The organism is Pandoraea pnomenusa, from assembly GCF_040391475.1.
Lineage (GTDB): Bacteria > Pseudomonadota > Gammaproteobacteria > Burkholderiales > Burkholderiaceae > Pandoraea > Pandoraea pnomenusa_C.
On record NZ_JBEBXS010000026.1, the window covers coordinates 1 to 57177 of the forward strand.

General features: G+C 64.2%; 54 protein-coding genes (1 of these 54 only partly in view). 20 read left to right on the forward strand and 34 right to left on the reverse strand.

The window, feature by feature from the left end:
- From pnp to ABWO90_RS21060, 3 genes are all read right to left on the reverse strand, one after another.
- The coding region (pnp, locus tag ABWO90_RS21050; protein ID WP_353193178.1) for a polyribonucleotide nucleotidyltransferase at positions 1-1581 on the reverse strand (1581 nt) is incomplete at its 3' end.
- Between the two features lie 302 nt (positions 1582-1883).
- Positions 1884-2153: a 30S ribosomal protein S15 gene (gene rpsO, locus ABWO90_RS21055; protein WP_039397648.1), complete on the reverse strand. Its 270-nt coding sequence runs from the start codon at positions 2151-2153 to the stop codon at positions 1884-1886.
- 311 nt (positions 2154-2464) lie between these two features.
- The gene (locus ABWO90_RS21060; RefSeq protein WP_502922671.1) at positions 2465-3739 is read right to left on the reverse strand and encodes a branched-chain amino acid ABC transporter substrate-binding protein; all 1275 of its coding nucleotides are present in this window, start codon (positions 3737-3739) and stop codon (positions 2465-2467) included.
- A 205-nt stretch (positions 3740-3944) separates the two neighbouring features.
- On the opposite strand from ABWO90_RS21060, the gene ABWO90_RS21065 reads away from it, so the two are divergent.
- Positions 3945-4535 carry a hypothetical protein gene (locus ABWO90_RS21065; protein ID WP_353193179.1) on the forward strand — a complete coding sequence of 197 codons (591 nt, stop codon included), beginning with the start codon at positions 3945-3947 and terminating at the stop codon, positions 4533-4535.
- Between the two features lie 107 nt (positions 4536-4642).
- Here the strand turns inward: ABWO90_RS21065 and ABWO90_RS21070 are convergent, their stop codons facing one another.
- The 7 genes from ABWO90_RS21070 to ABWO90_RS21100 form a co-directional block, all read right to left on the reverse strand.
- A complete protein-coding gene (locus tag ABWO90_RS21070) occupies positions 4643-6187 on the reverse strand; it encodes a 2-isopropylmalate synthase (protein ID WP_353193180.1) in 1545 nt (514 codons plus the stop codon).
- A 406-nt stretch (positions 6188-6593) separates the two neighbouring features.
- The gene (gene lysM / locus ABWO90_RS21075; protein WP_353193181.1) at positions 6594-7079 is read right to left on the reverse strand and encodes a peptidoglycan-binding protein LysM; all 486 of its coding nucleotides are present in this window, start codon (positions 7077-7079) and stop codon (positions 6594-6596) included.
- 223 nt (positions 7080-7302) lie between these two features.
- Positions 7303-8178 (reverse strand): CDP-alcohol phosphatidyltransferase family protein, encoded by an 876-nt coding sequence (locus tag ABWO90_RS21080; protein WP_353193182.1) that lies wholly within the window; start codon positions 8176-8178, stop codon positions 7303-7305.
- A gap of 19 nt (positions 8179-8197) precedes the next feature.
- On the reverse strand, positions 8198-8833 hold the full coding sequence (locus ABWO90_RS21085) for a phosphatidylserine decarboxylase (protein WP_353193183.1): 636 nt from the start codon (positions 8831-8833) through the stop codon (positions 8198-8200).
- Positions 8834-9040: 207 nt separating this feature from the next.
- Positions 9041-10057, reverse strand: a complete 1017-nt coding sequence (gene ilvC, locus ABWO90_RS21090; protein ID WP_023595472.1) for a ketol-acid reductoisomerase — start codon at positions 10055-10057, stop codon at positions 9041-9043.
- A gap of 81 nt (positions 10058-10138) precedes the next feature.
- Positions 10139-10630: an acetolactate synthase small subunit gene (ilvN, locus tag ABWO90_RS21095; RefSeq protein ID WP_023595471.1), complete on the reverse strand. Its 492-nt coding sequence runs from the start codon at positions 10628-10630 to the stop codon at positions 10139-10141.
- A 90-nt stretch (positions 10631-10720) separates the two neighbouring features.
- Positions 10721-12490, reverse strand: coding sequence for an acetolactate synthase 3 catalytic subunit (locus ABWO90_RS21100; RefSeq protein WP_353193184.1), 1770 nt, complete (start codon positions 12488-12490; stop codon positions 10721-10723).
- 460 nt (positions 12491-12950) lie between these two features.
- On the opposite strand from ABWO90_RS21100, the gene ABWO90_RS21105 reads away from it, so the two are divergent.
- From ABWO90_RS21105 to ABWO90_RS21155, 11 genes are all read left to right on the forward strand, one after another.
- On the forward strand, positions 12951-13523 hold the full coding sequence (locus ABWO90_RS21105; protein WP_353193185.1) for an RNA polymerase sigma factor: 573 nt from the start codon (positions 12951-12953) through the stop codon (positions 13521-13523).
- Positions 13520-13948: a DUF3619 family protein gene (locus ABWO90_RS21110; protein ID WP_353193186.1), complete on the forward strand. Its 429-nt coding sequence runs from the start codon at positions 13520-13522 to the stop codon at positions 13946-13948. The genes ABWO90_RS21105 and ABWO90_RS21110 overlap by 4 nt, the downstream gene beginning before the upstream one ends.
- A gap of 22 nt (positions 13949-13970) precedes the next feature.
- Positions 13971-14831 carry a DUF3106 domain-containing protein gene (locus tag ABWO90_RS21115; protein ID WP_353193187.1) on the forward strand — a complete coding sequence of 287 codons (861 nt, stop codon included), beginning with the start codon at positions 13971-13973 and terminating at the stop codon, positions 14829-14831.
- A 264-nt stretch (positions 14832-15095) separates the two neighbouring features.
- Entirely contained in the window at positions 15096-15674 is a 579-nt protein-coding gene (locus ABWO90_RS21120; RefSeq protein ID WP_353193188.1) for an RDD family protein, read from the forward strand.
- Positions 15671-16624 carry a lipase family alpha/beta hydrolase gene (locus tag ABWO90_RS21125; protein WP_353193189.1) on the forward strand — a complete coding sequence of 318 codons (954 nt, stop codon included), beginning with the start codon at positions 15671-15673 and terminating at the stop codon, positions 16622-16624. The genes ABWO90_RS21120 and ABWO90_RS21125 overlap by 4 nt, the downstream gene beginning before the upstream one ends.
- Positions 16625-16750: 126 nt before the next feature.
- Positions 16751-17707, forward strand: a complete 957-nt coding sequence (locus tag ABWO90_RS21130) for a UDP-2,3-diacylglucosamine diphosphatase (RefSeq protein ID WP_502922672.1) — start codon at positions 16751-16753, stop codon at positions 17705-17707.
- A gap of 111 nt (positions 17708-17818) precedes the next feature.
- Positions 17819-18853, forward strand: coding sequence for a glycosyltransferase family 4 protein (locus ABWO90_RS21135; protein WP_353193190.1), 1035 nt, complete (start codon positions 17819-17821; stop codon positions 18851-18853).
- Positions 18854-18891: 38 nt separating this feature from the next.
- Positions 18892-19326 (forward strand): diacylglycerol kinase, encoded by a 435-nt coding sequence (locus tag ABWO90_RS21140; RefSeq protein ID WP_353193191.1) that lies wholly within the window; start codon positions 18892-18894, stop codon positions 19324-19326.
- A gap of 142 nt (positions 19327-19468) precedes the next feature.
- Positions 19469-20137: a TetR/AcrR family transcriptional regulator gene (locus ABWO90_RS21145; RefSeq protein WP_353193192.1), complete on the forward strand. Its 669-nt coding sequence runs from the start codon at positions 19469-19471 to the stop codon at positions 20135-20137.
- A 3-nt stretch (positions 20138-20140) separates the two neighbouring features.
- Positions 20141-20737 (forward strand): LOG family protein, encoded by a 597-nt coding sequence (locus ABWO90_RS21150; protein ID WP_353193193.1) that lies wholly within the window; start codon positions 20141-20143, stop codon positions 20735-20737.
- Positions 20738-20963: 226 nt separating this feature from the next.
- On the forward strand, positions 20964-21521 hold the full coding sequence (locus ABWO90_RS21155) for a DUF2062 domain-containing protein (protein WP_353193194.1): 558 nt from the start codon (positions 20964-20966) through the stop codon (positions 21519-21521).
- Between the two features lie 28 nt (positions 21522-21549).
- Here the strand turns inward: ABWO90_RS21155 and ABWO90_RS21160 are convergent, their stop codons facing one another.
- Together ABWO90_RS21160 and ABWO90_RS21165 are read right to left on the reverse strand one after the other, a co-directional pair.
- Positions 21550-22161 (reverse strand): DUF924 family protein, encoded by a 612-nt coding sequence (locus tag ABWO90_RS21160; protein WP_502922674.1) that lies wholly within the window; start codon positions 22159-22161, stop codon positions 21550-21552.
- 46 nt (positions 22162-22207) lie between these two features.
- Complete coding sequence (locus ABWO90_RS21165) at positions 22208-22939, reverse strand: alanyl-tRNA editing protein (RefSeq protein WP_353193196.1); 732 nt, start codon at positions 22937-22939, stop codon at positions 22208-22210.
- 281 nt (positions 22940-23220) lie between these two features.
- On the opposite strand from ABWO90_RS21165, the gene ABWO90_RS21170 reads away from it, so the two are divergent.
- The 3 genes from ABWO90_RS21170 (at position 23221) to ABWO90_RS21180 (ending at position 26685) form a co-directional block, all read left to right on the forward strand.
- Positions 23221-23667, forward strand: a complete 447-nt coding sequence (locus ABWO90_RS21170; RefSeq protein ID WP_353193197.1) for a hypothetical protein — start codon at positions 23221-23223, stop codon at positions 23665-23667.
- 210 nt (positions 23668-23877) lie between these two features.
- Positions 23878-24627 (forward strand): hypothetical protein, encoded by a 750-nt coding sequence (locus ABWO90_RS21175; RefSeq protein WP_353193198.1) that lies wholly within the window; start codon positions 23878-23880, stop codon positions 24625-24627.
- 405 nt (positions 24628-25032) lie between these two features.
- Entirely contained in the window at positions 25033-26685 is a 1653-nt protein-coding gene (locus ABWO90_RS21180; protein ID WP_502922673.1) for a methyl-accepting chemotaxis protein, read from the forward strand.
- A 119-nt stretch (positions 26686-26804) separates the two neighbouring features.
- Here the strand turns inward: ABWO90_RS21180 and ABWO90_RS21185 are convergent, their stop codons facing one another.
- Complete coding sequence (locus ABWO90_RS21185; protein ID WP_353193200.1) at positions 26805-27143, reverse strand: zinc ribbon domain-containing protein YjdM; 339 nt, start codon at positions 27141-27143, stop codon at positions 26805-26807.
- A gap of 135 nt (positions 27144-27278) precedes the next feature.
- Between ABWO90_RS21185 and ABWO90_RS21190 the strand changes: the two genes are divergently transcribed.
- The gene (locus ABWO90_RS21190) at positions 27279-29021 is read left to right on the forward strand and encodes a SulP family inorganic anion transporter (RefSeq protein WP_353193201.1); all 1743 of its coding nucleotides are present in this window, start codon (positions 27279-27281) and stop codon (positions 29019-29021) included.
- Positions 29022-29124: 103 nt separating this feature from the next.
- Complete coding sequence (locus tag ABWO90_RS21195; protein ID WP_353193202.1) at positions 29125-29322, forward strand: ribbon-helix-helix protein; 198 nt, start codon at positions 29125-29127, stop codon at positions 29320-29322.
- Between the two features lie 11 nt (positions 29323-29333).
- On the opposite strand, the gene ABWO90_RS21200 is transcribed toward ABWO90_RS21195, so the two are convergent.
- The 4 genes from ABWO90_RS21200 to ABWO90_RS21215 all read right to left on the reverse strand — a co-directional run bounded on the left by ABWO90_RS21200 (position 29334) and on the right by ABWO90_RS21215 (position 34497).
- A complete protein-coding gene (locus ABWO90_RS21200) occupies positions 29334-30635 on the reverse strand; it encodes an MFS transporter (RefSeq protein WP_353193203.1) in 1302 nt (433 codons plus the stop codon).
- Positions 30636-30777: 142 nt separating this feature from the next.
- A complete protein-coding gene (locus tag ABWO90_RS21205) occupies positions 30778-31221 on the reverse strand; it encodes a group II truncated hemoglobin (protein WP_353193204.1) in 444 nt (147 codons plus the stop codon).
- A gap of 125 nt (positions 31222-31346) precedes the next feature.
- Entirely contained in the window at positions 31347-33914 is a 2568-nt protein-coding gene (locus ABWO90_RS21210; protein WP_353193205.1) for an ABC transporter permease, read from the reverse strand.
- Positions 33901-34497, reverse strand: a complete 597-nt coding sequence (locus ABWO90_RS21215) for a DUF4126 domain-containing protein (protein ID WP_353193206.1) — start codon at positions 34495-34497, stop codon at positions 33901-33903. Before ABWO90_RS21215 ends, ABWO90_RS21210 begins: the two co-directional genes overlap by 14 nt.
- Here ABWO90_RS21215 and ABWO90_RS21220 point away from each other — a divergent pair.
- Positions 34496-34708, forward strand: coding sequence for a hypothetical protein (locus ABWO90_RS21220; protein ID WP_353193207.1), 213 nt, complete (start codon positions 34496-34498; stop codon positions 34706-34708). The two genes, ABWO90_RS21215 and ABWO90_RS21220, sit on opposite strands and share 2 nt — an antisense overlap.
- A 24-nt stretch (positions 34709-34732) precedes the next feature.
- On the opposite strand, the gene sugE is transcribed toward ABWO90_RS21220, so the two are convergent.
- From sugE to trxA, 12 genes are all read right to left on the reverse strand, one after another.
- Positions 34733-35050, reverse strand: coding sequence for a quaternary ammonium compound efflux SMR transporter SugE (gene sugE, locus ABWO90_RS21225; RefSeq protein WP_353193208.1), 318 nt, complete (start codon positions 35048-35050; stop codon positions 34733-34735).
- A gap of 347 nt (positions 35051-35397) precedes the next feature.
- A complete protein-coding gene (kdpE, locus tag ABWO90_RS21230) occupies positions 35398-36108 on the reverse strand; it encodes a two-component system response regulator KdpE (RefSeq protein WP_353193209.1) in 711 nt (236 codons plus the stop codon).
- Positions 36101-38953, reverse strand: coding sequence for a DUF4118 domain-containing protein (locus ABWO90_RS21235; RefSeq protein WP_353193210.1), 2853 nt, complete (start codon positions 38951-38953; stop codon positions 36101-36103). Before ABWO90_RS21235 ends, kdpE begins: the two co-directional genes overlap by 8 nt.
- A 183-nt stretch (positions 38954-39136) precedes the next feature.
- A complete protein-coding gene (gene kdpC, locus ABWO90_RS21240; protein WP_353193211.1) occupies positions 39137-39724 on the reverse strand; it encodes a potassium-transporting ATPase subunit KdpC in 588 nt (195 codons plus the stop codon).
- A gap of 76 nt (positions 39725-39800) precedes the next feature.
- Positions 39801-41858 carry a potassium-transporting ATPase subunit KdpB gene (gene kdpB, locus ABWO90_RS21245; protein WP_353193229.1) on the reverse strand — a complete coding sequence of 686 codons (2058 nt, stop codon included), beginning with the start codon at positions 41856-41858 and terminating at the stop codon, positions 39801-39803.
- Between the two features lie 97 nt (positions 41859-41955).
- Positions 41956-43761, reverse strand: coding sequence for a potassium-transporting ATPase subunit KdpA (gene kdpA, locus ABWO90_RS21250; protein ID WP_353193212.1), 1806 nt, complete (start codon positions 43759-43761; stop codon positions 41956-41958).
- Complete coding sequence (gene kdpF, locus ABWO90_RS21255; RefSeq protein ID WP_063389843.1) at positions 43758-43850, reverse strand: K(+)-transporting ATPase subunit F; 93 nt, start codon at positions 43848-43850, stop codon at positions 43758-43760. The genes kdpA and kdpF overlap by 4 nt, the downstream gene beginning before the upstream one ends.
- A 364-nt stretch (positions 43851-44214) precedes the next feature.
- Complete coding sequence (locus ABWO90_RS21260; protein WP_353193213.1) at positions 44215-45207, reverse strand: amino acid ABC transporter substrate-binding protein; 993 nt, start codon at positions 45205-45207, stop codon at positions 44215-44217.
- Between the two features lie 136 nt (positions 45208-45343).
- Positions 45344-46354 carry an amino acid ABC transporter substrate-binding protein gene (locus tag ABWO90_RS21265; RefSeq protein WP_353193214.1) on the reverse strand — a complete coding sequence of 337 codons (1011 nt, stop codon included), beginning with the start codon at positions 46352-46354 and terminating at the stop codon, positions 45344-45346.
- 125 nt (positions 46355-46479) lie between these two features.
- Entirely contained in the window at positions 46480-47067 is a 588-nt protein-coding gene (locus ABWO90_RS21270; RefSeq protein WP_353193215.1) for a P-loop nucleotide/nucleoside kinase family protein, read from the reverse strand.
- Entirely contained in the window at positions 47064-47441 is a 378-nt protein-coding gene (locus tag ABWO90_RS21275; protein ID WP_353193216.1) for a cupin domain-containing protein, read from the reverse strand. The genes ABWO90_RS21270 and ABWO90_RS21275 overlap by 4 nt, the downstream gene beginning before the upstream one ends.
- A gap of 49 nt (positions 47442-47490) precedes the next feature.
- On the reverse strand, positions 47491-48342 hold the full coding sequence (gene trxA / locus ABWO90_RS21280) for a thioredoxin (RefSeq protein ID WP_353193230.1): 852 nt from the start codon (positions 48340-48342) through the stop codon (positions 47491-47493).
- A 206-nt stretch (positions 48343-48548) separates the two neighbouring features.
- Between trxA and ABWO90_RS21285 the strand changes: the two genes are divergently transcribed.
- Positions 48549-51143, forward strand: coding sequence for a cation:proton antiporter domain-containing protein (locus ABWO90_RS21285; RefSeq protein WP_353193217.1), 2595 nt, complete (start codon positions 48549-48551; stop codon positions 51141-51143).
- 93 nt (positions 51144-51236) lie between these two features.
- Here ABWO90_RS21285 and ABWO90_RS21290 read toward each other — a convergent pair whose 3' ends face one another.
- On the reverse strand, positions 51237-52145 hold the full coding sequence (locus ABWO90_RS21290) for a pirin family protein (protein WP_353193218.1): 909 nt from the start codon (positions 52143-52145) through the stop codon (positions 51237-51239).
- Positions 52146-52338: 193 nt separating this feature from the next.
- On the opposite strand from ABWO90_RS21290, the gene greB reads away from it, so the two are divergent.
- On the forward strand, positions 52339-52899 hold the full coding sequence (gene greB, locus ABWO90_RS21295; protein ID WP_353193219.1) for a transcription elongation factor GreB: 561 nt from the start codon (positions 52339-52341) through the stop codon (positions 52897-52899).
- Positions 52900-53000: 101 nt separating this feature from the next.
- Here greB and ABWO90_RS21300 read toward each other — a convergent pair whose 3' ends face one another.
- The 4 genes from ABWO90_RS21300 to ABWO90_RS21315 all read right to left on the reverse strand — a co-directional run.
- On the reverse strand, positions 53001-55424 hold the full coding sequence (locus tag ABWO90_RS21300; RefSeq protein ID WP_353193220.1) for a RelA/SpoT family protein: 2424 nt from the start codon (positions 55422-55424) through the stop codon (positions 53001-53003).
- 60 nt (positions 55425-55484) lie between these two features.
- A complete protein-coding gene (gene rpoZ / locus ABWO90_RS21305; protein ID WP_017233499.1) occupies positions 55485-55691 on the reverse strand; it encodes a DNA-directed RNA polymerase subunit omega in 207 nt (68 codons plus the stop codon).
- Positions 55692-55780: 89 nt separating this feature from the next.
- Complete coding sequence (gene gmk / locus ABWO90_RS21310; RefSeq protein ID WP_353193221.1) at positions 55781-56458, reverse strand: guanylate kinase; 678 nt, start codon at positions 56456-56458, stop codon at positions 55781-55783.
- A gap of 5 nt (positions 56459-56463) precedes the next feature.
- Positions 56464-57177, reverse strand: the 3' portion of a protein-coding gene (locus ABWO90_RS21315) for a YicC/YloC family endoribonuclease (protein ID WP_353193222.1). It continues 216 nt past the right edge of the window; the window shows 714 of its 930 coding nt (coding positions 217-930); its start codon lies off the right edge, out of view; the stop codon is at positions 56464-56466.

A 57177-nucleotide genomic window follows, 5' to 3' on the forward strand; every position in this document is an offset into this window, starting at 1 on the left:
CTGCATGATTTCCTTGGTGATGCCCTGGATCTTGATGTCCATCTGCAGTGCGGTCACGCCGTTCGACGTACCTGCCACCTTGAAGTCCATGTCGCCGAGGTGATCTTCGTCGCCGAGAATATCGGTCAGCACGGCAAACTTGTTGCCTTCGAGGATCAGGCCCATTGCGATACCGGCGACCGGCGAGGTCAGCGGCACACCGGCGTCCATCATGGCGAGGCTACCGCCGCACACCGATGCCATCGACGACGAACCGTTCGACTCGGTAATTTCCGACACCACACGCACGGTGTAGCCGAAATCGTCCGCGCCCGGCAGGCAAGCCACCAGTGCGCGCTTGGCCAGACGGCCGTGACCGATTTCGCGACGCTTGGGCGAACCCACGCGACCCGTTTCACCCGTCGAGAACGGCGGGAAGTTGTAGTGCAGCATGAAGCGGTCACGGTACTCGCCGTGCAGCGCGTCGATGATCTGCTCGTCGCTCTTGGTACCCAGCGTGGCCACCACGAGTGCCTGCGTTTCGCCGCGGGTGAACAGTGCCGAACCGTGGGCACGCGGCAGCACGCCGGTGCGGATCGTGATCGGACGCACCGTACGCGTGTCGCGGCCGTCGATACGCGGCTCGCCAGCCAGAATCTGGCTACGCACGATCTTCGATTCCAGATCGAACAGGATGTTGCCGACTTCGATGTCGTCCGGCGCCGACTCACCCTTGGCGGTCGCGGCGTCGCCCAGCTTGGCGAGGACGTCGCTGTTCACGGCACGCAGTTGTTGCGTACGAGCTTGCTTTTCACGCGTCTGATAGGCGGCGCGCAGCGGGCCTTCGGCCAACTCGCCGACTTGAGCGATCAGGGCGTCGTTCTTGGCAGCCGGGGCCCATTCCCACTCGGCCTTGCCACCTTCGCGCACGAGGTCGTGGATCGCGTTGATCGCGGTCTGCATTTGCTCGTGACCGAACACCACGGCGCCCAGCATCACGTCTTCCGGCAGTTCCTGCGCTTCCGATTCCACCATCAGCACGGCTTGTTCCGTACCGGCCACGACCAGGTCGAGCTTCGACTGGGCGATCTGCTCACGCGACGGGTTGAGCACGTACTGGCTGTCGACGTAGGCAACGCGTGCGGCGCCGACCGGGCCGTTGAACGGCAGACCCGAGATGGCCAGCGCGGCCGAAGCACCGATCAGGGCCGGGATGTCGGCCGGCACTTCCGGGTTGAGCGAGACGACCTGCACCACGACCTGGACTTCGTTGTAGAAGCCTTCCGGGAAGAGCGGGCGAATCGGACGGTCGATCAGGCGCGACGTCAGCGTTTCGTTCTCCGACGGACGGCCTTCACGCTTGAAGAAGCCACCCGGGATCTTGCCGGCGGCGTAAGTCTTTTCCAGATAATCGACGGTCAGCGGGAAGAAGTCCTGACCCGGCTTGGCCTTCTTGGCGCCGACGACCGTGGCGAGCACGACCGTATCGTCCATGTCGACGAGCACGGCACCGGATGCCTGGCGAGCAATCTCACCGGTCTCCATGCGAACCGTGTTTTGTCCCCATTGGAAAGACTTGACGACTTTATTGAACATTTGCACTCCTATATCGAATCGCGCGAATGCAGCAGCGGCGCGATATCGCTGCCGGGGTGATCCCGACGCCTTGCAGGGGGGAGTGTTATGCCATTCCAGCGTTGCTCGGCCGACTGCCGTGCGCTCTGATGCGACCCTGGAATGACACAAGCCCTGCTTGCCGACGAGGCCCCGTAAATCGGGAACCCGGCACAACGGCCAGGTTGCTTGCCCGAAAGACGCGCAAATGGCATCCAACGGGCGGCGCCCAAAAACAAAATGCCTGCATCAGCACGCTGATACAGGCATCTCGTCGTAATCGTAATCGCTTACTTACGCAGGCCCAGCTTCTCGATCAGGGCGCGGTAGCGATCTGCATCCTTGCCCTTGAGGTAATCGAGCAGCTTGCGGCGACGGCTCACCATGCGCAGCAGACCGCGGCGGCTGTGGTGATCCTTCATGTGGGCCTTGAAGTGCGGGGTCAGTTCGTTGATGCGCGTGGTCAGCAGCGCAACTTGCACTTCGGGGGAGCCGGTGTCGTTGGCGGCGCGGGCGAATTGCGCCACGACGTCCGACTTCTTGATATCTGCGTTCGACATTGTCTTTTCCTTTAATCACACGCGGTCACGGAAGAATGGCCGTGCCGTGAACTTACAAAAACATGTGCAACGAGGCTGCACATAAACAAAAACTGCAAGTGCGCGATTATACGGGAAATAGCGTCACGACGCCATAATTTTCCGCGCTTTGCCCCAACGGGCGGGGCCGGACGGCCGATTCCCCCGTCGCGAGCCGCGATATTCCCGGAACAATTCCGAAAAATTCAGCAAATTATCGCCAAAATCCGCAATAAATCCGGTGTCGGACGATCCGGGCACCTGGCACGCCCGGATGACCGCCCCAGGCGCTCTCAGCGCTGTCGCGCCATCCGGCAGGTGCTCGGCAGTGCCACCTTGCTCGCCGGCAGCTCCATGACCGTCTTGAAGCCGTAGCCAGAGCCTTCGTTATCGAACTTCACGCCCGGCTCACCGGCACGGCGCATGACGGACACGTAGAGCGGCTCGAGCATCTGATGATCGTTCGCCCGCATCCAGGCATCGGCGGGCGCTTCGCGAATCCGACGATTCTCGAGCGCGCGCGCCACGGTCGTCACATCGGTCGTTCCCGCCTGCTCCAGCGCCGCCGCGATCATGTCGATCATCACGCTCATGCGCAGCAGCGGGTAGTCGTCGCGCGCCTCCGGATAACGGGCGCGAAACGCCTTGTAGAACGCATCCGAGGCTTCGCCGCCCACGTTCGGGTGCCACTCTGCCACCGCATACACACGACCGACCCCGGCATCGCCCAACGCGGCCGGGGCGCCCAGCGCATTGCCGTAGAACGTGTAGAACTTGAGCTCCATGCCCTGCTCGCGCGCCGCCTTGACGAGCAAGGTGAGATCGTTGCCCCAACTGCCCGTGACGACGGTGTCGGCGCCTGCCGCACGAATGCGCGCCAGATACGGCGTGAAGTCCTTCACGCGGCCCACCGGACTGAACTGCTCGCCCACGATCTGCACGTCCGGGCGCTTCGCGCCGATCATCTGACGCGCCAGCCCGGCGACCTGACGCCCGAAGCTGTAGTCCTGATTGAGCAGATAGACCTTCTGGATGCTGCCGTCTTCCTTGATGGCTTCGGTCAGCGCCTGCATGCGCATGGCGGCATTGGCGTCGAACGCGAAATGCCAGAAGCTGCATTGCTCGTTGGTGAGCGCCGTGTCGACGGCCGAATAGTTGAAGAACAACATGCGCTGGCCCGGCTCGCGGGCATTGCGCTTGTTGATCGCGTCGATCAACGCGGATGCCACCGCCGAGCTGTTGCCCTGCAAGACGAACGGAATACCGAGATCTCCCGCGGCCTTGAGCTGGACGAGGCTGTCCTCGACTGCGCCCTTGCTGTCGAACACCGTCAGTTCCAGCGGATGGGCCCCATCGCGCAACTTCACGCCACCGCGGGCATTCACCCGATCGATGGCGAAGCGCAGGTTACGCTCGACCATCGCGCCCGCGTTGCCGAACGGCCCACTCATGCCCTCGATGAGCGCGAGGCGGATTGGCGGCGCGGCTTGCGCGAGACCGGCAACCGCCAGCAGGCCGACGGCGCACAACATCGCGCACGAGCGCGCCAGCAAGACTTGAACTTTCATCGAGACCCCAGTAACTCTCTCGGCGCGCATCATAACGTCCCGCTCTTCACGCGGCAAGCCGAGTTGCCCCACGATGGGGCACTCGGCGGTATGCTATCGACAAGCGCGTCACATCGCCCGTTTCCCGATTTCCCCCGACTTCCCCCGATTTCGCCAAATCTTTCCAAAACTTTCCCGGACTTGTCACCCTGATGCGAGGCCATCCATGACGCATTCGCCCCAAGCACGTGAGGGCATCGTAGCCGCGAAGACCACAAATTCCATCGCGCGACGCCGTGGCGTCACGCGCGCCGCCAATGCCTTGCGCTGGATTGCCGCCGGCGCGCTCGCCCTGTCGCTGACCGCCTGCTATACGGCGCCGTGGCAACAGCTACCGCCGAACGCGTCGCAGGCCGACGTTCAGGCACAACTCGGCAAACCGAGGGAAGTCTACCCGCTGGCGCCGGGCGTGACGCGCTGGCTGTACCCCACCAAACCGTTCGGCGAAGAGACGATCGCCGCCGACTTCGACGCCCAGGGCCGCCTGCTCGCGACCACGCAGGTACTCTCCACGCAGGAGTTCAACAAGGCCGAGATCGACAAGTGGACGAAGACCGACGTGCTGCATCACTTCGGCGAGCCGGTCGAGACGTCGGCCTTCCCGCGCATGCAGCGCGAAGTCTGGACCTACCGGTTCAAACAGGACGACGTGTGGTTCTCGATGATGAACTTCTACTTCGATCCGGATGGCGTGCTGAAAACCACGCAGATCAGCCCCGATCCGCTGCACGAGAAGCGCGACAACAACCTGTTCTGACCGGCCCCCGGTCGTCAGGGGTCGACCAAACAAAACGCCCGCATGCCGGACTTCCGGGATACGGGCGTTTTGCGTGACGCCGCGAAGACGGCGGACGTCCGACCAGCTTACGGCGTGAGCTGGGGATTGAGTTTCTCGGCCTTCGAATAGAGCTTGTTGAGCGCCGACAGATAAGCCTTCGCGGACGCCGCAACGATATCCGGATCGGTGCCCACGCCGTTCACGATGCGGCCCGCCTTCGACAGACGCACCGTCACCTCGCCCTGCGACTGGGTGCCCGTCGTGATGGCGTTCACCGAGTACAGCAACTGTTCGGCACCGCTCTTGACCTGCGACTCGATGGCGTTGAGCACGGCGTCGACAGGCCCGTTGCCTTCCGCTTCACCCACGAGTTCCTTGCCTTGCGCCGTGAACACGACACGCGCGCTCGGACGCTCGCCCGTCTCCGAATGCTGCGCCATCGAGACGAGATAGAAATGCTCGTTGCCTTCGGCCTGCGCTTCGTTCGAGACGATCGCCAGAATGTCTTCGTCGAAGATCTCCGACTTCTGGTCGGCGAGTTCCTTGAAGCGGGCGAACGCCGCATTCACATCCTGCTCCGACTCCATTTCGATGCCGAGTTCCTGCAGGCGCTGCTTGAACGCGTTGCGGCCCGAGAGCTTGCCCAGCACGATCTTGTTCGCGGTCCAGCCCACATCTTCCGCGCGCATGATTTCGTAGGTGTCGCGCGCCTTGAGCACGCCGTCCTGGTGAATGCCCGACGCGTGCGCAAACGCGTTGGCGCCCACCACAGCTTTGTTCGGCTGCACGTTGAAGCCGGTGATCTGCGAGACGAGCTTCGACGCCGGCACGATCTGCGTCGTATCGATGCCGAGTTCGAGGCCGAAGTAATCCTTGCGGGTCTTGAGCGCCATCACGACTTCCTCGAGCGACGTGTTGCCAGCGCGCTCGCCCAGCCCGTTGATCGTGCACTCGATCTGACGCGCACCGCCCAGTTGCACACCCGCGAGCGAGTTCGCCACGGCCATGCCCAGGTCGTTGTGGCAGTGCACCGACCAGACCGCCTTGTCCGAATTCGGCACGCGCTCGCGCAGCGTGCGCACGAGCTGGCCATACAACTCCGGCACGCCGTAGCCGACGGTGTCGGCCACATTGATGGTCGTTGCGCCCTCGGCGATCACGGCCTCGAGCACGCGGCACAGGAAGTCCAGATCCGAGCGGCTGCCGTCTTCCGGCGAGAATTCGATGTTGTCGGTGAACTGACGCGCATAGCGCACGGCGAGCTTCGCCTGCTCGAACACCTGGTCCGGGCTCATGCGCAGCTTCTTCTCCATGTGCAGCGGCGACGTGGCGATGAAGGTGTGAATGCGCGCCGAATTCGCGCCCTTGAGGGCCTCGGCAGCTCGGGCGATATCGCGATCGTTGGCGCGCGCGAGCGAGCACACGGTGCTGTCCTTCACAATGCCCGCGATGGCCTGAATGGCCTCGAAGTCACCGTTCGAGCTGGCGGCGAAGCCGGCTTCGATGACGTCCACGCGCAGGCGCTCCAGTTGGCGCGCGATGCGGATTTTCTCGTCGCGCGTCATCGACGCGCCCGGCGACTGTTCACCGTCGCGCAAGGTCGTATCGAAAATGATCAGCTTATCGGCCATGACTCTCTCCTGTGGGGATCTCGTAGGGTTCGGTTTGTTCTTGATGATGTCGGGGGCGCTGCGCATCCATGGGCCGACGTTTCGCCCTGCCCTCGACGGCACCGGTAGTGCGATCGTCGTACGGGCAGGCAACTACCGGGAGGGAATCAGCGCGCGACGCGCGCAGGCATGACCGGCCCGAAGGCGGATAAACGGCATGGCATTGGCGGTGCGAGAGGAAGGCCCGAAGCCGGGATGGCGCCTCAAATCATGAGCGCCAATATAGTCCCAATCGGGTGTTTTCGCAACGCGAGCAACGGCCGAAAGCCCTTTATCGGCGGGCGCGTGGCCCGGCAAACGCCTGCCGTGCACCCAAACGAAACAGCCCGGCGCGAGGCCGGGCTGGAGGTCATCCCTTAGCGCGCAATCAGAGCGGCGGAATGCGCAGCTTCTGTCCCGGATAGATCTTGTCCGGGCTGGTCAGCATCGGCTTGTTGGCTTCGAAGATGGTGTTGTACTTGTTGGCGTCGCCATACACCGACTTGGAGATGGCCGACAGCGTGTCGCCGGAGACCACCGTGTAATAGGTCGATTCCGGCTCGGCGGTCGACACGGACATCTGATCGTCGACATTGGCCACGCCCTTCACATTGCCTGCGCAGAGCAGCGCCTTTTCCTTCGTCGCCTGATCTGCCGCCACACCGAATACGGCGACCGTGCGGGTCGCGCCATCGAACGTCACGGTCAGGCCGGTGATGTTCAGATTCTGCGTGTTGATGTAGTTCTGAATGGCGTCGGCGGCTTTCCGATTGGCGTCGTCTGCATCGGGGCCGGGTGCCGGCGGTTCGGCGGCTTCCGCCTTGCTGCCCAGAAGTGCCTGACCTGCCTCTTTCACGAAGTCCAGAATGCCCATGATTGCTCCTTCCTCACGTCGAACTACGAAACGGCGCCGGATCCGGCCAGCGTTGCCACGGCAAGCCCGGGCCACGGGGGGTACTTCCGCTACTTCTGCGTTTACCGGGGTCAAGACTACAACATCCCTGTGCCGAAAAACGTAACAAGTGTTACAGCCGGATGTGACAAGGGGCGTACACAGACGCCCCTTGATCTCGATGCCTTTCCCGCCGGCGTGTCGCTTACTCGTCGACTTCGCCGAAGATCCGCTGTCGGCGGCCCTTCAGGAAGCGGAATGCCCAGAGGACATAACCGGAGATGCTGTACAGGCAGAACATGCCGAAGAGCACCAGCGGCGGATCGGACGACACCAGAATGAAGCCGACCATGAAAAGCAGCACCACGCCGAACGACACACGTTGACGCACGTCGAGCGCCTTGCCGCTATAGAACGGCGCGTTCGACACCATCGACATACCCGCGTAGATCGTCAGTCCGAACGCCACCCACGGCATCCAGAAAACGTTCACGGGCAGCTTGTTGTCGATCGTGATCCAGACGAACCCGGCGATCAGCGCCGCTGCCGCCGGACTGGCCAGCCCCTGGAAAAAGCGCTTGTCGACCACGCCGATGTTCGTATTGAAACGCGCCAGACGCAGCGCCGCCCCGGCGACGTACACGAACGCCGCGAGCCAGCCCCATTTGCCGATTTCATGCAGGATCCACTCGTACATCACGAGCGCAGGCGCCACGCCGAACGACGTCATGTCCGAGAGCGAATCGTACTGCTCGCCGAATGCGCTCTGCGTGTTGGTCATGCGGGCAACGCGCCCGTCCATGCCGTCGAGCACCATCGCGAAGAAAATCGCAATAGCGGCCTGCTCGAAACGGTCGTTCATGGCCTGCACGATCGCGAAAAAGCCGCAGAACAGCGCGGCCGTCGTAAAGGCGTTCGGCAGCAGATAGATACCGCGATTGCGCGGACGCACCGGCAGATCGTCCTCCCCATGCGGGTCGTGGTCTTCGTTCATCAATGGCTCTGAGGAATCCTTGTTACGGCCGAAGGGCGAAAGATGCCTGACGTTATTGCGCAAGCGGCCGCGATGATTTTCCGGCATCCGTACCTCCGTGACTGACTTACAGCTCGGCGAGGATCGTCGAGGTGGCCGACACCTTGTCGCCAATGGCCACACGCGGGCGCGAGCCCAGCGGCAGGTAGACGTCGACGCGCGAACCGAAGCGGATGAAACCGTAGCGCTGGCCGCGCGAGAGCGTGTCGCCGACCTTCACGTAGCAGAGAATGCGGCGAGCGATCAGCCCGGCCACCTGCACGCTCGTGACAATCTGGCCGCCCACGTCGATCACCAGGGCGTTGCGCTCGTTTTCGAGCGAAGCCTTGTCGAGATCGGCATTCAGGAAACGCCCCGGGAAATATTCCACCTTGGTAATCGTGCCGTCAACCGGGGCACGATTCGAGTGAACGTTGAAAACGTTCATGAACACGCTGATCTTCAGCGCTTCACGGCCGGCATACGGATCTTGCGTAGTTTCGATGGCGACGATGCGGCCGTCGGCCGGCGAGAGCACCGCACCGGCCTGCTGCGGAATCTGGCGCGGCGGGTCGCGGAAGAATTGCAGTACGAACAGGGCAATCACCCAGAACGGCGCGGCCCAAAGCACGCCGGCCATGAAGTGCACGACGAGCGCGACGGCGACGGCGATACCCAGGAAGGGCCAGCCCTCGCGGGCAATGATCGGGTGAGGATAATTCATGCGATTGAACTCGCGTCCTTGGTAAAACGGTTGAGTGAGCGGATCGGCCTGCGTTGGGTCGAACCGTGGCGTGGCGGCATTGTAGCAATGCGCGCGTCGCGGTGACACTTTTTCCCCAATCGACACGCGGATGACATAAAAAAACCGCCCGTCTTGCCGCAGCGACAGCTACGGCAAGACGGGCGGCCAGATGCGTCAGTTCAGAACTTAGTTCTTCGACTGGTCGACGAGCTTGTTCTTGGCGATCCACGGCATCATTGCGCGCAGCTTGCCGCCGACTTGCTCGATCTGGTGCTCGGCCGTGATACGACGGCGCGAGATCAGGGTCGGGGCACCGGCCTTGTTTTCCAGGATGAACGACTTGGCGTATTCGCCGGTCTGGATGTCGGTCAGGCACTGCTTCATGGCCTTCTTCGTCTCTTCGGTCACGACGCGCGGGCCGGTGACGTACTCGCCGTACTCGGCGTTGTTCGAGATCGAGTAGTTCATGTTGGCGATGCCGCCTTCATAGATCAGGTCGACGATCAGCTTCAGTTCGTGCAGGCACTCGAAGTAGGCCATTTCCGGCGCATAACCGGCTTCGACCAGCGTCTCGAAACCGGCCTTGATCAGCTCGACGGTACCGCCGCACAGCACGGCTTGCTCGCCGAACAGGTCGGTTTCCGTTTCTTCACGGAAGTTCGTTTCGATGATGCCGGCACGGCCGCCGCCGTTGGCTGCTGCGTACGACAGGGCGATGTCGCGAGCGGCGCCCGACTTGTCCTGTGCCACGGCGATCAGGTGGGGCACGCCGCCGCCTTGCGAGTACGTCGAGCGCACCGTGTGGCCCGGGGCCTTCGGGGCGATCATGATGACGTCGAGGTCGGCGCGCGGGATCACGCAGCCGTAGTGCACGTTGAAGCCGTGCGCGAAGGCCAGGGCAGCGCCTTCCTTGATGTTGGCGTGCACTTCGTTCTTGTACACGTCGGCGATCTGCTCGTCCGGCAGCAGCATCATGACGATGTCAGCCGACTTCACGGCTTCTGCCACTTCCTTGGTGTTCAGGCCGGCGTTGACCGCCTTGTTCCACGAAGCGCCGTTCTTGCGCAGACCGACCGTCACGTTCACGCCGCTGTCCTTCAGGTTCTGGGCGTGGGCGTGGCCTTGCGAGCCATAACCGATGATGGTGACTTGCTTGCCCTTGATGAGGGAGAGGTCGGCGTCTTTGTCGTAGAAAACTTTCATTTGGAATTGTCCCGTAATGCCAAAAAAATAACTGAAATCAGAATATGGATCGAAATCCGCTTACCGCGTTGTCGCTGCCGGTCAGACCTTCAGGATGCGCTCGCCGCGCCCGATGCCCGAGCCGCCGGTACGAACCGTCTCGAGAATCGCCGTACGATCCAGCCCTTCGATGAAGGCGTCGAGTTTCGACGAATTCCCCGTGAGTTCGATCGTGTAGGTCTTTTCCGTAACGTCAATGATGCGGCCGCGGAAAATATCCGACATCCGCTTCATCTCTTCCCGCTCCTTGCCCACGGCGCGAACCTTGATGAGCATCAGCTCACGCTCGATATGCGCACCTTCGGTCAGATCCACCACCTTCACCACCTCGATCAGGCGGTTCAGGTGCTTGGTGATCTGTTCGATGACGTCGTCGGAGCCCGTCGTGACCACCGTCATGCGCGAAAGTGACCGGTCCTCGGTCGGCGCGACGGTAAGGGTCTCGATATTGTAGCCACGTGCCGAGAAAAGGCCGACCACACGCGACAGCGCGCCCGGCTCGTTCTCGAGCAAAACAGAAATAATGTGCCTCATGGTGTATCCCGGATTGTCCTGGTTTGGGACGTCGCGCCCGTGCACCGGCCAAGCCGGCAGCCACTGGCGGCGCACACGCGCCTCGTCGTTTTACAGATCTTCCGAACCGAGCAGCATCTCGCTGATGCCCTTGCCCGCCTGGACCATCGGCCAGACGTTTTCGGTGGGATCCGTTTGGAAATCCATGAATACCGTACGATCCTTGAGCGCCAGCGCCTCGCGCAGTGCCGGCTCGACGTCCGACGACTTCTCGATGCGCATGCCCACATGACCGTACGCCTCGGCGAGCTTCACGAAGTCGGGCAATGCGTCCATGTACGAACTGGAGTAGCGCTTGCTGTATTCGATCTGCTGCCACTGGCGAACCATGCCCAGGTAGCGGTTGTTGAGCGACAGGATCTTGATCGGCGTGCGGTATTGCAGGCACGTCGAAAGCTCCTGGATGCACATCTGGATCGAGCCTTCGCCGGTGATACAGGCGACTTCGGCATCCGGATGCGCCATCTTCACGCCCATCGCGGCCGGCAGGCCGAAGCCCATCGTGCCCAGCCCACCCGAGTTGATCCAGCGGCGCGGCTTGTTGAAGCGATAGTATTGCGCAGCCCACATCTGGTGCTGGCCCACGTCCGAGCACACGAAGGCTTCGCCATCGGTGAGCTTCCAGTAGGTCTCGACCACATGCTGCGGCTTGATGATCTCGCTCTTGCGATCGAAGGCGAGGCAGTCGCGCGAGCGCCATTCCTCGATCTGCTTCCACCAGCCGGCCAGTGCCTCGGTGTCCGGGCCGTGTTCGGCCGTCTGCAGATTCTCGATCATTTCGCGCAGCACTTCCTTCACGTCGCCGACGATCGGAATGTCGACCTTCACACGCTTGGAAATCGACGACGGGTCGATATCCACGTGGATGATCTTGCGGGCGGTGGAGGAGAAGTGTTCCGGGTTGCCGATCACACGGTCGTCGAAGCGCGCGCCGATGGCGATGAGCACGTCGCAGTGCTGCATGGCCATGTTGGCTTCGTACGTGCCGTGCATGCCCAGCATGCCGAGGAACTTGGGATCGCTCGCGCGATACCCGCCCAGGCCCATGAGCGTGTTGGTCACCGGATAGCCGAGCAGATCGCAGAACTGGTTCAGTTCCTTCGATGCATCGGCCAGGATGATGCCGCCGCCGGTATAGATATAGGGACGCTTGGCCGAGAGCAGCAGGCTCATGGCCTTGCGAATCTGGCCCGAATGCCCCTTCGTCACCGGGTTGTACGAACGCAGCGACACCGTCTTCGGATACTCGAAGCGGCAGCGTGCCTTCGACACGTCCTTCGGAATATCGACCAGCACCGGACCCGGACGGCCCGTCTTGGCGATATAGAAGGCTTTCTTGATGGTGGCGGCGAGATCGCGCACATCCTTTACGAGGAAGTTGTGCTTCACGCACGGACGGGTGATACCGACCGTGTCGCACTCCTGGAAGGCGTCCTGACCGATGGCGGCCGTAGGCACCTGCCCGGTGATGATCACGAGCGGGATCGAATCCATGTACGCCGTGGCGATACCGGTGACCGCATTGGTCACACCGGGGCCCGACGTCACGAGGCACACACCGACCTTGTCGGTGGAACGCGAATAAGCGTCGGCCGCATGCACGGCTGCCTGCTCATGGCGCACCAGAATGTGCTGGATCTTGTCCTGCTTGTAGAGTTCGTCGTAGATGTAGAGAACCGAACCGCCGGGATAACCCCACAGATGTTCGACCCCCTCTTCCTGAAGCGAGCGCACGAGAATTTCGGCGCCGATCATGTCTTCGGAAGTATTTTGGTGGCGTGTAGCTTCCGCCTCGGAGAATTCCGCGCTTGGCATGTTCATTGTCGACCTTTCAAAGTTTCGGCAAAAATTTTGATTGGGTGCTCTCCCCGCGAACTTGTGGTCCGGGCTCAAGCTGCGCGTCTGAATGATGGACCCACCTGATGGGCGTGCCGATATTGAGACAATCACAGATATTGCGAACTGGCAACGTTACCGGTTTGCAGCAAAATGGTCAAGCGAGATTATGCATTCGCAGCATGATCGCGAAGTCGCCCTCGTGGAATTCCCGTACCGTGCGCCACGGCGCCCCACGCTGGTGCACAATCTTCACACGATAGGAACCCGACGCACGCGACGCCGTCGTAATGTGACGCAAACGGTGATGCGAAGGCATGCAAAAGCGGTTACAGGCGAGCGCGTTTTTGGTAGCATCCGCTCCGACTACGCGATCTTTACGTAATCTTTACGCTTACACGGCATTTCAAAGGCGCAGCGACCGACGCTGCGTGCACCCCACCGGATGGCATCTGACAAGGAACTGGCGGATTTTCTCGCGGGCATCGAACGGCGCGCCTTCAAGCAGGCCGTCTATGCCGTACGCGACGACGAGGCCGCCCTCGATATCGTTCAGGATGCGATGATCCGCCTGGCCGAGAAGTACGGCGACAAGCCGCCGGCCGACCTGCCGCTGCTCTTCACGCGCATCCTCCAGAACACCATTCACGATTATTTCCGCCGACAGAAGGTGCGAAATACCTGGGTTACGCTATTTTCAAATCTGGCGGGCCCGGGCGACGACGAACGCGACGATTTCGACCCGCTGGAAACCTTGCTGGGCGAGGACGGGTCTGTTCAGACCGAGAGCAGTGAAGATTCGGTTTCGCGTGCCGAAATCCTCTCCGTCATCGAGGCGGAAATACAGAAACTACCGACACGTCAACGGGAAGCCTTCCTCATGCGTTACTGGGAAGACATGGACGTTGCCGAGACCGCCGCCACGATGGGGTGCTCGGAGGGCAGCGTCAAGACGCACTGCTCGCGTGCCACCCACGCGTTGGCACTGGCGTTGAAGGCAAAAGGGATCAGGTTATGAGTCACGATCTGGAAACGAGGGAAATCCGCTTCGCACATCGCGTGCGACTGGCATTGGACGAAGCGTCCGACGCCCCGTCGCCGAATATTGCGGCCCGGCTGGCCGCCGCTCGCCAGGAGGCGCTCGCCCGCAAAAAGCCCGAACCGGTCGCAATCGTGCAACCGGCGCTGGTGCTCGCGGGCGTGGGCGCCATGCAATCGCCGGACATCGGCGGGCCGCGACGCGCGTTCGACAAACTGGGGCGCCTGGGCCTGCTCTGGCCGCTCGCCGCCCTGGTGATCGGTCTGGCGGGCATCGCGTATTGGGAACATCAGCAGCACATTCAGGATCTGGCGGACATCGATGCCGCCGTATTGAGCGACGAACTGCCGTTGTCGGCCTATGCCGATCACGGTTTCAACGCCTATGTGAAGCGTGCCCAGTAGTTCTCCGACCCAAGACCGCCCAGTGACGCGACGCAACGCACTTTTCCTGGTCGCCGCGCTAATCGTGGCCGCGCTTGCCGGCACGGCCGCGCTGCGCCGCTCGCAATCCCCCGAACCGGTGTCAGACCTGCCGCCGACGATCTCCGGCGCGTCCGCGCCCGGCGTCGCCGGTCCGGCCAGCGCGCCGGTCGGCAGTCTCTCGGCCAGTGCCGCCGCCCCCGGCAGCGCCCCTGGCGCCGCCGTCGCACCGAATCCGGGCGGGTACTGGGCCAAACTCACCCCGGCACAGCAAGAAGCCCTCGCCCCCCTCGCGCAGGACTGGAATCGCATGAGCGAACGCCAGCGCGAGAAGTGGATCGAGATCGCCAAGCGTTATCACGGGCTCTCGCCCGAAGGCCGCAAGCGCTTGCATGACCGGATGGCCGACTGGGTTCGCCTGACGCCCGAGCAGCGCCAGCTCGCACGCGAGAGCTATCAGAACGCCAAGGCCCTGCCGCCGGAGCGCAAGGCGCAGGTCTGGCAGCAGTATCAGGAACTGACGGAAGAACAGAAAAAGCGCCTGGCCGACGTCGACAAGAAGCAGTCGAACCGTCCCAACGTGGTCAGCGCACCACCGACCGGCCGACCGGGCGTGAAGAATCCCTACGCCGCCGTGCACCGCAAGGACACGGCTGCTGCGGGCAAGAACGGCACCCTGCCGGCACCCGCGCCCTCGACGGCCTCGGCACCGGCAGCGGCACCCGCAGCGTCGGCTTCCGCGGCCGCGTCGATGCCTGTCCCGGCACCCGCCAGCGCCGGCAACGGTGCGGCCCCGGCGGGCAGCGCCAACGGCGACAAGAACGGCGACGCGGTTTTCAATTCCGACCTTTACCATCACAACTGACGCACGGCGTCAGCCCGCACGGATCGCAACGGCCGCCCCTGAGGCGGCCGTTTGCATTTCCGGCCTCCCTGCGCCCACGAGGCACCGATGCCCGGTCGCGCCACGCAAGCTCACGGCTACCGCGCCTGCCTGACTGGCCCCCCGGCGCATTCTTCCGCATAATGAGCAGCACATAGTCCGACGTGCCCGGCACCGGGGCGCGATGCGCGTCACCTGCGCCCCGCACAGGGCATTCGACAAAAAGATATCCCAGACCACGCCGCGATGACCGACTCCGCTACCCAGTCCGCCACTCAGTCCGCCTCCCCGTCTGCGCCTCAGTCCGCCAGGCAGTCTGCGTCGCCCGGCACCGGCCCCGCCACTTACGCCGTGCCGACACTGCGCCGCCGCGTACTCTCGATGGTCTACGAATCGCTGCTGCTCTTCGGCGTGTTGTTCCTCGCGGGCTATCTGTTCAGCGCCCTCACGCAGCAACGCAGCGGCCTGATGTACCGCCACGCCATGCAGGCGTGGCTCTTCCTCGTGCTCGGCGCGTACTTCGTGTGGTTCTGGACCCACGGCGGCCAGACGCTTGCAATGAAGACGTGGAAGATCCGTCTCGTCGACGCTCAGGGGCAGGCCGTCGGCGTTGCACGCGCCATTGCCCGTTACGTGCTCGCCTGGTTGTGGATCCTTCCGGCCATGGCGATCGACTGGATGTTCGGCCTTACGGGATGGAACAGCGTCGCACTGCTGGCCGGATGGATGGTGCTCTGGGCGCTCGCCATGCGCGTGATGCCGGACCACCAGTTCATCCACGACCGGCTCGCCGGTACGCGGCTGGTCAGCGTGCTGGGCAAATGACGACGCCCCCGCCGGCACCGACCGTGCCGCGCGTCTCGCGCGGACACATGATCTACGGCGGCGTCGAAGTCGGCCTCTCGCTGGTCGTCGCGATCGTCACGTGGGCCACATGGCACAGCCTCTGGGCAACCTTCCTTTGGACCGTCCTATGGCTACCCGTCTCGCATGCGGCCGGGCTTGCTGCGGGCTTCGTCATGGCCGCGAACCACGACCCCACGCCCGAGCGTCGCACTTCCGCCGGCACGAACATCGCGGTCTGGGCTTACGAATGCGCCGCATCGATCCTGCTGCTCGACATCTACCAGCCGTGGTTCAGCGGCATGCCGCTGCCGACACCGACAGGCCCGGCGCGGCCCGTAGCCGTGCTGCTGCTGCATGGCTACGGCTGCAACCGGGCGTTCTGGCTGCGCTTTTCGCGACATCTGGCCGACGCGGGATACATCAGCGAGGCCATCAATCTCGGGCCGATGTTCGGTGACATCGACGGCTACGCCGGCAACGTTGCCGGCGCCGCACAGGGCCTGGCCGAGCGCACCCGGCTGCCCGTCGTGATCGTGGGGCACAGCATGGGCGGCCTGGCGGCACGCGCGGCCCTGCGGCGTTATCCGACGTTGCCGGTGATCCACACGATCACGCTCGGCTCCCCACATTTCGGCACCCTGCATACGCGCAACGGCGTGGGCACGAACGTGCGCCAGATGAGCGTCGGCAGCGAGTGGCTCGTGGCGCTCGCCAACAGCGAGACCGATGCCGCACGCGCGCGCGTCACGTCCATCTACTCGTATCACGACAACGTCGTATATCCGGTGCGCACGTCGGTGTTGCCCGGCGCGCACAATCTCGCACTCGACCGGCTCGGACACGTGTCGCTCGCCACGCATCCGCGCTCGCGGGCGCTGGTGATGGAAACGCTCGAGCGAGTCGCGCAAGGATTACGTCACAGCGACTGACCGCACTCGCGCTGTCGCTTTGCCGCCACGTGCGAAGACACTTTCGCGACACACGCATGACTGTCATCGTGCCTTCACGAAGCCGTGGCGCAATGCTCGCATGTTCAACGCGACGTGCGAGCCGCTATGACGACGACACCCACCTTTGAGCTGCCGATCCCAACGCCTGCCGCTCGCGCCGGTCACTTCGCAGACACCCCACCGGGCCGCCCGACTGCCCCGCCCGCCAGCCCTCCCGCCGCACCGCCCTCCACCATCGATCTCCCGCCGGACACGCCCGATCCGCTCGACCCGCCACCCGAAGGCATCACCCGCTACCGCACGATCTGGCTCTCCGACATCCACCTCGGCACCCAAGGCTGCCAGGCGGAATACCTGCTCGACTTCCTCCGTCACCACGACTCGGACTATCTGTATCTCGTGGGCGACATCATCGACGGCTGGCACCTGCGCAAGGGCTGGCACTGGCCGCAAGCGCACAACGACGTCGTGCAGAAGATGCTGCGTCGTGCGCGCAAGGGCACGCAGGTCGTGTACGTGCCGGGCAATCACGACGAGGCGGCACGGCAGTTCTGCGGACTGGCGTTCGGCGACATCGCCGTGCGAGACGAGGCGTTTCACACCACGCTCTCCGGCAAGCGCCTGTGGATCACCCACGGCGACCTGTTCGATGGTGTGATCCAGCACGCCAAGTGGCTCGCCTACCTCGGCGACTCGCTCTACACGCTCACGCTGCTGCTCAATCGCTGGTTCAATCGCGTGCGCACGCGCTTCGGCTTTCCGTACTGGTCGCTGTCGCAATACCTGAAGCATCAGGTCAAGAACGCCGTGAACTTCATCTCGGCGTTCGAGAACGTCATGGCCGACGAGGCGCGCCGTCGCGGTTGCGACGGTGTCGTGTGCGGGCACATCCACAAGCCCGAGATTCGCGAGATCGACGGCCTGCTCTACTGCAACGACGGCGACTGGGTGGAGAGCCTCTCCGCACTGGTCGAGACCACCGAAGGCGAGCTTCGCATCATCTACTGGACGCAAAAGCGCAAGACGAGCGCCAAGGTGAAGGCCACACCGGTCAGCGCCTGAGCGTCGAATCCACCCGCACACGGAAGGCCGGGCATTGCCGGACGTGTGCACCCCTCACGCGCAGCCATGCGCGTATCACCGATGCGCGCCATGTGCGCGAAGGAGCGCCCGATGAAAATCATGATCATCACCGACGCCTGGGATCCGCAAATCAACGGCGTGGTCCGTACGCTGAAGAACACGCGCGCTCAGTTGGAAGCCGCCGGCCATCGTGTCGAGCTGCTCACGCCGCAGGAATTTCGCACCATTCCGTGTCCGACCTACCCGGAGATCCGCCTCGCCTTCTTCGCCAGCGGACGCGTGCAACGTCGCATCGAAGATTTCGGCCCCGACGCCCTGCATATCGCCACCGAAGGGCCGCTCGGCATGGCGGCGCGCAAATGGGCGATTCGCCATGACTTCCCGTTTACCACGGCCTATCACACGCGCTTCCCCGAGTACGTGCAGGCACGCTTCGGCTTCCCGCTCGCCACCACTTACCGCTTCTTGCGGTGGTTCCACAAACCGTCGCGCGCCGTGATGGCGCCCACCCCCGTGGTCAAGCGCGACCTCGAAGCGAACGGTTTCGACAATGTGGTGCTGTGGACACGAGGGGTCGATCTGGACATCTTCCGTATGCAGGACGCACATGTGCTAAATTCGGCACATCCGATTTTCCTCTACGTAGGGCGAGTTGCCGTGGAGAAAAATATCGAAGCCTTCCTGAAGCTCGACCTGCCGGGCTCGAAATGGGTCGCGGGCGAAGGGCCGCAACTGGCCGAACTCCGTTCGCGCTATCCCGACGTGAATTACCTCGGCATGCTCTCGCAACCCGAGCTGGCGAAGGTGTACGCGTCGGCCGACGTGTTCGTCTTCCCGAGCCGCACCGACACCTTTGGCCTGGTACTGCTCGAAGCCATGGCCTGCGGCCTGCCCGTGGCAGCCTACCCGGTGACCGGCCCGATCGACGTGCTCGACGGCTGCCCGGAGGGTGAAGCCGGCGCGCTGCGCGAAGACTTGCGCGAAGCCTGTCTCGATGCGCTCAAGGTCTCGCGCGAGAGCGCACGTGCCTGGGCCGAGCGCTTCTCATGGCAGGCCGCCTCCGAGGAATTCGCGGCGCACCTGCATCCGCGCAAGCCCGAGCCGTCGCTCGCGCCTGCGGTCTGATCCACCTACAAAGCCCGTTGCGGCGAGGAACCTGACGCTTGTTCATCGATCACCCGCCGCCACGCGACAAACAACCGAATCCGTACAAGGGCAACCGGGGCGTGATGCGCGCCTGGCGTGCCCTGAAATACTCGCTGTCCGGGTTCAAGTTTGCCGTGTTCGAGGAGAGCGCCTTCCGGCAGGAACTGGCGCTCGCCGCCATCCTGCTGCCGGCGGCCATCTTCCTTCCGGTGACGGCCGTCGAGCGCGTGCTGCTCATCGGCTCGATCCTGCTCGTGCTCATCATCGAGCTCATCAATTCGAGCATCGAAGCGGCCATCGACCGCATCTCGCTCGAACGTCACGAACTATCCAAACGGGCCAAGGACTTCGGCAGCGCCGCCGTCCTGGTTGCCCTCGGCCTTTGTCTGCTCACCTGGGTTTCGTTGGCCGGACCCGTCATTGTGGATCTCGTGCGTACTGCCTTTTTCTGATATCGCGCGCCGCCCCGCTTCCCCTGCTTGGCAGGGTGCGGCTGCCGGGTATAATCGGTCGCCGTATACCTGATACTCCTCAACATAAAGGCAAGCGGAGAAATTCCTTCGCCGAGCTTGCCGCTCACCGGGGCCGACAGTCATGGAAGCAAAGCCGCCACGCCGAACCCGCGAACGAATTCTTGAGGTGTCGCTTCGACTCTTCAACGAAATCGGCGAACCCAACGTCACGACCACCACGATTGCCGAGGAGATGAAAATCAGCCCGGGCAATCTGTATTACCACTTCCGCAATAAAGACGACATCATCAACAGCATCTTTGCGCAGTTCGAGCAGGAAATCGAACGGCGACTGCGGCTGCCTGACGATCACAAGCCCACGCTCGACGAAGTCTGGACCTACCTGCAATACATGTCCGAATTCCTGTGGCGCTTCCGTTTTCTTTATCGCGATCTCAACGATCTGCTCGCACGCAATCGCACGCTGGAGACGCATTTCAAGCAGATCGTCGGACACAAGAAACGCTTCGCACGCGAAATGTGCGACCTGCTCGTGGCCGACGGCGAGATGGAGATCACGCCCGAGCAGATCGACGTGGTCACCACCAACATGGTGGTGCTTTCCACGTATTGGTTGTCCTATCAGTTTGTGATGAATCCGCGCAAGTACAACGATCCCGAGGAGATAGGCGCCGGGTTGCATCAGTCGAGTTATCACATCCTCTCGCAGATGGCCCCGTATCTAAAGGGTCACTCGCGTGACCTATACGAAAAGATGGCGCGGGAGTCATCGTCCAAGGGAGCACAGTAAGGCATGTCGTCGGAAGTCAAATCCATCTGTATTTATTGCGGCGCGGCCACGGGCGTGCGCCCGGCCTACGCCGAGGCCGCTCGTGAGCTGGGGCGCCGCATGGCCGAAGCAAGCATTCGTCTCGTGTATGGCGGCGGCAAGGTCGGCCTAATGGGCATCATCGCCGACGCCGTGCTCGCACATGGCGGGCAGGCCATCGGCATCATCCCGAAGGCGCTGATGGAGAAGGAAGTCGGACACACGGGGCTCACCGAGCTGCACGTTGTCGAGAACATGCACCAGCGCAAGCAGATGATGGCCGACCTGTCGGACGCCTTCATCGCCATGCCGGGTGGCATCGGAACCTGCGAAGAGCTGTTCGAAGTCTTCACGTGGTTGCAGATCGGCTATCACGCCAAACCGATCGGCCTGCTCAATGTCGAGCAGTATTACGATCCGTTGATGGTGTTCCTCAAGTCGATGGTCACGGAGCAATTCCTCAAGGGACCGCAACTCGACCAACTGCAGATTGCCACGTCGCCCGAAGCGCTGCTCGACACGATGCGCCACTTCAAACCGTCGCAAATCGACCGCTGGGCCCACCAGCGCACGCAGATCTGAGCGTCTTCGGGCGCCGTTCAGCGCCCGAAGGACTTCCCGCGTTCTGCGCCCCGCTGTGCGGCTGATCTGTCGCACAGCGTTCGTTTCCGTACCGCCCTGCCCCTTCCGCTGCGTTGAACTCTTGACGCATCACGGACTCAGACTTCCGTTGCCAACGTAGTTCTTTCGGCACGTCCGCCCCGATGCCCGCCTGGGTCAACATTCTCCGACGAGCAACCTGCCTATCATGTTAAAGATGCTTCGCCCCATGCGGCTGCTGCGCTCACGCTGGCTGCGCCCGCACGCCGATCGGCTGCTGCGCCGCAGCCTGTGGCAAGCCACGCCGCGCGGCGTCGCCATCGGCCTCGCGTGCGGCGTCTTTTTCGGCATTCTGATTCCGTTCGGGCAGATGCTCGTGGCGATTCTCGCGGCGGCCCTGCTGCGGGGAAATCTGTTTCTCGCGGCCATCGGCACGCTCGTGACCAATCCGCTGACGGTGCCGTTCGTCTATCTGGGTGCTCACCGTCTGGGACGCTGGATGCTGACATGGTCACCGCAAGCCGAGCTTGATGCCACAGTCGCGGCCGCCACACGGGCGAGCGAGAGTCTCTGGAGCCAACTGACGCACTTCGAGTTCGGCACCGCGACGCTGCATCTCGCCACCGGACTCTCGGCCTGCGCCATCGTCGGCGGGGTGCTGGCCTACGTGATCGGCTACTTCGCGATCCATTGGCGCGAGCGTCGCCGTAGTGTGACGACGATGCCGGCAACGCCGGCGACCGCAGCGTCGCGCCGCCGCGCCTGACGGCCGGCACTCCCGCCCTTGCCGCTCGTCAGAACGACGAACCCGGCTGCTTCAGGAACGCCACTTCCTCCGGCGTCGACATCCGGCCCAGCGCCGCGTTACGGTGCGGATAACGTCCGAAACGTTCGATGATGACGGCGTGCTTGCGCGCGTAGTCGAGGTTATCGACCAACCCTGACGCCTTGGCCAACTGCTCATACAACGCCAGCGAGGCGTGCTGACTCTCCAGCGATTCGTCGTGCTCGAACGGCAGATAGACGAAGACACGATGCTGTGGCGTCGGCAGACGCTGATCGTCGCCCGCCTCGACCAGACGCCGCGCCACCGACAGTGCCCGCGCGTCGCCCGCGAAGGCCTTCGCCAGCCCGCGATAGAGGTTGCGCGAGAACTGATCGAGGACGACGATCAAGGCGCAGGCACCGAGCGGCGTCTGCGTCCAGTCGTCAAGCGCACCCGCCAGCGCCTGCTCGTGCAAGGCGCCAAAGCGGTGGCGAATCTCCTCGTCGAACGCGTCCGACTTGCGAAACCACTCGGCGCGCGCCATGCCGTACTCCGGCGAATCGGGCAGGCCGAACCAGAAGTCGAGCACAGCCTGCCAGGGTTGAACTTGCGGGGAAATCTCGGTTGCCGGCGTCGCCATCGATAGCCCTGTTACGTTGGGGGAGATGGCAAGCATGATGCCAGACTCAGGCGAAAGCCAACACCACCCGGCGCGTACGCGACGTCTTCTTCTCGATCTTGGCCACGCGCAGCGCACCGATTTCCGAAGTGTTGGCAACGTGCGTGCCGCCACACGGCTGCAAATCGATACCCTCGATGCGCACCAGACGCACGCGTCCCAGCCCCACCGGCGGCTTCACGCTCATCGTGCGCACCAGCTCCGGACGCGCTGCCATTTCCTCGTCACTGATGCTGTCGATCGCCACCGAACGTGCCGCCGCCACCAGCGCCGCCAACCCCGCTTCGACCGTCTCGCGTTCGATGGGCTCATTGGTCACGAAGTCCAGACGCGCGTACTCCGTGGTTATGCTGCATCCGTCGACCGGATGCGGCAGCACCGCGCACATCAGGTGCGACGCCGTGTGAAAGCGCATGTGGCGAAAGCGCCGCTCCCAGTCGATTTCGGCACGAACCGTGTCCCCGATCGCCAGCCCGGCGAGCACGTCACCCTGCCCCTCGGCGGGCACATGGACAGCGTCGTCGGGCGTAGCGCCTTCCTGCTTCGACTTGCGTGTGTCGGCAATCGTGAGACGCGTGCCGTCGGCGAGTACCAGGGCGCCTGCGTCGCCGGCCTGTCCGCCGCCGAGCGGGTAGAAGACCGTGCGGTCGAGCATGATGCCGGTCTCGTCGATATGGGTGATACGCGCCTCGCATTGGCGCAGATAAGCGTCTTGTCGGAACAGCGCTTCGGTCGTCATGGGGCCTCCTGTGGGAACGGGACATGTTCGCGCGACTCCCGTGGCCATGACAAGTGACAATCGCGCACGGTTGCACCAGTACGGTCCTGCCATCACGCCTTCCGAGTTCCCGCCATTTCTTGCAGGAGCGAGCATTTGGGCCGCCACCAGCGCGCTGCGCCCGCCAACGTCCCAATGTCACCGCAACTGGCGGCGCGCTCCGAAAGCTTTGACGCAGCCCCGAAGTCGCGGGCAAAACAAAAACCTACAGTGCGTGAACACCCTCCCGACAAAGGACTCTCGTGAGCGCCTCGACGCCCGCCCCCCGCCTCCCGAATGCCGCAGACTACGCCTCCGCAAACGTCTCCCCCGATGACTACGGCGCAACCTTCTCACATGCGTGCGCACTGCGGGACGCGAACGACCTGGTGACGGCCGCCGACCGCTTCGGCCAGCTCTGCGTGTGCTATCCGGAACGTCTCGAAGCCTTCAAGGCGCTGGGCTACGTGCTGTATCAACTCGGCTCGTACGACCAAGCTCGCGCGACGCTGCTTTTCGCCAGCGTGCAAGACCCCACCGACCCCGTGCCATTGTTCATCGCCGCAGCGAGCCTGCATCGCGCCGGTGGCGATGTGGCGTCCGCACGGGAAATCGCTGCCGACGCCCTCGACGTCGCACGTGGTTCCCATCGACACGCGCGCTTGCAAGCGTCGGCCCAACATCTTATCGATGCCACCGAATCCCGCTGATCTCCCTCCGGCGAAAGGAATGTTTCCGAAATGAAACCAGACATGTCCATGCACCCCCTCGGCGTCCACTCTCTCGGTTCCGAGGCCCCCCCCACCCACCAGGTCGACGGTCACATTGCCCACATGGCGATACTTGACGACGCACTCGGTGACCTTGCCGTGTCCTCCCGTACGACCACACCGCCAACGCCGTCTCACAGTAGTTTCAAGATGACGACGGCCGACACCCAGCTACCGATCCTGACTCACGCACGGTTATCCGCGCTGATCCAGCATTTCATAAGTGCAGCCGCGTACACCACGGTTTTCGGACTCGCACGCGCGAACCAGGCATTGGACGATGCCGCAGATCACCACACGCTCACGTTGGAGCATCGCCTGGCGAGCCTCGGCACCGGCGTACTGGGCGCTTCTGCGGCTTTGGACTTCGTCGCAGCTGCCGCGCTCTTCCTCGACCGTAGCAAGTCGGCCAAACAAATCAAGGAAACCCAATGGATGCCATCGCTTGCCAATCTCTCGAACCGGCTTAAGCCATTCGTCGATCACATCAGGACGATTCAGAATGGCATCTCCAACGTCGCACTGTTCGGTGCGATCAGTTCGGCGGGCGCCCTTTGGGCCACTCGCGAGAGTCTTCGCCAGGCCGCCTCCCCGGCCTCGCAGTGTGACGACACACTGCCAACGGCGCCGCCCGCTCCCGAAGCGCCATCCACCGGCACTCACCTGCAGTACGCTCAGTTGGCCACCACAGTGGCTAGCTATGCCGTACGCGCCATCGTGCCACCCGTCGTGTCGACCTGTGTGAATCTGGACGAAGCCAAACAGCGTCGCCACCGTTACGACGTGACAGAAGCGCTCGGAACGACGACCGATAACGCGCCGGTCGAGCTCATGCAGATTCGCGCACTGCCGGAGTCTTCGCCAACGCCATCGGTGCCGCGGCTTCAAACATTCGCTTAAACCTGTTTGCCGAGTCATGCCGATGCGACCCGGGATGTCCCCCTCCGCGCCGCCCGGCATGGCACGACGGCGAATCATGTCTTGCAAGCACATTTCGGCACTAGGGTGACTACCAATAGAAGACATACTGTATGTCTCTACGATCACCACCAAACGCATATTAGATGTTAATAATATGCACACCAATTGAGCAGATTGCCTGCGGCCCGAAGACCCGCACAGGGACGATCTGTGACGCCTTACGGTGAGCTTTGGTCGCGCAGACACCTTCCCCCCGAGGGTGAGGCGCAATGCATCGAAGTCCACTTGAAAGCATGCAGTACGACGTAGCACACGGGTCGGGGCATACGACCCGCAATTCATGAAGTCAAGACAGGACCAGCCAGGCAACCATCCGGGGGAATAATGAGAAATAACGGTGCCGTTTCGGGTAGAGAGTACGACTACGATGAGCACGACATGCTGGTCTCCGCGACCGATCTGTCGAGCCTCATCCAGTACTGCAATCCCGCATTTATCGAAGTTTCGGGGTTCGAGAAGGAAGATCTGATCGGACAGCCGCACAACGTCATCCGGCATCCCGACATGCCGCCTGAAGCGTTTGCGGACATGTGGAAAACCATCCGCGCCGGCCATTCATGGAGCGCGCTCGTGAAGAACCGGCGGCGTGACGGCGATCACTATTGGGTGCGCGCCAACGTCACCCCCATCGTGGAGAACGGCACACCGGTCGGCTATCTGAGCGTGCGTACAAAGCCCAGACGCGACGAGATCGCGGCCGCCGAATCGCTCTACGCCGACATGCGTGCCAATCGGTGCCGCTACCGGCTGTCGTCCGGACAACTCGTGAGAAAGGGCCTGCCCGGACTGCTCGGGAGATGCCAGCGCAGCCTGATCAGTCACCGCGCAACCCTTGCCACACTGGCCGGTCCGGTGGTCATTGCCGCCGGCTGGTCGCTGGCGCAGCGACTGCCGTCCGGGTGGACACTGCCGCTGGTGCTCGGCATCAGCCTCGCACTCGTTTCGATTCCCGTGTACCTGCTGGAGCGCGGTCGCCGTGGACAGCTCGCCGCCGTGGGCAACCTTGCCGGTCGTCTGGCGGCCGGTGACCTTACCGTGAATACGGACAAGGCGTCGCATCAGGAGCTGGCTAGCCTGGTCCGGAACCTGACGCAATTGAAAGTGAGCCTGATCGCGATCGTGTCCGATGTCCGGCGCCAGATCGAAGGGGTCAAGCTGGCGACGACCGAGATCGCCGGCGGCAATACCGATCTGTCGGCACGCACGGAAGATCAGGCGGCATCGCTGGAGCAGACGGCGGCGTCGCTCGAACAACTGACGGCGACCGTCACCAACAATGCGCAGTCGGCGGCACGGGCGACCGAATTGTTGAGCGAAGCACGGCACGCGACGTCGAGCGGCGTCGATGCGGTCAAGAGCACCGAGCAAACGATGAAGGAGATCGCACAGGCTTCGGCACAGATCACGTCGATTGTCGGCGCCATCGACGGCATTGCCTTTCAGACGAACGTGCTGGCGCTCAATGCGGCGGTAGAAGCGGCGCGCGCCGGCGAGGCCGGCAAGGGATTCGCCGTGGTCGCGGGTGAAGTGCGTAGCCTGGCGCAACGCTGTGCGGCATCTGCCAAGGAGATCAAGCGCATCGTCTCCGAGACGGTGACGACATCGGAGCGTGGCGGCGAGATGGTCGCGAACATGGCAACGCAGATCTCGAAGATCGAGTCCGCGATGGGCCGCGTGTCCGTCGTCATGGACGAGGTGGCCACCGCGAGCAGCGAACAAGCCAAGGGGCTCGCCGGCATCAACGGCGCGGTGGTGCAGCTCGACGGCTCGACCCAGCAGAATGCCGCACTGGTGCAGCAAAGCGCGACCACCGCCGAGCAACTGTCCGGGCAGGCCGACGTGCTCGACGAGGCCGTGCGATTGTTCTCATTGCCGGGACGCACAACGCGGACAACTGTCCCGATGGCGCCGATGGCCCCAAGAGCCCCGGCGGTCGCGATCACGTCGGGGGCGCCGGCCCTCAGGCGTGTTCGGTAACCGTCGGTGTCGTCACCTCCTGCAGCCATACTGCAGCAATAACGCCCCCACCTTTCCCATCGGATCAAGACAGGCCGTCCTCCCTGAGGCGGCCTGTCGGTGGTCTGATGCTCTGGCCGTCAGACCTTGCGCAGGAAGCAGGCCTTCAGCATGAAGTTGCCCGCGTCCATCTTGCAGTCGACTTCATGGTCGCCGCCCACGAGGCGAATGCTCTTCACCTTCGTTCCGACCTTCAGCGTGATCGACGAGCCCTTGACCTTCAGATCCTTGATGAGCACCACGGCGTCGCCGTTGGCCAGCACGTTGCCGTTCGCATCTTTCACGACGGCATCGGCCGGCTCTTCGTCCGCTGCGGCCGCCATCGGCCACTCGTAACCGCAATCGGCGCAGACGTAGTTCTCGCCATCGGGATACGTATTTTCAAGGGAGCACTGGGGACAAGCGGGCACGTTCGACATGGGGGTCCTTCCGGAATTCAGGGATATACGGCGTCAACAGTGCGCGCATCACCGGCTGGCTCGGCCCGGCACAATTAGGCACACTGCATGTGCGCGACATTATAATGCAACGCATATACCCGAAAGAGAAAGTCCATGATCGCCCTTCGTGAAGCGTACCGCGCAGGCTTGTTGCGACGTCAGGATTGGCTGCCCAACATCGTGGCCGGGGTAGTGGTCGGGGTGGTGGCGTTGCCGCTCGCGATGGCCTTTGCGATCGCGTCGGGTGCGAAACCCGAGCAAGGCTTGTACACGGCGATCGTCGCAGGCTTTGTCGTCTCGGCAACCGGTGGCAGCCGCGTGCAGATCGCCGGGCCTACCGGTGCGTTCATCGTCATCCTCTCGGGCATCACGGCGAAATACGGTATCGATGGCCTGCAGCTCGCCACGCTCATGGCGGGTGCGATGCTCTGGGCCATGGGCCGCGCGCGGCTCGGCGCCGTCATCAAATTCATTCCGACGCCCGTCATCGTGGGGTTCACCACCGGCATCGGCGTCATCATCTGGATCGGTCAGTGGCCAGACTTCTTCGGCTTGCCGAAGATCGCCGGCGCGCACTTTCACGAGAAGTTCTGGCATACCTTGCAAGCGTTACCGGGTCTGCACGTGGCAACGACGACGATTGCCCTGCTGAGCCTCGTTGCCGTCGTCGTCACGCCCCGCATTCCCTATCTGCGACGCGTTCCCGGCCCGCTCGTCGGCCTGGCGCTCGCCACATCGCTCCAGGCCTTGCGCCCATTCGACGGCGTCGCCACGATCGGCAGCACTTTCGGCGGCATCGCTCAAGGCCTGCCGTCGTTCGCCCTGCCGCAGGTTACGCTCTCGCGCGTGGTCGAACTCATCGGGCCGGCGTTCACGATTGCCATGCTCGGCGCCATCGAGTCGCTGCTCTCGGCGGTGGTCGCCGACGGCATGACCGGCAATCGGCATGACGCGAATCATGAATTGCAGGGACAGGGACTCGCCAACATCCTGTCCCCGTTGTTCGGCGGCTTCGCGGCCACCGGCGCCATCGCCCGCACGGCAACGAACATTCGTAACGGCGGCACGAGTCCGCTCGCGGGCATCGTCCATGCGCTCACGCTCGTCATGATCGTGGTATTCCTCGCGCCATTGGCCACGCGCATACCGCTGGCGTCGCTCGCCGCGATTCTGTTCGTCGTGGCCTACAACATGAGTGAGTGGCGACATTTCGCGCGAATGATCCGGCGCGCGCCCAGGGCCGACGTGGCGATTCTGCTCGTCACCTTCTCGCTGACGGTCTTCGCGGATCTCGTCGTCGCCGTCAATATCGGCGTCATTCTGGCTACGCTACAATTCCTGCGACGCATGTCGAGTTCGGTCGAGGTTACGCAGCAGTCCGAAGCGCAACTTGCCGCAGAACTGGGTGACGTGGCGCGGCTGCATCTGCCGTCGAGCGTGCTGGTGTTCGCCATCGACGGGCCGTTCTTCTTTGGCGCCGTGGAGAATTTCGAGCGGGTGCTGGTGCAGACACACGCCGATCCCCGCGTGCTGCTCATCCGGCTGCGCCGTGTGCCGTTCATCGACATGACGGGACTGGAAACGCTCGACGAAGTCATCGGCAAGCTGCAAAAGCGCGGCATCGCCGTAGTGTTCAGCGAAGCCAACGCACGGGTGCGGGGAAAGCTGGACAAAGCCGGCATTCTGACGACTATCGGTGAAGGCAACTACGCCGACACCTTTGCCGACGCCATTGCCCGGTGCGACGCCCTTGTCGGCGCCAGCGAAGCAACGTCACGCGCGCATCAGGCCACGCTTTCGACGCACGCTCGGGCGGTGCTCGACACCAGCAGCGCAGCGTGGCTGCGCGACGAATGAGGCAATGCCTCACGGCAGGCAGACAGCGCAGTCAGCGCCCCCGCTGGCCTTGGACGATCCATCATGTATTATAATTTGATTAACATAATGGACCTCATCCAAGATGGAAACGAAAAGCGCCCGACTCACCGTTCTGATTGACCCGGTCAAGAAAGACGCCTTCGAAAAGCTCTGCGCGGCCCAGGACCTCACGCCATCGCAGGTGGTTCGCCAACTGATCCGCGAATATCTCGAGCATCACGGCGTCACCTACAAGACGAAAAGCGTGATCGGCAGCCGCACGCGAACCAGGTCCGAGTAAGCTGCCGTCGTTCAGGCGCCCGCGCGCGATGTCGTCAGCGCGCGCATGCCCCGGCGCGCCCGCACGAGCAATGTGACGACGATCGTCATGTTCAGCAAGTTCCAGCCGATGCCGTTGAGGAACGCGGCGTGGTAGCTGCCCGTAAGGTCGAACACCTTGCCCGACATCCATCCCCCGAGCGCCATGCCCAGCAGCGTGGCCATCAGCACTGTCCCGACGCGTGAACCGGCCTCCGAGGCCGGGAAGTATTCACGCACCACAATCGCGTAGGCGGGCACGATACCGCCCTGGAACAGGCCGAACAGGGCGGAAATCACGTACAGCGACGCCAGTCCGTCGAACGGCAGGAAGAGCAACAGCGCGACACACTGAAGCACCGAGCCGAGCAACAGCGTCTGCAACCCGCCGATCCGGTCGCAGATCACGCCCGACACGAGTCGGCTGACGATGCCGAAACCGAGCATCAGCGAGAGCATCTTCGCGCCGCTGGCTACGCCGTATCCCAGATCGCCGCAGTAGGCGACGATATGCACTTGCGGCATGGCCATCGCCACGCAGCACGCGATACCTGCCACGCACAGCAGTCCCTGCGCCGTGCCGGTGCTCAACCCGAACGGCCGCGCCGACGCCAGATGCGAGGCGTGCGACACCTTCGGCACCGGCGCTGCGGATCGGGGGGCATTCTCGTTCGCCTGCGTCGGTGCCACGGGCGGGATGGCCAGCGCCGGGGGCCGGGCGCGCATGCAGAGCGCCAGCGCGAACATCGTCAGCCCGCAGAAGATGCCCAGTTCGAAATACGTCTGGCGCCATCCGTGGTGCTCGACCAGCGTCTGGACAATAGGCGGCCAGATCGCGCCGGACAGATAGTTGCCGCTCGCGCAGACGGCGACCGCAATACCGCGACGCCGCACGAACCACATGGTGGTGTCGGCGATCAGCGGGCCGAGCGTGGTCGCGCTGCCCATTGCGCCAACGAGCAGCGCCTGCACCACCGTGAAGCTGACGATCCCGGTAGCGAGGCCGCTGGCCGCGAAACCGATGCCGAGCGACACCGCGCCCACGAGCAGCGGTCGCATCACGCCGAAGCGGTCCGCCATGCGGCCCATGGCGATGCCGCCCAGTCCGAAGCCGAGCATCAGGAACGTATAGGGAAGCGACGCCTGCGCGCGCGGTACGCCGAACTCCGCCTGGACGGCGGGCAGCACCACGGAAACGATGTACATACTGCTGCTCCCCACCGTCATGATGAGGAGTGCGATCACCAGCCGGAATACGGCATAGCGTGAATCGGGCTGATGCAAGGGGGGCGACATGCCGTCTCCTGAACGCCCGATCGTGTCGGACGCATTATTATCGAGTCGCTATTTTGCGCTCGTCGGTGTGTTGTTGCCGGGCACGTGAGTGAGCCTTGTCAGGCAAGCGGCTTGCGCGCTTTTCTGCCGACTCGGCCTCCGATCAACCGTTGCGGTTGCGCATCCAGTCAGCCGTGCCATAGAACGCCTGCATCAAACGCTCCTGCAGCGAGGCCTCCACGCCGATGTCCTGCATCGCCCACGCCATGCATCGCAACCATTGGTCGCGCTCGCTCGAGGCAATCGGGAACGGCAGGTGGCGGGCCCGCAGCATCGGGTGGCCGAAGCGGTCGATGTAGTGATTCGGACCGCCCAGCCAGCCGCACAGAAACCAGAACAGCTTGTCGCGCGAGCCGCCGAGCGACTCCGGATGCATGCTGCGAATGCCCGCGAACTCGGACTCCAGATCCATCAGATCGTAGAAACGGTCGACAAGCTCGCGCACGCGGTCCTCGCCGCCGAGCAGGGAGAAGGCGGTCGGCTGCGCAGGCGTATCCTGCGCGTCGTCGTCCGCCGGGGTGTTTTGGGAGGTGTTTTCGGTCGTCATGGGCAATATTGTGCCCGATGGCCGCCCGGTGTGCCATGCGCCGGGGCGCGGCAGGTTGCCACGCCCGGATCGGTGCAATGCACCGCCAGACACCGCCAGACGGCGTCAGGCCGCGACGGATCGCGTCAGACTTCGCGCAGCGTTCGAAGCGCCGACTGGCGCAGCACGGCCCGCAGCCCGCTCCATCCACCGATCAGGGCACAAAGCACCCCGGCACCGATGCCCAGCACCGGCAGCCACGGATTGAAGCGCAAGGCGAACTCGAAGACGTAGCGCGCCAACGCCCAGCCGAGCACGCCCGCCCCCACCGCCGCCAACAGACCGGCGAGCGCGCCGACCGTCACGAGTTCCGCGAGATGCACGTCACGCAGCTGCCGCGACGACGCGCCCAACGCCCGCAAGATGCCGCTCTCGCGCATGCGTTCGTCCCGTGTGCCCGCAAGCGCCGCATATAGCACCAGCACGCCGGCGGCCAGTGTGAAGAAGAACAGTGCCTGCACCGCGTCGATCACCTGCGACAGGATCTGCTGGATCTGCGCGAGCAACGCGCCCGTGTCGATCACCGTCACATTGGGGAACTGACGCACCAGCGCGTCCACGACGCCCTGTTGCTGCGGCTCGAGATGGAACGATGTAATCCACGTCGTCGGAAAGTCGTGCAGCGCGGCAGGCGGCATCACCACGAAGAAGTTCACCCGCATCGAGCCCCAGTCGAGCTTGCGAAGGCTGGTGATCGGCGCGTCGATCGTCTGCCCGGCGACCTCGAAGCGCAGCGTGTCGCCGAGCTGGAGACCCAACGTCCTGGCGATGCCTTCTTCCATCGAGATCTGCGGGGTCGTCGCATCGCCGTACCACTGGCCGGACGTGATCCGGTTGCCATCGGGCAACGCCGCCGTGTAGGACAGGTTGAATTCCCGCTCCGCGAGCCGACGCGCGCGCTCCTCGGTATAGGAATCGCCCGTGACCGGTTTGCCGTTGATCGCGGTAAGCCGCGCACGGATCATTGGCGAGAGCTGCACGTCGGGCAATCCGCCTGCACGCAGTTGCGACAGCACCGGGGCGTCCTGCCCCGGCTGAATATCGATGACGAAGCGATTCGGCGCGTCGGGCGGACTCGATTGCCGCCAGCCCGCGACCAGATCGTTACGGGTAACGGCCAGCAACAACAGTGCCATCAACCCCAATCCCAGCGCCACGACCTGCAACGCACTCCCGAGGCCACGGCGGCGCAGCCCTGCCAGCGCGTAACGCCAACCGATCCCGCCCATCGCGCCACCCGCGGCGCCATGACGTCGCGCCCAGGCGGCGAGTCCCCGAATGGCCAGCCACGCCAGCACGCCGAACACGACCGCCCCGACGACGAACCCGCCTGCCACCATCGCGCCCAGACGCAAATCGCGCGCGGCAAACAGCAGGAGTGCACCGAAGGCCAGTGCGCTCGCGCCGTAGGCCAGCCAGCCCTGGCGGCGCGCTCCGCCCACCACATCCCGGCGCAGCACATGCAGCGGCGCAACTTCCGACAGCGGCAGCAACGGCGGCAATGCGAAGCCCAGCAGCATCACCAGCGCACTCGCCAGACCGAAAGCCGCCGGACGCCACGTCGGCGTCGGCAGCCCCGCCGGAATCACGTTGCCCAACTGCGCCAGCAGCACCCAATGCGCGAGGTAACCGAGTGCCACACCCAGCACGCCACCGACGACGCCGAGTCCGACAAATTCCAGCGTCACCATGCCGCGCAATGCGCGGCGCGGCAGGCCCAGGCACCGCATGACCGCGCACGCGTCGAGATGCCGCTCGCTATACCGGCGCGAGGCGATGCCCACCGCGACGGCCGCCAGCACGGCGGCAAGCAACGCCACGAGCGAGAGGAAGCGTTCCGCGCGATCCAGTGTCTGACGCACCTGCGGCTGACCGTCTTCCAGCGACTCGATGTGAACGCCACGCGCTTGTTCGGCCGCCGGGCGCGCCCATGCCGCGAATCTGGCGACCTGCGCGTCGGCGCCCGCGACCAGCAGGCGGTAGGTGATCCGGCTGCCGAACTGCACAAGTCCGGTCGAGGGCAACTCGTCGAAGCGCATCATGACGCGCGGCGCGAGCGATCCGAAACCGTATCCACGGTCCATTTCACGCGTAATGACCGCCGCAATGCGCAGCGTGCTGTTGCCCACGCGAATCGCATCGCCCGGCTTCACATGCAATGCGTCGAGCAACGCGGCATCGACCCAGACCGTGCCGGGCTCGGGGATACCGGCCGCCGGCGCGTCGGGCGTGTTGGGTCCCGCGTCCGGGGCGGTACGCACGCGCCCGCGCAGCGGATAACCGTCGCTGACGGCTTTCAGCGACGACAGACGGCTCGCAGTGACCTGTCCGTTCCCGCCGTTCCCCGCATTGCCGGCCATCGCGCTGGCCATGCTGGGAAAGTTCGCAACAACGGCCGTCGCCAGTCCGTCGGCGTGGGCCTGACGTTCGAACTCGGGAGATAAGGGTGCGTCGCTGCGCACGACGAGATCGGCGGCGAGCATCTGTCGCGCATCGCGCTCCAGCCCGCCCTGCATCCGATCCGAGAGAAAACCGACGCTCGAGAGTGCCCCGACAGCCAGCAACAATGCGACGAGCAGCAGATGCAACTCACCTGCGCGCCAATCGCGCAGGAACATCCGCCATGCCTGGCGGGCAACCTCAGTGAACCCCATCGTTCCTCAATCCTTTGACTCGCGCCAGCAACGAGCGCCACCCGCGCCAGACGCGGGGCAACCACCACCACGCCAGCACCACGAAGACCAGTAACATCACGAGAAATACGGCGGGAAGGAAGAAGGCCAGCGCCAATCCGCCCACCGTGGAGACATCTTCGCCGGCTGAGGCCGCAACGTTCGAGAATGGTTCCGGCGAGGTATTGATCAGCGCCCGGCTGCCCGCCTTGGCCAGATGCGCAGTCCCTGCCAACGCACCACCGGCCAGACCGGCCAGCACCGTGACCGTCGGATCCATCTGCCCGAGTGCGGCGGCGCCCAGCACGATCCCCGCCGGAATGCGGATGAAGGTGTGGATCGCGTCCCAGGCACTGTCGACGAAGGGGATTTTGTCGGCAAAGAACTCGATGGCCGCCAGCAGACCGGCTGTGGCGATCACCCACGTCGACGCCAGCACTGCCAGCGTCGGCGGCAGGTGCAGCCATCCGAGTCGCGCTGCCATCCCCGCGCAGAACACCGTCAGGTACAACCGCAGTCCGCTGCCCCAAGACAGCCCTGCGCCCAGTGCAATCGATTCAAGCATGGCGACCTCGCTGCCGCCGGCATGGCGGCGTCGCACGATCACGCGCCACTCACTGCCGACGCGGCAACGATCGGACAGCCATGCCGAAAGCGGCAATGCCGACCGTTACCGCGTCATTATGCCGCGCGTTGCGGTGTTTGTGGCGTTACGTGCTTCATTGCCCCGGCAGGTCGTCTGGTACGTGCGCGGCCCATGCCTGGCCCATGCTTGACCCGTGCGTGCCCCGTGCTTGCCATCAGGGCGCCGTGAGCTTCAGGCCGACCAGACCGGCCAGAATCAGCGTCACGCTGGCGATGCGTGCGGCAGATGCCGACTCGCCGAAGAGCACGATGCCCAGCACGAATGCACCGACCGCACCGATCCCGGTCCAGATCGCGTATGCCGTGCCCAGCGGCAGCGAGCGCACGGCCAGCGCGAGCAGCCAGACGCTGCCGACCATCGAGGCAATCGTAAAAACCGAGGGAATGACGCGCGAGAAGCCCTGTGTGTACTTGAGGCCCACGGCCCAGGCCACTTCGAGCAAACCGGCGATCACGAGAATAATCCAGGCCATGACTGACTCCGATGCAACGCTCGGGGTCGTCCCCGGAAAAGGTGAGCCGCTCGCCGGGTCGTCCCGGCAAGGGGTTCCATCGGACATCGAATGAATTGCACGCACGCGCAGGACAGGCGTGGTGACTTTCCGCCGTGCGACCGCTTGTCGCGAAGCACTTGCGAATCACGTCGAATGGAACGGCGCGATTTTAGCAAAGGCAACACGCCCCTGGGATACGCCCTGATGACGGCATGGGCATTCCCCGTCTGGGGCTTTGGCGCGATCCCCAGGACTTCGCGGCGTCCCTTACCGATCGCTGACGTAAGGCGACGGCGAACGCGAGATAACGCCCGAAGACCGGCGAATCACGGCGTCGCATCGACCTCCAGACGATAGCCAACGCCCGTCTCGGTGAGGATGTGTAGCGGCTGCGCGGGGTCGGCCTCCAGCTTCTGCCGCAAGTGGCCCATGTAGATACGCAAGTAATGATTGCTCTCGACGTGCGACGGCCCCCACACTTCCTTGAGCAATTGCCGGTGCGTGAGCACGCGGCCGGCGTGCCGCACGAGCGTGACCAGCAGCCGGTACTCGATCGGCGTGAGATGCACCACCTCGTCTGCTCGCGTGACCTTGCGGCGCGCCAGATCGATACTGATCTCGCCGAACGAGAAGGCTTCGTCCAGCGTTTCCGAATTGCCGCCGCGATGGTGACGGCGCAATTGCGCCCGAATGCGCGCCAGCAGTTCCGACACCCCGAACGGTTTCGTCAGGTAGTCGTCCGCGCCGACATCGAGCGCCACGACCTTCTCGGCTTCCTCATTGCGAGCGGACAGCACGATGATCGGCATGTCGGTCCAGCTTCGCACTTCGCGAATGACCTCCACGCCGTCGATATCCGGCAATCCCAGATCGACGATCAGCAGATCGGGCTTGCGCGTGGCCGCCTCGACCATGCCCTGCCGTCCGGTTTCCGCCTCGTGCACGATCATGCCTTCGGCTTCCAGCGAAGTCCGCAGAAACCGTCGGATCTGCCGTTCGTCTTCAATCACCACGATGGTGACAGTCGGTTCACTCATGTTGTTGTGTCGCGTTGTTTCCCGGTGCGCTGGTGCTCTGCGCGTCTTCGTCCGCCACGTGCGTGACCTCGCGCACACTCGTGGCGCCGGAGGGTCCCTCGCCCGCTTCAAGCGCGTCCGGCGCATCGGGCGGCGTCTCGACCGGCAGGGTGAAGGTGAAGCGTGCGCCATGCCCTTCCGGCACATTGGTGGCGTGGATTTTACCGCCGTGCGCCTCGACGATGGCGCGGCAGATCGCCAACCCGAGCCCGATGCCGGGTTTGGCGGACTCCTTCTCGCCTCGCATGAACTTCTCGAAGATGCGGCCCTCCATCCCGGCGGGCAGGCCCGGGCCGTCGTCACTGACACTGACCTCGACCTCGTCGCCCTTCACGCGCGCAGCAATCTCGATGTGCGACCCCGACGGCGAGTACTTCGCTGCGTTCTCCAGCAGGTTGCTGAACAGCCGCTCCAGCAGCACGGCGTCGAAGCGCAGCAACGGCAGATCGGCGGGCAGCCGTGTCGTCACCTCGTGCCCCGCGAGCACCCGGCGGCAAGCCCGCAACGACGTGCCGACCACTTCCTCCAGCATCTGCCACTGACGATTGAGCTGCACGCCGCCCGCCTGTAACTTCGCCATGTCGAGGAGGTTGGTCACGAGCCCGGTCATGCGTTGCGCTTCCTCATGAATCGCGTCGACGAGTTCGGTACGCAACGGTCCCGGGGTCTGTGCATTGCGGCTCAACATGCTCGCAAAACCGACGATGGACGTGAGCGGCGTTCGCAGATCGTGCGAGATGGCGGACAGCAGCGAGTTGCGCAACCGTTCCGACTCCATCGTCACCAGCGCGTCCTGTGCGATCTCCACGTAGTGCACACGTTCGAGCGCCAGCGCGATCTGCGCAGCGAACGTGTCGAGCAGCCGCTGCTGCTCCGGCGTCCCGACGGCGCCGTCGCCCTCCGACTCCGGCGCCACCACCAGCACGCCGCGCGTGCGCATCGGTGCACGCAACGGCAGGTAGTAGGCGTCCGACGCCGGGAGCGTGTTCGTGCCCCGCCCGGCCGCCTGCTGCCGGTCGTACACCCACTGCGCGACATCGGTGTCGACGCGCTGCGGCATGGTCTGCGTGCTGGCGTTCTCCAACGGCTGACGCACACTGCCCTGGCTATCGGGCAGCAGCAACGCCACGCGCGCCTGAAACACTTCGCGCACATGGCGTGCCCCGATCTCCAGAATCTGCGGCGTCGTGAGCGCAGCGGCCAGTTCGCGGGCCATCGCGTAGACGGCGCCTGTGCGTCGCTCGCGCCATGTCGCCAACCGCGCCTGGAACCTCAGGCTGGTCGTCAGATGGCTGATGACCAGCGCCACGGTGAGCATGACCGCAAAGGTGAGCAAATACTGCGTATCGGACACCGAGAGCGACATCTTCGGCGGCACGAAGAAAAAATCGAACGCCAGCACCGAAACGAACGACGCCAGCACCCCCGGCCCGCGCCCGAGCCGCATGGCCGCGACGATCACGCCCAGCAGATACAGCATCGCGATATTGGCCAGATCGAGGAACGACGTCAGTTCCGCCGCCACGATCGACACGCCGCCGCAAATGGCAATCGCCCACACATACCCCCGCCACGGGCCGCCCACGAGTCCCAGTTCCGGCGCAGCCGTATCCACCCAGTCGCGCCAGTCGCCACGAACCACGCGTTTGTCCGCCGCCGTATCGCCCGCCGCCGGCCCGATCAGCACGACATCGACCCCTCGCGCGAGCCGCACCAGTTGCTCGTGCAACGGTGTGCGCGCCGTCCACCAGCGACGCGCGCCACTCGCGCCCACCACGAGCTTCGAGACGTTGCGCATCTGTGCGTAGGCCAGCAGCGTCTGCGCCGCTTCGGCGCCATCGAGCGTGAGCGTTTCCGCCCCCAGTTCCTGCGCGAGCTTGAGCGTCGCGTACGTGCTCTCTCGCCGCTCCGGCGACCCGCGAAGCATCGCCGGGGTCTCCACATGCACCGCCAGCCAGTCTGCGCGCAGGCTGGCCGCGAGCCGCGCCGCCGCACGCACGAGCGCCACGCCTTCCGGGCCGGGGCCAATCGCGACGAGCAAGCGCTCACGCGCTTGCCACACATGGCTGATCGACTGGTCAGCGCGGTACTCGCGCATCTGCGCGTCCACGCGATCGGCCGTGCGGCGCAGCGCCAGTTCGCGCAGCGCGATCAGATTGCCCTTGCGAAAGAAGTTGCGCACCGCCCGTTCGGCCTGTGCGGGCATGTACACCTTGCCCTCACGCATGCGTTCGAGCAGTTCGTCGGGCGGCAGGTCGACCAGCTTCACTTCGTCCGCCAGATCGAAGACACGATCGGGCACCGTCTCCCACACCCGAATGCCGGTGATCTGTCCGACCACGTCGTTGAGCCGCTCAAGATGCTGCACATTGAGCGTGGTGTAGACATCGATGCCCGCCGCGAGCAATTCCTGCACGTCCTGCCAGCGCTTCAGATGCCGTTCGCCCGGCACATTCGCGTGCGCCAGTTCGTCGACCAGCGCCACCGCCGGCTTGCGCGCGAGCATGCCGTCGAGATCGAACTCGCGCAGCATGCGCCCCCGGTATTCGACTGACTTCTGCGGCAACGCTTCCAGCCCATCGAGCAGACGGGCCGTTTCTTCTCGGCCGTGTGTCTCCAGCACACCGACCATGACGTCGGTGCCCTCTTCGCGCAACTTGCGCGCGGCCTGCAGCATTGCGAACGTCTTGCCGACACCGGCAGACGCGCCGAAGAAAATCTTCAGCCGCCCGCGCTGCTCGCGCGCTTCGTCGCGTTGCAGTTTGTCGAGCAATTCGTCGGGATCGGGGCGTTCCGTGCCAGCCATCGGGTCAGTCCACTATGAGTGCGCGTGCCGTCTCGTTCCGTTCGACACATCGCCGATATTCACTTCACCACCGGTCGCCCGATGATGCGAAAAGCGGCACGCGCAGGGCGTGCCGCCAATCTACCGCAGGCTGCCGGGCAACACCAGTCGCGCTTCGTGCCACCCTGCCTGCAAACGCGGTTTTCAGACGCCGCCGTGTGCCATCTCGTCCAACGCCAGGTTGAGCTTCAGAACATTCACCCGGGGCTCTCCGAAAATTCCCCATTGGCGGCCCGTCGTGTAACGCGCCACCACGGCCTGCACGGCCTCCGGCGTCAGCCCGCGAGCCTTCGCCACCCGCGCCACCTGATAGGCGGCGGCGGCCGGGGTAATTTCCGGATCGAGACCGCTGGCCGACGCCGTCACCAGGTCGGCGGGCACCGGCAGCGCTGCGCCTGGATCGGCGTCATGCAGTGCGGCGATGCGCGCCTTCACGGCATCCGCCAGCGCAGGGTTGAGCGGGCCGAAGTTCGAACCGCCCGACGCCGTACCGTTGTATGGATTCGGCGAGGTGGCCGACAGGCGGCCCCAGAAGTATTTCGGCTCATCGAAGTTCTGACCGATCACCGACGAGCCCACGGCCTTGCCGTCCTTGTCGACGATCAGGCTGCCGGCGGCTTCGCGCGAGAACGCTGCGCGGCCGATACCGGTCACGACCAGCGGATACACCAGCCCCGTAATCACCGAGAGCACGACGAACAGACTCAGCATCGGGCGCAAGAGGGTTTTCATGACATTGATTCCTTAGTATTTCCTGCAATGTGGCCGCACGCCCCGCCACCAAAACGGCGCGCGCGGCCCGTCGCGATCAGGCCCAGCCCATCGCGGCAATGAACATGTCGATGACCTTGATCCCGACGAACGGCACCAGAATCCCGCCCAGCCCGTAGATCACGAGGTTGCGGCGCAACAGCGTCGCTGCCCCGAGCGGACGATACTTCACGCCCTTGAGCGCCAGCGGGATCAGCACCACGATGATCAGCGCGTTGAAGATCACCGCCGACAGAATGGCCGACGACGGGCTCGCCAGACGCATCACGTTGAGCGCATCGAGTTGCGGATACGTCGTGGCAAATGCAGCCGGAATGATCGCGAAGTATTTCGCCACATCGTTCGCGATCGAGAACGTGGTGAGACTGCCGCGCGTCATCAGCATCTGTTTGCCGATCTCGACGATCTCGATCAACTTGGTCGGGTTCGAATCCAGATCGACCATGTTCCCCGCTTCCTTCGCGGCCTGCGTGCCCGAGTTCATCGCCACGGCCACGTCGGCCTGGGCGAGCGCGGGGGCATCGTTCGTGCCGTCGCCGGTCATCGCCACCAGCTTGCCTTCGGCCTGGTACTTGCGAATCGTCGCGAGCTTGGCTTCCGGCGTGGCTTCCGCGAGGAAGTCGTCGACCCCGGCCTCGGCCGCGATGGCGGCTGCGGTGAGACGGTTGTCGCCCGTGACCATGAGCGTGGTGATCCCCATCTGACGCAGCTCGGCGAAGCGTTCCTTGATGCCGCCCTTGACCACGTCCTTGAGTTCGATCACGCCCAGTGCAAGCGTGCCTTGCCCGTCTTGCTCGGCCACCACCAGCGGCGTGCTGCCGCGGCGCGCGATCTCGTCGACCGACGTCGCCAGCGCCGCCGGCCATACACCGCCGGCCGATTCGACGTAGCGCTTTACAGCGTCGGCCGCGCCCTTGCGAATCTGCTTGTCGGCCAGATCCACACCGCTCATGCGCGTTTGCGCCGAGAACGGGATGAACAACGCGTGCAGCCCGCTCATCTCGCGTTCGCGCAGGTTGAAGCGCTGTTTGGCGAGCACGGCGATACTGCGGCCTTCCGGCGTTTCGTCGGCCATCGACGAGAGTTGCGCCGCGTCGGCCAACGTGCGCTCGTCCACGCCCGGCGCGGGCACGAACGCCGACGCCTGACGGTTACCGAGCGTGATCGTGCCGGTCTTGTCGAGCAGCAGCACGTCGACGTCGCCCGCCGCTTCTACGGCTCGGCCCGAGGTCGCGATCACGTTCGCCTGCATCATGCGGCTCATGCCTGCCACGCCGATGGCTGAAAGCAACCCGCCGATGGTCGTCGGGATCAGGCACACGAGCAACGCGACGAGCACCGTGATCGTGACCGGCTGACCGGCGTGCGTGACAAACACGCTGTAGATCGAATACGGCAGCAGCGTGGCCGTGGCGAGCAGCAGCACCAACGTGAGTGCGACGAGCAGGATCGTGAGCGCGATTTCATTCGGCGTCTTTTGACGCTTCGCACCTTCGACCATCGCGATCATGCGGTCGAGAAACGCCTCGCCCGGGTTGACCGTCACCTTCATGACGATCCAGTCCGAGAGCACGCGCGTGCCCCCCGTTACGGCGGAGAAGTCGCCGCCCGACTCGCGGATCACCGGCGCGGACTCACCGGTGATGGCCGACTCGTCCACCGACGCCACGCCTTCGACCACGTCGCCGTCGGCCGGAATCACGTCGCCGGCCTCGACCAGCACGAAGTCGCCACGACGCAGGCTCGCGCTGTCGATCACGAGGCATTCCGCGTCGCGATGCGACGACCGGAGCTGCTTGGCCGGCACGTTCTTCTTGGCCTGACGCAGCGACGCGGCCTGCGCCTTGCTGCGGCCCTCCGCCAGCGCTTCGGCAAAGTTCGCGAACAAGACCGTGAACCACAGCCAGAGGCAGATCGCGAGAATAAACGGCGCGCTCGCCTCGGCATGGCCCGCCACGGCCATGCCGAACAGCACGGTCGTGAGCAGCGAGCCGACATACACCACGAACATCACGGGATTTCTGGCCTGCGTGAGCGGGTGCAACTTGCGGAACGAGTCGACGATGGCCGGCTTCACGATGGCCGGGTCGAACATCGACTTCGCAGCCGACGCATGCCCTTCGCCCGCCGGCCGGGTAACGGTATTACCTGAGGTTTGATTCATGAGTGCCTCGAATGCCTCATTTCAATGTTCAATGCGCACCGATCATCGCCAGATGTTCGGCGACCGGACCGAGTGCAAGTGCGGGCACGTAGGTGAGCGCGCCCACCAGCAGCACCGTGCCAAGCAGCAACACGACAAACAGCGGGCCGTGCGTGGGCAACGTGCCCGACGTGGCGGCAATACGCTTCTTGCGCGCGAGCGCCCCGGCAATCGCCAGCACCGGCACGATCACCCAGAAGCGGCCGAACCACATCGCAATGGCGAGCGTGCTGTTGTAAAACGGCGTGTTGGCGGACAGGCCGGCGAAGGCACTGCCGTTGTTGTTTGCCGCCGAGCTGAAGGCGTAGAGAATTTCCGAGAAGCCGTGAGTCGCCGGATTGGCCACACCGGCCTGCCCTGCCTGCACGAGCACGGCAAGGGCCGTGCCGCACAGCACCAGCAGCGGCGTCATCAGCACGGCAACGGCCACCATCTTCATCTCGAACGCCTCGATCTTCTTGCCCAGGTACTCGGGCGTGCGACCGATCATCAGCCCCGCCACGAACACCGCGAGCATGGCGAACACGAGCATGCCGTAAAGGCCCGAGCCCACCCCGCCGAAGATCACTTCGCCCAGTTGCATCAACAGCATCGGCACCATGCCGCCCAACGGCGTGAGCGAGTCGTGCATGGCGTTGACGGCACCGCATGACGCTGCCGTCGTCACGGTTGCAAAAATGCCCGTGGCGACGATGCCGAAGCGCGTTTCCTTGCCTTCCATGTTGCCGCCCGGCTGCGTGGCGCTGACCTGCTGGTCGACACCCAGCGCGGTGAGCACCGGATTGCCCGCCTGTTCGGCCGACACGGTGGCAACCGCCGCGATCGAGAAGGCGATCGTCATGGCCGCGAGAATCGCCAGCCCCTGACGGCGATCCCCGACCATGCGTCCGAACGTGTGGCACAGCGCCGCCGGAATCAGGAAGATGGCGAGAATCTGCAGGAAGTTCGACAACGGCGTCGGGTTCTCGAACGGATGCGCCGAGTTCGCGTTGAAGAAGCCGCCACCGTTCGTGCCGAGCAGCTTGATCGCTTCCTGCGACGCCACCGGGCCCATCGGCAGCGTTTGCGTCTGCGTGACCGCAGGTGTCGTCACCGGCTTACCGGCGGCGTCGAGTTTCGGCTGTCCGTCGGCACTCAGCACCGGATTGTCGAAGTGCGTGGCCTGTACCGTGCTGACGTCCTTGTAGCCGTCGAGGTTCTGGATCACGCCCTGGCTCATGAACGCGGCGGCGAAAATCACCGAGAGCGGCACGAGGATGTAGAGCGTGATGCGGGTCATGTCGACCCAGAAGTTGCCGATCGTCTGCGCCGTATGACGGGCAAAACCACGAATGAGCGCCACCACCACGGCGATACCGGTCGCCGCCGACAGGAAGTTCTGTACGGCGAGACCGAGCATCTGCGTGAGATAGCTCATGGTCGACTCACCGGCGTAGCCCTGCCAGTTCGTATTGGCCACGAAGCTCACTGCCGTATTCATCGACGAGTCGGGCGTGACCGCACCGAACCCCTGCGGATTGAACGGCAGCCAGACTTGCCAGCGTTGCAGCGCATAGACGAAGAAGGCGCCGAGGGCGTTGAAGCCGATCAGCGCAATTGCATAGGCGCGCCAGTGCATTTCCTTTTCGGGATCGATTCCGCAAAGGCGATACAGGCCACGTTCGAGTGGCGCGAACCAACGGTTCACGCGCGATTCGCCGGCGAGCACGTCGGCCATGAAACGGCCGAGCGGACGCGCCAGCACCAGCAGCACGACGAGAAATACGCCGAGCTGGATCCAGGCGTTGAGTGTCATGCCAGGTCCTCCGGCTTGAAGAGCGCGTAGACGAGATAAGCGAGCAGCGCGAGCGTGAGTCCGCCGCTCAGCCAGTACATGGCTGTCATTGCTGCCCCCCTACCGACGCGCAAAACGCGACAAAGCCGACGGTCGTGGCGAGAAACACCGCGAGTACGCCGAGATATAACCAGTCCATGACAACTCCCTATCGTGTGGCGGCCGGCACGCCAGGGGCGCGACGCGCCCTTGCATGCGCATGCCAGCCGTGCACTGAACGATACGGATCGACGCGTAAAGACGGGGACAAAAGGGATAAAGGGGGTGTAAACAACGCGTAAACGCGTGCACCGCCGATGCGGAAATCCTGCGCGCACTCACGACAAAAAGCCCGCCGATATCGCTATCGGCGGGCTTTTGTCCCGGTCTTGTGCGCGAATCGAGGCGTGACCCTCGCTTCGCGTCGAACAGGGCTTACTCGGTCACTTGCGATCCCTTGTGCCAGACCTCGAGCACTTCCTTGCTCGGCTCCAGGTTCAGGTTCACATTGCGCGGCGGAATCGGTTGCTGGAACCACTTGCGCTGAATGCGGCGGATGTCGCCCGAGCTGAACACATGGGCCAGCGTCGTGTCGACGAAGCGCTTGAACTGCGGATCGTCACGACGCAGCATCAGGGCGTTGAGCTCCGTTTCCAGCGGTGCACCCACGATGGCGAGGTCGCCCGGTTCACGGGCATTGGCGCGGAAGCCGGCCAGCAGCACGTCGTCGAGCGCAAACGCCTTGGCGCGGCCGGTCTCGAGCGTGATCATCGATTCGCCGTGGTCACGCGCCGGAATCACCCGGAAGCCGATCTTGTCGGCCTGCATGCGCGCCAGACGTTCGCCGGTCGAGCCGGCCGAGGCCACCAGATTCTGCCCCTTCAGGTCGTCCAGACCGCGAATGTTGTCCTTCTTGTTGACCAGCAGGCGCACTTCCGAGACGTAGTACGGGTTGCTGAAACCCACCTGTTCGGCACGCTCCGGCGTAATGGTGTTCGGCGCGCAATCCAGATCGACGGTGCCGTTCTTCACCAGCGGAATGCGGTTCTGCGGCGTAATCGACATCTCGCGCACGCGCAGGTTCGGCATGTTCAGCGCAGACTTCACCGCATCGACCACGGCGTAGCAAAGGTCCATCGTGTAACCGATGGGTTTGCCCTTGTCGTTCACATAGGCGAACGGAATCGCCGCTTCGCGATAGCCGATCGTAATCAGTCCGGTGTCGCGGATTTTCTTGAGCGTGCCGGTCAGGTCACCGCTGACCGTGGGCAGCGGCACGACGGCCGTGTTGGCTTTGGCAGGCGCCGCAGTGGCTGTCGCCATGCCGCCAGCGGCGGCAAACCCGATCGAAAGACTCAGGGAGACGAAGGCCGTGCGCGCGGCGCGCCTGGCAGCGACCTTCCAGTTGACTTCGTTGAAACCGTTCACAGCAAATTCCTATCGGATTAACAGCACGATAGGAATTTACAGATATGCGTGGCCGCTGGCAAAGAAACGTTTGTCATTAGCTTATGCCGGGCACGCCACATGTTGCGCGGCATAAGCGTTGGCGATCATTTGACGATCATTCGACGATGCCGGCGCCGGATTCCCAAAGCGCCAGCGCATCGGCCGACGGATCGATACCGAGCCGGTGCCCATACGGCGGGACGGCCGCCTGAAACCATTCCTGCTGGAGCCGGGCCATCTCACCATCGCGGAACATCCGGGCAAGCACGTCGTCGACACGCGCCTTGAAGTCCGCGTCGCCCTTCGGCAGGACCAGCGCATACTGCTCCGGCCGATCGGACAGCGGCAGTCCGACAATCTCGAAGTCATCCGGCGTGCGGCTCGTCGCCCGCAATCCGGCAAGCAGTACGTCGTCGAGCGCCAGCGCCTGTGCGCGGCGCTCCCGCAGCATGCGAAACGCGTCGGCATAGTCACGGGCCATAAGCAATTGAAACCCGGCCCGGGCGTGCCGGGCGCGCACGATTCGTTCGGCCGTCGTACCCTGCACCACCGCGAGCCGCAATCCGCGCAGGTGATCGATCGAATCGATGCCGCTGCCCTGCCGGACCATCAAACGGATATCGGATGCGTAATACGGCAGGCTGAACGCGACCTGTCGTGCCCTCGCTGCGGTGACCGTCGACGGCGCGCAATCGATATCGATCGCCTCGCCCCGCAGCATCGGCGCGCGCATCTGTTCGATCACCCGCACGGGCGTGACGCGCAGTTCCGGCATGGCGAGTTCGCGTTGCAAGGCAAGCACGATACGCTGACACATCGCCCACGCCAGGCCTGTCGGCGCGTCGTTGCCGTCGACGTAGGAGAACGGGATGGCCGTCTGACGATAGCCCAGCACGATGCGCCCGCGCTCGCGGATGCGTGAGAGCGTCGGGCCGTCGTCTGCGGGGGCAGCCAATAAGGCCGACGCGTCTGTCGTGGGAAATTCGCCGGGCGCTTGCGCGGCCAACGGGCCGACACGCGGCATGCCAGGCAGCGGGCCCACGGCATTCGCACAAAGCGAGACAGCCGCGAGCAGGCCGGCGAACAGTTGGATCCGTTGGCGAAGCGGTCGAATGAGCTGGGGCATGATCGGCACCGGCGTACTGAGGAAAGTGCCCATACCTTAGCAACGTCCCCATCGCGACCGCCGCGCGGCGGATGACTTTTCAGACGATTCCCTTGGGGCGCATTCTGCGCCCCGCCCCGGCCGCCTTACCGCGTGTGTGCGAGCAGGGTCTGCAACAGGCGTTCGTCGTCTTCCGGCGTGGGTGCCGTATTGTCGAAGCGCACCAGTCCGGGGAATGCCGCAGCCGGTGGCAGAAAACGCCGCACGCGGTATTCGTCCCAATGGGCGAGCTTGTAGGCATCGTTCGGATTGCCGCGACTCTCGATGCGCGCCTTCGCCTGAATCTCGTCGAGGTCGACCCACACGACATGCACCCCCACGTCGTCATCGACGCCAAGCCACGCACGATCGAACAGCAGTCCCTCGCGCAGTTCGCGCGACAACGGCCCGACCACCAGCACGTTCACGCCGAGCCGCAGGTTCTCTCGTGCCGTCTCCAACAGCCCCGCATACTCGGGCTCGCGCAACGTCTGCAGATACAGTGGGCTGTCGCGATCGTTCGGGTTGCCCGTCAGCGCGCCCATCACCGATGCGCTGTACGCGCCATACAGCGTGTCCTTGTCGAGCAGACAGAACGCCTCGCCACTGCGCGCGATCAGCGGGCGAATCAGACGCTTGGCCAACGTCGTCTTTCCCGCGCCGGCGTGACCGCAGAAGAAGATCAGACGCGTCATACCGCCGCCTTGCGCTCGAACATCACGAAGTGTTTGCGCACCGGCTCCACGACTTCGAATACGCCTTCGAAGCCGGCCGGGATCACGCAGGCGTCGCCGGGACCGAACTCCGACGCATTGCCTTCGAGGTCGCTGATACGAATGCGTCCCTCGATGACCGAAAAGAACTCCTGCCGATGCGCCCCGAACGCGATGCGCCAGGCACCGGGCTCGCAGGTCCACTCGCCGCAATCGAATTCACCGAGCGCGTCGGTGTAGAACGGGCGCGTCACCCGTTGAGGATTGCCGCTCACGCGGCGGGCTTCGGCAGGATGGTCGAAAATGGCCTCCCCCGCTTGTGCGGGGGAAAACGTGATGAGGGAAGGCGCAGTCATCGGCAATTGGGCAGTGAGAATGAGAAGGGCATGGCGATAGCGGACGGCATCAGTTCAACGCAGCGCTTAGCTTGCGACGCCACGTCGACACGGTCGCCGGGTCCGTCTCGGCGAGCGCATCGAAGATGGCCAGCATCGACTTGCGTCCGGCGTCATCGCCAAAGGTGCGATCGCGTTGCACGATGTCGAGCAATGCCTGAAGGGCAGGCTCGAAGGCACGGTCGGCCAGATAGCGATTCGCCAGATCCAGCCGCGCCTGGAGGTTGTCCGGTTCGGCCTGCACACGCGCCAGCAGGTCCTGTGCAGGCGGCAGATGGCTCGCCTGCTCGGCCGCCGCGATCCGGGTATTCAGCGCGGCAATGCGCGCGTCGCCACTGGCCGCCGTGCGCGGCGAGAGCAGCGTCATTTCGGTGCGCGCGCCGGCCACATCGCCCATGCCGAGCAACACGTCGACGAGATCGAGACGCACATCGTCATGCGCCGGATCGAGTGCCAACGCCGCCTGCAATGCGTCGCGCGCCACGTCCGGCCTGCCCTCGATCAGCGCTTCGCGCGCGACTCGGCGCGCCATCTCCGCCGGATTCGGCACAATGCGGTCGATGAACTCGCGCAGTTGCCCCTCGGGCAGCGCGCCAACGAACTGGTCGACGGGTTCGCCGTCGACAAACGCCACCACCGTCGGCAGGCTGCGCACGCCATATTCGGCGCAAAGCTGCGCATTTTCATCAGCATTGATCTTCACGAGACGAATACGCCCCTGCGACTCCGCCTCCAGCTTTTCGAGCAGCGGTCCGAGGACGTTGCACGGGCCGCACCACGGCGCCCAGAAGTCGGCCAGCACGGGCACCTGATGCGAGACAGCCAGGACGTCGGCGTCGAAACTGGCGAGATTGGTATCGATCATGGGTTCTATCGAGCGTGGTAAATTGCGTGAATGGCAGCCGTCACTCATGGAAAACGGCCGTCTGCTTGAAGCATGGTAATCGCAAAACTGGGCAAATCGTTACGGACGCCCATCGGCACGCGAGGTTCCCACGGGTTTCCCGACTTCGGAGCGACGTCACGCATGCCCGCCCCTCATGGCGTCCACGACACACAGGGAGGCACATGCACGCAGGCCATGGCACCGCAATTTTCTTCACGCAACTGCTCCTGCTCGTCCTCGTCGGCCGCCTGCTCGGCGAGGTGATGCAACGCCTGCGCCAGCCGGCGGTCATGGGCCAGTTGCTGGCAGGCGTGTTGCTCGGCCCATCCGTCTTCGGTGCGCTCCTGCCCGCCTGGCAACACACCATCTTCCCCGACAACGAAGCCCAGAAGAAGATGCTCGACGCGGTCTCCGAACTGGGCGTGCTGTTGCTGTTGCTCTCGACCGGACTGGAGACCGATCTGGGCCTTGTGCGACGCATGAAGCGCATGGCCATCTTCGCCTCGGCGGGCGGCATGGTGATCCCGTTCGTCTGCGGCTTCGCGCTGGGCTGGCATCTGCCCGACAACCTGCTTCCCCACCCCGAAGCCCGTCTCGTCACCTCGCTGTTCCTCGGCACGGCGCTGTCGATTTCGTCCGTCAAAGTCGTGGCGATGGTCATTCGCGAAGTCGACTACCTGCGCCGCAACATCGGCCAGATCATTCTCGCGGCGGCCATCCTCGACGACACCACCGGCTGGATCATCATTGCGGCGATCGCGGGCCTCGGCGCGAGCGGTTCGGTCGATCTCGGCCACCTGTCGATCAGCCTCGGCGGCACGCTGCTGTTCATCGTGCTGTGCTTTACCGTGGGCAAGCGCGCGGTGGCCGTGGCGATCCGCTGGACGAACGATCGATTCACCATCGAGATGCCGGTGCTCAGTGCGATTCTCGTCATCACGTTCGTGCTGGCGCTCGCGACCGACCGGTTAGGCGTGCACACCGCGCTGGGCGCCTTCATGGCAGGCGTGATGATCGGACAGTCGCCGATTCTCTCGGAGCAGATCGAAGCGCAATTGCGCGGGTTGATCGTCGCCCTCTTCGCGCCGGTATTCTTCGGCGTGGCCGGCCTGTCGGTCGATCTCACGATTCTGCTCGACTGGCGCATGCTGGGGCTGGTGGCCGGCCTGATTCTGATCGCGAGCCTCGGCAAATTCACCGGCTGCTTCGCGGGCGGACGCCTCGGCGGCATGTCGTCGGCCGAGGCGCTCGCGCTCGCCACCGGCATGAATGCGCGCGGTTCGACGGAAATCATCGTGGCGAGCATCGGCCTGTCGCTCGGCGTGCTCAGCAAGGATCTGTTCACGATGATCGTCATCATGGCGCTCATCACCACGCTCATCATGCCGCCGGTGCTGCGACGCGCGCTCGTGCGCATTCCCCTCTCCGAGCAGGAAAAGGCTCGTCTGGAAAAAGAAGCCGCTGAAGAGAAGGACTTCCTCCCGAACGTCGAACGCATTCTCGTGGCCGTGGACGGCAGCGCCAACGGACGCTTCGCCGCCTGGCTTGCCGGGTTGACCGCCGGCGTGCGAGGCACGCTCACGACCGTGCTCGCCCCCTCGCCCGCGCCCACGGACGGTGGAAAAACAGCGCGCGAGGTGGCGAAAGCGGCAGAAGCAGCAGAAGCGGCCGAATCGGCCGCAGCAGCTGACGCGAACGATTCCCCCACGTCGGTCGAAACATCGAAGGATTCGGGCAAGCGGGCCGGCCATCGCAAGCCCTCGTCGGACGACAAGGCCAACGAAGAAGGCGCAGGACTCGACGCCTACGACATCGCACTGGCGGCGGCCAGACTCGCCGTGCCGCGCGCGCCCGGCACGCCCGGTGTGGCGGACGACACGAAGACCAGTGCGTCACGCGAAGCCGCCCGTCTCGTGCTGCGCGAACGCACAGGCAAGTCGCCGCAGAAAACACCGGAACTGCCGCACGGACCCGTCAAGGAGAATGGGGACGAAAGCCATGAAGGCGAGGCTTCCGCCTCCGCGCCGAAGCACGAACCCGTGGGAGAGGCACACGACGACAAACGTGTGAGCGATGCTCGTGAGGAAGGTGATTTCGTTGCGAGCGATCCGTCCGATGCGGTGCGCGAACAGGAAGCATCACAGCCGGATCGCAGTCGCGAAGCCGCCCGGATCTCCGACGAGATCGCCAAGGGCTACGGGTTCGTGATTGCCGGGTTCGATACGCCCGGCGAAGAAGCGGACTCCGACGTGCCACCGCTGCCGTTACCCAAGGGCGTGCTGCCGCTCACCAAGGCATTCGACGGTGCCATCGGCATCGTGCTCGCGCACGGCGATCACGCGCGCCAGCCCGATGCGCCGTTGAACATTCTGGTGCCCGTGTCCGGCACCGACTACTCGCGCCATGCGGCCGAACTGGCCATCACGATCGCCCGCGCGGCCAAGGCGCCGGTGACAGCGCTTCACGTGTCCGCACGTGTCGCACCGGGAATGTTGCACCGTCGCTGGCGCCCGCGCGTGCTGCGTCCGGACGCCGCCGAGGCCGCCATGCTCGAGAACCTCCACGCGCTGGCCGAGCGCAATGGGGTGAAGCTGCGCACACGATTGCTCGCAGGCGGCAAGGTCGATGACGCCGTGCTGCATCAGATCCATCATGGCAAACACAACCTGCTCGTGCTCGGCGTTCAACCCCGTTTCGGGGATCGGCTGAACTTCGGTGCGATCTCGCACCGGCTGCTGGAAGAGCGGCGCTGCTCGGTGATCGTATTGAGTGCGTGAGTGCGCAGATCAGCGGCGCAACGTCATCGCGACAATGAAAAACGCCTGTCGCCGAATCGGTTCGGCAACAGGCGTTTCGTCGTTCAGCGAACCTTACGACGCCGGCGGCTTGCGCTCCGGCAGCGGAATCCACTCGGTTTCGCCGGGCACCTTGCCCATTTGCTGCGCGGTCCAGGCGGCCTTGGCCTGCTCGATACGCTCGCGGCTCGACGACACGAAGTTCCAGAAGATGAAGCGGTCGCCGTCGAGCGGCGCACCGCCAAGCAACATCAATCGCACCGGCTTGTCGCCCGCCACGATGCGCGCGTCGGCATCGGCCGCCAGCACGCCCATGCGGTGCTCGGGCAGCGTCTCGTCGTTGACCGTGACCTCGCCCTGCACCGTGTAGACGGCGCGCTCGGCGTATTGCAGCGGCAGCACGAACGCTGCGCACGGTTCCATCTCGACGGCCAGATAGAAAATCGGCGAGAACACCTTCACCGGCGACGTTTCCCCGAACGCTTCGCCGAGGATCAGCCGCATGTGCACGCCCGGCAAAAAGATGTCCGGCAGCGACGACGCTTCGTGATGCGCAAACGTCGGCTCGGCTTCCTCGTCGGCCTGCGGCAGCGCCACCCACGTCTGAATGCCATGCACGTCGCCGCCGCGCTCGCGCACGTCGTCGGGGGTGCGCTCCGAGTGCACGATGCCGCGCCCGGCGGTCATCCAGTTCACGGCACCCGGGGTGATGCGCTGATCGCTGCCCAGACTGTCGCGATGCCAGATTTCGCCGTCGAACAGATACGTGACCGTCGCGAGACCGATGTGCGGATGCGGGCGCACGTCCATGCCCTGCCCCGGCGAGAGCGTGGCCGGTCCCATGTGATCGAAGAAGATGAACGGCCCGACCGTCTTGAACGGCAAGCTGGGCAAACTGCGCTGCACGGTGAAGGCGCCGATGTCGCTCAGGTGCGGCTTGAGCACGGCAAGGAAGGAACTGGAGGGACTCGTGGTGTCGGTCATGGTGCGGCGCTCCTGCGGTCTTGGGGGACTGGGTGCACCGATTGTAGAGGACATTGCGCGCACGCTCCATGACACTTGAGGATGACGCGCGTGCCACGAATCCGGTCTGCGTACGTGCGCACGGCGCATCGATCCTATAATGCAGGGATCCCGAAACGCTTTTTTGGCACGCGCGCACCGCGTGCATCGACTTATGAACAAGGCCTTCGTCAAGGAAGACAGCGGCGACGACGATGACGATCTCGACGCCGGTGCCCCGGAAATTCCGCCGGGCACCAAGAACTACATCACGCCGGTCGGCTATCGGCGCCTGAAGGACGAATTGCTCGACCTCATCGACAACCAGCGCCCGGAAGTCGTGAAGATCGTGTCGTGGGCGGCGTCGAACGGCGACCGCTCGGAAAATGGCGACTACATTTACGGCAAGCGCCGTCTGCGCGAAATCGACCGGCGCATCCGGTTCCTGACGCGACGTCTCGATAATGCGGAAGTCGTCGACACGCGCCGACAGGAGAACGTCGATCAGGTGTTCTTCGGTGCGGAAGTGACCTATGCCGACGGCAAGGGCGACGAACACACCATCATGATCGTGGGCATCGACGAGGTCGATCTCGAACGCGGCCACGTGAGCTGGATCTCCCCGATCGCGCGAGCCATCACCAAGTCACGGGTCGGCGACACGGTGCCGCTTCGCACCCCCGCCGGACTCGATCAGATCGAGATTCTCGACGTGCGCTATCCGCCGTCGGAATGACGGTGCGCTGTCGAAGCATTTCCCTGTGGTGAATTGACGCGGCGTTGAAGAATCCGGCGCCCCCTCGCACGACGAAGGGGCCCGGTTGCCGCGTCGAGGTATCAGTAGTCGCCGCGCTCGCGCGTGATGCGCATGGCGTGATTGGCGCGCACTTCTTCCTGATGGCGCTCGGCAGGACGCTCACGCGCCACGCGCATCACGTCCGGATTCACGCGCACGCGCCGCATCACGTTGGCCAGGTGCACGCGATCGCTTACCTGGATGAGGAAACGCAGCGTGGCCGATTCATCCGGCACCACTTCGTCCATCCCGATATGCACGATGTTGGCATCCGACGCGGTAATGTCGGCAGCCACGCGCGAGAACACGCCGCGATTGTGACGCACCAGCACCTTGATGGCCACGTCGAACAGACGGCCCGGCTGCGGTGCCCATGCAACGTCGATCCAGCGCGTCGGGTCCTTGCGATGAATTCGGCGTGCGACCGGGCAATCGGTCGTATGGATGGCCATACCGAGCCCGATGCCGATGTAGCCCATGATGGCGTCACCGGGGATCGGACGGCAGCACGGCGAGAACTGCACCGACATGCCTTCCGTGCCCGTGATGAGCACCGGCGGGCCGACAATGTCCTCGCCCGGACGCGGCGAATCCGGATCGTCCGGACTGTCGGTATCGTTCTCGCTTTCCTTGCCGGACGTCAGCACGGCGAGCCGCTTGGCGAGCACAGCCGCCACACGGCGTCCGAGGCCGATGTCGGCGAAGATGTCCTGACGGTCCATGTTGCCCGTCCACTGTGCGAGCTTGTCCCAGATCTCCGGCGAGATTTCGCTCATCGTCAGGCCATAGCCCTTGAGCGCCTGTTCCACCAGACGCTCGCCGAGCTGCACCGACTCCGCGAAACGCATCGTCTTGAGATAGTGACGAATGGCCGAGCGCGCCTTGCCGGTACGCACGAAGCCGAGCCACACGGGGTTCGGCTTCGAATACGGCGCAGTGATGACTTCCACGATGTCGCCGTTCTTCAACTCGGTGCGCAGCGGCAGCAACTCGTTGTTGATCTTGACGGCCACGCACTGGTTGCCCAGATCGCTGTGCACCGCATACGCGAAGTCGAGCGCCGTGGCGCCGCGCGGCAGCGCCATGATGCGCGCCTTGGGCGTGAAGACATAGACCGCGTCGGGGAACAGATCGACCTTGACGTGTTCGAGGAATTCCGTCGAATCGCCGGTCTCGCTCTGGATGTCGAGCAGCGACTGCAACCACTGATGTGCGTGCTTCTGCACATCGTTCATGTCCGCGCCGCCGTTCTTGTACAGCCAATGCGCGGCCACGCCCGCTTCTGCAATTTCATGCATGCGGCGCGTGCGAATCTGGAATTCGATGGGGGTACCGAAGGGGCCGACGAGCGTCGTATGCAACGACTGATAGCCGTTGACCTTCGGAATCGCAATGTAGTCCTTGAACTTGCCCGGCACCGGCTTGTAGAGCGCATGCAACACGCCGAGCGCCAGGTAGCACTGCGCGTTCGACTCGACGACGACACGGAAGCCGTAGACGTCGAGCACCTGCGAGAACGACAACTGCTTTTCCTGCATCTTGTTGTAGATGCTGAAAAGCGTTTTCTCGCGACCGAAGACGTCGGCGCTGACGCCGCCATCCTTCAGGGCTTTCTCGACGGCGTCGAGAATCTTGCCGACCACTTCGCGCCGGTTGCCACGTGCGGCCTTTACGGCCTTGTCGAGCACGGCGTAGCGACGCGGGTGGTAATTCGCGAAGCTCAGATCCTGCAGCTCGCGGTAAGTATTGTTCAGGCCCAGACGGTGGGCAATGGGCGCATAGATGTCGAGCGTCTCGCGCGCCACGCGACGCTGCTTTTCCGTCGAGGTGACGCCCAGCGTGCGCATGTTGTGCAAGCGGTCGGCCAGCTTGACGAGAATGACGCGCACGTCGCGCGACATCGCCAGCAGCATCTTGCGAAAGCTCTCGGCCTGCGCTTCTTCACGGCTGCGAAACTCCATCTTGTCGAGTTTCGACAGACCGTCGACCAGTTCCGCCACCTTCGGCCCGAATCGCTCCGCGAGCTCGGCCTTGGTCACGCCCTGGTCTTCCATCACGTCGTGCAACAGGGCAGCCATGATCGACTGTGCGTCGAGTTTCCACTCGGCACAGATCTCGGCAACGGCGACGGGATGGGTAATGTAAGGCTGTCCGCTCTGGCGATATTGGCCCAGGTGGGCTTCATCGCTGAACTGGAAGGCCTCTTTGATCTGCGCGAGGTCGCTTTCCTTGAGGTACTCCCCAAGCATGCCCTTCAGACGGGCAATCGAAACGACCTCGTGTTTGCGCGGCTGCTCGGGCGTCGCGGTCGGACCAAAGAGGTGCCGATACGACTGCTCGAGCAGCGCGTCGATGTACTGCCGCGTGGCGCTTTCGCCCTTTTTCTTCTTGCGTTCGGGCTTCGGCTCCCCCGCTTTGGGTTCATCCGCAGCGATGGACGCGGCCGGAGATTTCGCATGACTCATACGTGTACCTGCATCGTCGAGCGGCCCGGAACGTCACATCGCATCAGTGCTGTCTCCTGATCAGAGCGGCACTTTCTTGAGCATCTCGACGCCCACCTGACCCGCCGCGATTTCGCGCAGCGCGACAACGGTCGGCTTGTCTTTGTTGTTCTCGAGCTTCGGGGTGTGACCTTGCGCCAGTTGGCGGGCGCGGTAGGTCGCGGCGAGCGCGAGCTCGAAGCGATTCGGGATTCGTTTCAGGCAGTCTTCAACGGTAATTCGGGCCATAAGGAGGTTCCTTCTAGATATAAGCCGTATTCTATCGCAGCCGGCGCGCCCTCGCGCAAAACGCGAGCGCCGCCGTTCATGCGTGTGGGTTACTGATGTTCGTTGGGCGAGTGAATGTCCAGATCGGTGAACAGCGTCTTGTGCCGCGCATATTGCGACGGGAAGCGCAGACGCGTTGCCGTGAACACCGCTTGCAGCTGCGAGAGCGCGCGCTGAAAGTCGTCGTTGATGATGATGAAGTCCGCTTCCGGCGCGTGCGCGATTTCACCGCCGGCCGCCAGCAGGCGACGTGCGATCACATTCGGCTCGTCGGTGCCGCGCTTCTTCAGGCGCTCTTCCAGTGCGGCGATCGACGGCGGCAGGATGAAAATGCCGACCGCGTTCGAAAAGCGCTTGCGCACTTGCTGCGCGCCCTGCCAGTCGATCTCGAGCAGCACATCGCGACCTTCGCGCATCTGATCTTCGATCCACACGCGCGACGTGCCGTAATAGTTGCCATGCACCTCGGCGCTTTCCAGGAATTCGCCACGCTTGCGGCGCTCGAGGAATTGCTCGACCGTGATGAAGTTGTAATGCACGCCCGTTTCTTCGTTCGCACGCGGCGCACGCGTGGTGCAGGAGATCGACAGGCGAATCTCGGCGTCCTGTGCGAGCAGTGCGTTGACGAGCGTGGACTTGCCCGCACCCGAGGGGGCGACCACCATGAACAGGTTGCCGGGATAGGCGGCCTGCACGGAAGACGGCGGGACTTGTGATGGCGAGGACATGCGGGTTACTCCAGATTCTGCACTTGCTCTCGCATCTGCTCGATGTAGAGCTTGAGCTCCATCGAGGCATCGGCGAGTTCCTTCGAGGCCGCCTTCGAGCCGAGCGTGTTCGCTTCGCGATTGAGCTCCTGCATCATGAAGTCGAGCCGTTTGCCGACCAATCCTCCCTTGTCGAGGATATGGCGGGTTTCCTTCAGGTGAGCGTCGAGTCGCGTGAGTTCTTCGGCGACATCGATACGCACGCCGTACATCGTCACTTCCTGACGAATGCGCTCTGCGATTTCTTCCTTGCCCGGTGCTGCCGAGCCTTCCGGCACCACCACACCCAGCGCTTCCTGCAGACGATCCACGATCTTCTGCTGATGGCGCGCGATCAGGTCCGGCACGAGCGGCTGGAGGCCGACCAGAATCGTCTCCATCTTCTCGATGCGCTCGATCAGGCTTGCCTTGAGCTGTGCGCCTTCGCGCTTGCGCACGTCGACGAGATCGCCAATGGCGTTGCGCCCGGCGTCGATCACGGCGTCACGCAGTGCTTCGGCGGTCACCGACTCTTCGCCCAGCACGCCCGGCCAGCGCAGGATTTCACCGGTGCGCATGCGCTCGGCGTCCGGGAAGAGCTTGAGCACTTGCTGCTCGAGATCGGCGAGTTGCTTGACGGCGTCGAGATTGAGCGCGCCGTTCGTACCGCTCTCGGGCCGCTGCACGTTGATGCGGATATC

Bases quoted from the DNA above. Each gene is read 5' to 3' on its own strand.
- rpsO (WP_039397648.1), bottom strand. From the start codon at position 2,153: ATGTCGAACGCAGATATCAAGAAGTCGGACGTCGTGGCGCAATTCGCC.
- ABWO90_RS21060 (WP_502922671.1), bottom strand. From the start codon at position 3,739: ATGAAAGTTCAAGTCTTGCTGGCGCGCTCGTGCGCGATGTTGTGCGCC.
- ABWO90_RS21065 (WP_353193179.1), top strand. From the start codon at position 3,945: ATGACGCATTCGCCCCAAGCACGTGAGGGCATCGTAGCCGCGAAGACC.
- ABWO90_RS21070 (WP_353193180.1), bottom strand. From the start codon at position 6,187: ATGGCCGATAAGCTGATCATTTTCGATACGACCTTGCGCGACGGTGAA.
- lysM (WP_353193181.1), bottom strand. From the start codon at position 7,079: ATGGGCATTCTGGACTTCGTGAAAGAGGCAGGTCAGGCACTTCTGGGC.
- ABWO90_RS21080 (WP_353193182.1), bottom strand. From the start codon at position 8,178: ATGCCGGAAAATCATCGCGGCCGCTTGCGCAATAACGTCAGGCATCTT.
- ABWO90_RS21085 (WP_353193183.1), bottom strand. From the start codon at position 8,833: ATGAATTATCCTCACCCGATCATTGCCCGCGAGGGCTGGCCCTTCCTG.
- ilvC (WP_023595472.1), bottom strand. From the start codon at position 10,057: ATGAAAGTTTTCTACGACAAAGACGCCGACCTCTCCCTCATCAAGGGC.
- ilvN (WP_023595471.1), bottom strand. From the start codon at position 10,630: ATGAGGCACATTATTTCTGTTTTGCTCGAGAACGAGCCGGGCGCGCTG.
- ABWO90_RS21100 (WP_353193184.1), bottom strand. From the start codon at position 12,490: ATGAACATGCCAAGCGCGGAATTCTCCGAGGCGGAAGCTACACGCCAC.
- ABWO90_RS21105 (WP_353193185.1), top strand. From the start codon at position 12,951: ATGGCATCTGACAAGGAACTGGCGGATTTTCTCGCGGGCATCGAACGG.
- ABWO90_RS21110 (WP_353193186.1), top strand. From the start codon at position 13,520: ATGAGTCACGATCTGGAAACGAGGGAAATCCGCTTCGCACATCGCGTG.
- ABWO90_RS21120 (WP_353193188.1), top strand. From the start codon at position 15,096: ATGACCGACTCCGCTACCCAGTCCGCCACTCAGTCCGCCTCCCCGTCT.
- ABWO90_RS21125 (WP_353193189.1), top strand. From the start codon at position 15,671: ATGACGACGCCCCCGCCGGCACCGACCGTGCCGCGCGTCTCGCGCGGA.
- ABWO90_RS21130 (WP_502922672.1), top strand. From the start codon at position 16,751: ATGACGACGACACCCACCTTTGAGCTGCCGATCCCAACGCCTGCCGCT.
- ABWO90_RS21135 (WP_353193190.1), top strand. From the start codon at position 17,819: ATGAAAATCATGATCATCACCGACGCCTGGGATCCGCAAATCAACGGC.
- ABWO90_RS21145 (WP_353193192.1), top strand. From the start codon at position 19,469: ATGGAAGCAAAGCCGCCACGCCGAACCCGCGAACGAATTCTTGAGGTG.
- ABWO90_RS21150 (WP_353193193.1), top strand. From the start codon at position 20,141: ATGTCGTCGGAAGTCAAATCCATCTGTATTTATTGCGGCGCGGCCACG.
- ABWO90_RS21155 (WP_353193194.1), top strand. From the start codon at position 20,964: ATGTTAAAGATGCTTCGCCCCATGCGGCTGCTGCGCTCACGCTGGCTG.
- ABWO90_RS21160 (WP_502922674.1), bottom strand. From the start codon at position 22,161: ATGGCGACGCCGGCAACCGAGATTTCCCCGCAAGTTCAACCCTGGCAG.
- ABWO90_RS21165 (WP_353193196.1), bottom strand. From the start codon at position 22,939: ATGACGACCGAAGCGCTGTTCCGACAAGACGCTTATCTGCGCCAATGC.
- ABWO90_RS21175 (WP_353193198.1), top strand. From the start codon at position 23,878: ATGACGACGGCCGACACCCAGCTACCGATCCTGACTCACGCACGGTTA.
- ABWO90_RS21180 (WP_502922673.1), top strand. From the start codon at position 25,033: ATGAGAAATAACGGTGCCGTTTCGGGTAGAGAGTACGACTACGATGAG.
- ABWO90_RS21185 (WP_353193200.1), bottom strand. From the start codon at position 27,143: ATGTCGAACGTGCCCGCTTGTCCCCAGTGCTCCCTTGAAAATACGTAT.
- ABWO90_RS21190 (WP_353193201.1), top strand. From the start codon at position 27,279: ATGATCGCCCTTCGTGAAGCGTACCGCGCAGGCTTGTTGCGACGTCAG.
- ABWO90_RS21195 (WP_353193202.1), top strand. From the start codon at position 29,125: ATGGAAACGAAAAGCGCCCGACTCACCGTTCTGATTGACCCGGTCAAG.
- ABWO90_RS21200 (WP_353193203.1), bottom strand. From the start codon at position 30,635: ATGTCGCCCCCCTTGCATCAGCCCGATTCACGCTATGCCGTATTCCGG.
- ABWO90_RS21205 (WP_353193204.1), bottom strand. From the start codon at position 31,221: ATGACGACCGAAAACACCTCCCAAAACACCCCGGCGGACGACGACGCG.
- ABWO90_RS21210 (WP_353193205.1), bottom strand. From the start codon at position 33,914: ATGGGGTTCACTGAGGTTGCCCGCCAGGCATGGCGGATGTTCCTGCGC.
- ABWO90_RS21220 (WP_353193207.1), top strand. From the start codon at position 34,496: ATGGCGACCTCGCTGCCGCCGGCATGGCGGCGTCGCACGATCACGCGC.
- ABWO90_RS21215 (WP_353193206.1), bottom strand. From the start codon at position 34,497: ATGCTTGAATCGATTGCACTGGGCGCAGGGCTGTCTTGGGGCAGCGGA.
- sugE (WP_353193208.1), bottom strand. From the start codon at position 35,050: ATGGCCTGGATTATTCTCGTGATCGCCGGTTTGCTCGAAGTGGCCTGG.
- kdpE (WP_353193209.1), bottom strand. From the start codon at position 36,108: ATGAGTGAACCGACTGTCACCATCGTGGTGATTGAAGACGAACGGCAG.
- ABWO90_RS21235 (WP_353193210.1), bottom strand. From the start codon at position 38,953: ATGGCTGGCACGGAACGCCCCGATCCCGACGAATTGCTCGACAAACTG.
- kdpC (WP_353193211.1), bottom strand. From the start codon at position 39,724: ATGAAAACCCTCTTGCGCCCGATGCTGAGTCTGTTCGTCGTGCTCTCG.
- kdpB (WP_353193229.1), bottom strand. From the start codon at position 41,858: ATGTTCGACCCGGCCATCGTGAAGCCGGCCATCGTCGACTCGTTCCGC.
- kdpA (WP_353193212.1), bottom strand. From the start codon at position 43,761: ATGACACTCAACGCCTGGATCCAGCTCGGCGTATTTCTCGTCGTGCTG.
- kdpF (WP_063389843.1), bottom strand. From the start codon at position 43,850: ATGACAGCCATGTACTGGCTGAGCGGCGGACTCACGCTCGCGCTGCTC.
- ABWO90_RS21265 (WP_353193214.1), bottom strand. From the start codon at position 46,354: ATGCCCCAGCTCATTCGACCGCTTCGCCAACGGATCCAACTGTTCGCC.
- ABWO90_RS21270 (WP_353193215.1), bottom strand. From the start codon at position 47,067: ATGACGCGTCTGATCTTCTTCTGCGGTCACGCCGGCGCGGGAAAGACG.
- ABWO90_RS21275 (WP_353193216.1), bottom strand. From the start codon at position 47,441: ATGACTGCGCCTTCCCTCATCACGTTTTCCCCCGCACAAGCGGGGGAG.
- ABWO90_RS21285 (WP_353193217.1), top strand. From the start codon at position 48,549: ATGCACGCAGGCCATGGCACCGCAATTTTCTTCACGCAACTGCTCCTG.
- ABWO90_RS21290 (WP_353193218.1), bottom strand. From the start codon at position 52,145: ATGACCGACACCACGAGTCCCTCCAGTTCCTTCCTTGCCGTGCTCAAG.
- greB (WP_353193219.1), top strand. From the start codon at position 52,339: ATGAACAAGGCCTTCGTCAAGGAAGACAGCGGCGACGACGATGACGAT.
- ABWO90_RS21300 (WP_353193220.1), bottom strand. From the start codon at position 55,424: ATGAGTCATGCGAAATCTCCGGCCGCGTCCATCGCTGCGGATGAACCC.
- rpoZ (WP_017233499.1), bottom strand. From the start codon at position 55,691: ATGGCCCGAATTACCGTTGAAGACTGCCTGAAACGAATCCCGAATCGC.
- gmk (WP_353193221.1), bottom strand. From the start codon at position 56,458: ATGTCCTCGCCATCACAAGTCCCGCCGTCTTCCGTGCAGGCCGCCTAT.